Here is a 57671-nt window from a genome sequence, read left to right as displayed (position 1 = left end):
TACATCATGGGATGAACTCGCCCGAGTCCTTGGCGTTGCGCAAACAATCGTGCCCGATATGACTGCCCACGAGCTATATGCGTCGCGTCGTCATATCTTTGACGAATTGTATACACGCAACCGTGATCTCATGCACGAATTGGTGTAATGCCGCCGAACTGTACCGCCTTCCAATAGGGACTGCGTTGTGCGATTCGCATGTCCCTTGGCATTTTTGCCCACAGGGGTTAGCGAAGGTCAAAAACAGAGCGCGCATTTGCTAAAACTGCCGATTCGATGTGCTTTATGTCACATTTTTTGAGCGAGGCGATGCGTTCTGAGGTCCTTGTGAGCGATCTGATGAGCGATTGCGCGCTTGTTTCTGTGTTTGGCTCGGCCGGCGCATCGGTCTCGAGCAGTAGACGGTCGAGTGGAATCTGTCGTGTGTATTCGCGTCCTCGTTTAGATGCGAGCATGCGTTCGTTGACGGAAAAATAGCAGCCCGCATTACGCGCGCGGACGAGTTCGTCCGAAGTGCCGCTAAACCAGTGGAAGATGATAACGGGGGAGTCGGAGTTTGGGATGAGTAGTCCATGCGATTCGAGGACGTCCAGTACGGTTCCCGCCGAACGAACGGCGTGAATTGATATTACGCGCCCGGTAAGAGGATGCTGCACGAGCGCATCGCAGAGCCGGTCAAATGTCTGTATTTGTAGCGGTTCGCTTCCGGCAAAGCGCGCGGAAAAGTCGAGTCCTACCTCGCCGATATAGCGCTCTTGGTCAGCGACTTCGCAAAGCAGATTGACTTCGGCAGGACCGCAGCGGCCGTCGGCGAGCCACCAGGGATGGAGGCCGATGCCGGCAAAGATATTTGACCGGCCGCAGGCGCGCTTCTTGGCGCGTGCAAAGTCGTGCGGATCGACGCCGCAGTCAAATAGGACCAGGCCCAGCGCCGTTGCCTCATCGGCAACGGCGTCCGGGCGAGCCATTAAATCAAGATGGCAATGCGCATCAAATAATTGCGGTGTCATCGCGGTGCGTCTCGTTAATTTAGGCGCTGGCCATCGGCGCGCACGCGTTCGCACCCGCGCCCGCTGATCTGGCGGATAACCTCGCCAGCGATCATCTGGCCCATGATGGGCGGCATAAAGCTCGCAGTTCCCAGCTCGGTGCGCTCGTGGATGTTGGAAGGGTCGCGGGGCTGCGTCTTAACCGATTCCTCGCAGCTAAACAGTACATGTAGGCTCTTGATTCCGCGCTTCTTACATTCTTTGCGCATAATGCGGCTCATGGGGTCACGTACCGTATCGAAGATGTCGGCAAAGCGGAGGCACTCGGGATGGAGCTTGTTGGCCCCGCCCATGGAACTAACCAAACGAATGCCGTGGTCCTGAGCATATTTGGCAATGGTGAGCTTGGCCGAGATGGTGTCGATGGCGTCGACGACGTAGTCGAGCTTGCCGCCCGTCTGCTCCAAAACGCTCGCGAAGAAATCATCGATGTTGTCGCTCAGCAGGTATTCGGTACGTTTGATAACGGTGGCGGCAGGATTGATATCGTGGATCATGGCTTCCATCACGTCAACCTTGCGCTTGCCGACGGTGCTATGAAAGGCGATGGCCTGGCGATTGATATTGCTGGGCGCGATGATGTCCTTGTCCAGAATGACGAAATGACCGATGCCGCCGCGGGCGAGTGCCTCGCAGCAGTTGGAGCCCACGCCTCCGCAGCCGAGCACCAACACCGTAGCATCGGCGAGCTTATCGAGTGCCTCGCGGCCCATGATGATCTCGAGCTTGGTGTCGCGTGTCTCGATGGCGGCTGCGGCAGTGGTTTCGGTCATAAATATCCTCCGATGGGGAAGCAGGTCGTGTTTTAGCTATCGCCATTATAGGTAATCGCCCATAGGTTGCGATGGCGCTTACTCTGATGTGGTTTGAAGCATTTCGATTAGATAGTTAGACAAACATCTAAATACCGAGTATAGTGTGCGCGTCATGAGGGGTGCTGAGAGGAGGTCTTATGCCGGGAGAGGGTTTTAAGGCGCTGGCGGATCCAACGCGGCGGCGCATTTTAGAACTGCTGCGCGAGGGCAATTGCACGGCGGGGGAGCTCGCCGAGCATTTCGACATAAGCAAACCGTCGCTCAGCCATCATCTGGCAACGCTTAAAAACGCCGGGCTGGTGACCGACGAGCGCCATGGCCAAAACATCGTATACAGCTTAAACACCACCGTCATGCAGGATTTAATTGGCTGGTTTATGGGTTTTACAAACAATGAAGGTGATAAGGATGAATAACGAAAACAAGGGCATTCACCCCACAGGGGTATCGTCGCGCGTGTGGATTGCGCTGGTCGCTCTGTGCGTCGCCAATGTCGTAGCGCACCTCATGGTGATGCCGAGCTTGCCTGCGCAGATTCCCACGCACTGGGGCGCGAACGGCGCCGTCGACGGTTGGGGTCCTAGCTGGATGGCCTCCGCGCTCGGCGCGCTGCCTCTGGCGCTTCTCGCAATGTTCTGCGTGGTGCCGCGCATCGACCCCAAAGGCGAGGCATATCGAACCTCGGGCAAGTTCTATCAGGGCTTCGTAATCGCCTTCACCTTGTTCATGTGCGCCATAAGCTGGCTGGGAGAGCTTACGGTCTGGGGCGTGGTGCCGGCGGTCGGTTCGGTTAACGTGCTGATTTCCGGTGTTGTCGGTTTGCTGTTCATCGGCGTAGGCAACTACTTGCCGCGTGTGAAGCAGAACTATACGCTCGGTATCAAGACACCTTGGGCGCTTGCCGATCCCGAGAACTGGCGTCGCACACAGCGCTTTGGCGGTGCTTGCTTTATGGTGCTGGGCGTTGGCCTGATTGTGATGGGCGTGGCGGGTAGCGTGCTTTCGAGTGAAGTCGTCGCCGCGGTGATTGCGGTTCTGGCGTTTGGTTCAGCTGGAGCTGCCTACGTCTATTCGTATCTGCTGTGGCGCAAATCGCAGCGAGCCGCTCGTTAAGGTTGCGGAAAACTAGCGTACGCAGTTCATAGTATGTTCCGAGGGACTTTTCCCAGGTAGTATTAGGGGGTGTGGGCAACCATGCCCCTTTTTCGTTTAGTTTCAGAGCTGGTTTCCTCATTTCGTTTCCACTAAAGCGAATCAAGAATAGGGAAACAGAAGGTAGAAAGGATAAAACAGGCAAATGGCGGAGTTTATCTACCAGATGTATCAGGCTCGTAAGGCCCATGGCGACAAGGTGATTCTTGACGACGTGACCCTGAGCTTCTATCCCGGTGCCAAGATCGGCGTCGTGGGCCCCAACGGCATGGGCAAGTCGACCCTGCTCAAGATCATGGCCGGCATCGAGGAAGTTTCCAACGGCGATGCCAGGCTCACCCCCGGCTACACCGTGGGTATCCTGCAACAGGAGCCGCCGCTCGACGACGACAAGACCGTCATCGAGAACGTGCGCATGGCGTTTGGCGACATGATTGCCAAGGTCGATCGCTTCAACAAGATCGGCGAGGAGATGTGCGACCCGGACTGCGACATGGACGCCCTCATGGCCGAGATGGGCAAGCTCCAGGACGAGATCGACGCCGCTGATGGCTGGGATATCGATTCCAAGCTCGGCCAGGCCATGGACGCCCTGCAGCTGCCCGATTCCGACATGCCGGTCAACGTGCTTTCCGGCGGCGAGCGCCGTCGCGTGGCCCTGTGCAAGCTGCTGCTCGAGGCTCCCGACCTGCTGCTGCTTGACGAGCCCACAAACCACCTAGACGCTGAGTCGATCCTGTGGCTCGAGCACTTCCTTCACAACTACCAGGGCGCGGTGCTTGCCGTCACGCACGATCGCTACTTCCTGGATAACGTTGCCGAGTGGATCTGCGAGGTCGACCGCGGTCACCTTTATCCCTACAAGGGCAACTACTCCACGTATCTGGAGACCAAGGCCGCCCGTATCGAGGCGCAGGGCAACCGCGACGCCAAGCTCGCCAAGCGCATGGAGGCCGAGCTCGAGTGGGTACGCAGCTCGCCCAAGGCTCGCCAGGCCAAGAACAAGGCTCGTCTGGCTCGCTACGAGGAGATGGAGGCCGAGGCCCGCGCAAGCCAGAAGCTCGACTGGACCGATATCCGCATTCCCGTTGGACCGCGTTTGGGTAACAAGGTGCTCGAGGCCCATCACCTGCACAAGGAATTCGACGGTCGCGTGCTCATCGACGACCTTTCGTTCACCCTGCCGCGCAACGGCATCGTGGGCGTCATCGGCCCCAACGGTGTCGGTAAGACCACGCTGTTCAAGACCATCGTGGGCCTGGAGCCGCTGACTTCGGGCGAGCTCGAGGTGGGCGAGACCGTCAAGATCTCCTATGTCGATCAGAACCGTTCTGGCATCGACCCCGATAAGAACCTGTGGGAGGTCGTCTCGGACGGCCTGGACCACATGATGGTCGGCGAGACCGAGGTTCCGAGCCGTGCTTATGTGGCGAGCTTTGGCTTTAAGGGCCAGGACCAGCAGAAGCGCGCTGGCGTACTCTCCGGTGGCGAGCGCAACCGTCTGAACCTGGCGCTCACGCTCAAGCAGGGCGGCAACCTGCTGCTCCTCGACGAGCCCACGAACGATCTCGACGTCGAGACGCTGTCCTCACTCGAGGCGGCGCTGCTCGAGTTCCCGGGCTGCTCGGTGGTTATTAGCCACGACCGTATGTTCCTGGACCGCGTCGCCACGCACATTCTGGCGTGGGAGGGCACCGACGAGAATCCGGGCAACTGGTATTGGTTCGAGGGCAACTTCGAGGCCTATCAGGCCAACCGCATCGAGCGCCTGGGCGAGGACGCAGCCCAGCCGCATCGTATTCACCGCAAGCTGACGCGTGACTAGGTTTGTTACGCGGTTTTACCAAACCGCGTAACGAGATGATGCTGCGCGAGCCGCAAGCACCCCATCTTGTCGTTCAAACCGTCGCTCGCGTACCAAAGTACGCGTCGCTCCTCTTTCACGGCAACCTGGGGCACTTGCGGCTCGCTCGCTGTTGGTTACGATGCATCGACAAATGAGCAATTTAAACGAATGAGCAAAAACGGCTCAAATCCTGATTTGGATTTGAGCCGTTTGTCGTTACTGCTCGGGTTCTTCGACTTTATCGATGGTCCAGGCGGCTCCGAGACCGCCGGCGGTGTTGCGGCGGATGCGCACGGCAACCTCGCGGCGCTCGCCGGCCTGCGTGTAGTGCAGGGGGAAGCTTGCGCGGTTTCGCGCGGCCTCGATGGTACCGCGCTCGCGGGCGATCCAGTAGTACTCGCCGACGATGCCGAGCGTGTCGGCGCCGTAGGGGAGATAGGTCGACAGCTGGTGCAAAAGCGGGCCGGGGCAGAAGACCTCGGTTGTGAAATCGACGGGGAAGTCCTCGGGGATGGCGGGCGCTGCGGGTGCGGGGGCCGGTGCTGCAGCGGGGACCGGAGCCGGTGCGGGAATCTGGTCATAGACAGGTTCGGATGCGGACTCGATGACGGGTGCAGACTCAGGCACCGGTTCCGGCTTAACTGCGGAATCTGTCGGTTCCACGGAGACGGATGTGTCTTCAGTCTCGGTTTTGGCATCGGCTTGCGGGGCGTCCTCTGCCTCGACAGGCAGCTTTGCTTCGACCGGCGTGGATGCCATGGTGGTGATGCCGGCGTTGGCGTTCTCGGGGTCATAGACAACCGTGAGCGAGATGGCGGGCTGCGGCGTCTCGGGCTCCGGCGCCGACTCGGTAGCGCCTTGATCGGCGGGCTCGTCGGGCTGATCGTCCTCGGCCTCGTCGCCAAAGACATCGCTGTTTTGGAACGCAGACGTCTCGGGTTGGTTAGCGGCTTCTTCGGTTGTCGACTTGGGCGCTTCGTTGAGCTCCACAGTGGCTTCCTGCTCGGATGTGACTTCGGGATCGATCGTGGCGGCGATTTCGGTTTCGGCTTCTGCCGTTACCTCAATAGCGACTTCGATCTCTGTCTCGGGCTCGGGCTCCGGAGCGACTTCGGCCACGGGCTCGGGACGCTTAACGTGCTTGGGGCGTACAGCCTTGAGGTCTTTCTCGCCGCGCTTTTTCTTTTTGTAGGACTGCTTGGCACCCTTGGCAGCCTTGGGCTTGTCCTCGCCTTTGGCAAGGGCGGTATCCCAGGCCTCGTTGGCGATGACGGTAGCATACAGGCGACCGCCCTTAAAGACGGTCAGCTTAATGCAGTCGTCGAGCTCCTCGAGCAGCTCGCGCGTGGACTCAAAGCCTAGGTCATAAGCGGCCATGTCGCCGGCGGCGAGCGCCTCCTCGACCTGCGTCATAAACGTTTGCTTACCGCACCCAATCGCGTCGCGCAGCAGGCGATACAGATAGATGTGGTTGCCCAGCGATAGCGTGGGCTTAACTATTGTCTTGCTCATGGCAAATCTCCTCTTTACACACCAAAGCATCTTACCATCGCACAGGCCTTGCCATCTCGGCGCCCAAAGCAAACGGGCGCGAACCGCTGTCGATTCGCGCCCGTTATACAGGCCGGTTATCTATGAGAGGAAAATGTGCTTAGTTGCCCGATGCCGTGCCTTGGCTCGAGTTGTCGGATGCCGTGCCGGACGCGGTTCCGCTCGAGCTGTTCGAGCTGTTGGTGTTGCTGCCGTCTGCTGTGCCCGTTCCCGAAGTGCTGTCGCTCGTCTGGCCGCCCGTGCTCGGATGCGAACCGTCAGTCGTTTGGCTTGAGTCGGTCGTGCCGGACGGCGTGCCACTGTTGGACGCAGAAGAATCGGTGTCCTGCGATTGGTTTTGGGTGTTCGATGACGAATCGGCAGAGGTAGAACTGTCTTGTGCGTCGTCCGTCTGTGCCTGCTGATCTTGTGACTGGGCGGTGCCATTTGCATCGCTCTCGGTCGTGCGCGACGAAAGGATTGGCTCGGGGCGCTCACCCAGACCCTCTCCGGCGGTGGTGATAAGGATGGCGCCGGCGCAGGCGATGACCGCGACGATGGCGATGGCGATCGAGAAGACGATGACCTTCTTTTGCGTCTGGCTGCGCTCTGCCGCTGCCTTGGCGCGCAGGCTGTTGGGGGCGACGCGCGCCGTGGTCGCGCGACCTGCAACCTGACGCATCTCCTGCGTGGTCGCGGCGCCACCTAGGTGCTCCTCGACATCGGGTTCAACGGGCTCGTAGGCGCCGGCAGGGTAGTCGACAGCGGCATGCGTGCCCTTGATTGCTTCGGCGCTGGCAGAGATAAAGTGGCGGTAGACCTGCGAGGACACAACGGTGATGACCGAGCTCACGGCGGCGCCAATTACTGAACCAGCGATACCAATCTTGGAGGCAAGCGCGACGCTCGTGGCGGCAGCTGCGGCGCCGGCGATGATCTGGGGAATGGAAATGTCGTCAAACAGGCCCTTTTTGGGTGCGATGGCCATGGTCTGTCCGATGGAATGGTTCTCGTGCACGCCGTTGTTGAGCGATGCCGGCGTCATGACGCGCGTGCGCGGCGCGTCGGTATATTCAGTCGTCATACGGGGTCCTCCCGGTTCGTTTAGTGCTGCGACAGGTTGTTCAGCCCTCAGGGTACCCAGTCAGTGTGAACCGGAGATGGATTCGCCCGCAACACCATCAACTCACCAAAGCGCGAAACTTCTTCTCAGGCTGATCGAATGAAGACGGGGCGAATCGTTCGGATGTCGAAAGGAAGGTTGACCGGATTTGAAATCCCGTGGAATAATCGGGCTCGCGGCGCTGTTGCTTGCGCCGGGTAGGGAGCGTCATGAAAATCCTTAAGCGGATCAACAACAATACGGTTATCTGCGTAAACGCCAAGGGCCGTGAACTCGTGGCAATTGGCCGCGGTATCGGGTTTCCCAATGGCCCCGATGAGGTCACACTCGATAAGATCGAGCGAACCTTCTACGGTGTCGACTCGCGCTACCTAGCGCTGCTCGACGAGATCGATCCTCAGGTGATGGAGTTCTCCGCCCAGATTGCCGATATCGCTCGCTCCAACATCTCGCGCGAGCTCTCGGCAAACCTTCCCTTTACCATGGCTGACCATATCGCCTTTGCCATCAAACGCTGCCGCGAGCATATGTTTGTGCAGATGCCGCTCTCCTATGATGTGCAGCAGATGTACCCCATTGAGTACAAGATCGCCAAGTTCGCGATCGAGGGCATCAATCGCGGCTTCAACGTCAAGATGCCGCGGGGGGAGGCGAGCGGTATCGCGCTCTGTATCGTCAACAGCGTGGTCGCCTCGTCTTCAAAGGCCAAATCCAATACGGTGCGTAAGGACGAGGTGATGCTCGAGAGCTTCACCAAGATTATCGAATCCGAGCTGGGGGTTTGCGTGGACCGCGACGGCTTTGACTTTTGCCGTTATGCCACGCACGTGCGCTACCTGTTAGAACGCGTGCAGACAGGAGAGCCCCTCAACACGGAGAACGGCGCGCTTTACGGACCGCTCTGCGAGCAGCATCCCGACGTGGCCGTGTGCGTCGACCGCATGGCCGCGCTTATCGAAGAGCGCTTTGACGCCGGGCTCGCCGATGAAGAGAAGGTCTACCTGATGCTCCACGTCAATCGCGTCTGCGCGGGATCTAGGTCCTAATCGACCGCTCGCCGCTGAAGTTTGACCGTTGGCCGGTTTCGACTTTCGTAAAAGCAACTGTTGGATGTAGTTTCATAGTCACATAAGGTGTTATTCGAGAAGAGCCTCGAAGCATGACGTAGACAGTTCCCTGTCCGCTTTGTGCTTTGGGGCTCTTCTGTTTTTGTCTTCTTCTTGCTTTTCTCGATTTGCCTCGTGTCAGGCCTGCCGTAATCGGTTCTTCGCGTGTGCGCAAACGGGAAGACAGAAAAGCAAGGGAGTTCAGCTATGACTGACAATAAGAAAATCGCCGCGGACGTGCTCGAGGCCGTCGGTGGCAAGGAGAACGTGACGTTTGTTGCGCACTGTATGACGCGCCTGCGTTTTAACCTCAAAGATATCGATGCCCCCGATATCAAAGAAGTGAAGAAGATTGGCGGTGTGTTGGGTGCTCAAATCTCCGGAGGGCAGTTCCAGGTAATCGTGGGCCAAAACGTGCCCAAGGTTTATGACGAGCTCTGCAAGATCGGCGGCTTTGCCAAGCAGGACGCCATCGACGAGAACCTTGATGCTCCTAAGCAGAAGCTCACACCTAAGGTTATTGGCAATAACATCCTCAACTACCTGTCAAGCTCCATGGTGCCTATGATCCCCGTCCTAATGTGTGCTGGCCTGTTCAAGACCGTAGCGGTGGTGCTGGGACCTACGATGGCGGGCGTGCTGTCCGACACAAGCGACCTTTATGTTCTGATGAACATGGTTTATGACGCAGCGTTCTATTTTATCCCCATCTACCTTGGCTATAATGCGGCTAAGAACATTGGCGTAACGCCTGTCCTCGGTGCCTTTATGGGCGGCATTCTTATCGACCCGACCATGATTCAGCTTGCGACCGATGGAGCTCAGTTCTCCGTTTATGGCATTCCCTGCGTCGCCGCAAACTACACAAAGACGGTCCTTCCCATTCTTCTGTCCGTGTGGGCGATGAGTTATATCGAGCGCTTCTTCCGCAAATATGTGCCAGATACCCTTTCAACGGTTTTCGCGCCTTTCCTTACCATGGTCGTCGCTGCTCCTGTGTCTCTCTGCGCTCTCGCCCCTGTTGGTTCATGGGCCGGTAATGCCCTCGCCGCCGGTTTTGAGTTCCTTGGTACTTCCGGTGGTATCGCCGCCATCCTCGGAGGAGGTATTCTGGCGGGTCTTTGGTGCCCAATGATTATTACCGGCATGCATGTGGCGGTTGCGATGATTGCCATCGCTAACTATATGACTGTGGGAACCGACAGCTTTGTTTTGGTTGCGACGGGCGTTAGCCTTTGGGCGACCTTCGGCTGCGAGGTGGCGACCTGGCTCAAGCTGTGCGATAAAGACGAGAAGAGCATGGCATTCGGCTATTTGGTCGCAAACATTGTCGGAGGCGTCGGCGAGCCTTTCATCTACGGCATGATGCTGCGCTATCGCCGCGTGTTTGTCTGGAAGATTATCGGATCCTTTGTTGCCGGTGCGCTTGCAATCGCTCTCGGAGCCACGGTTTATACTGCCGGCGCGGCATCTAACTTCTTGGAGTTCCTCGCGTTTGCGGGCGGCGGGACCCAGAATCTCATCAACTTTGGAATCGCTGCTGGTGCAGGCTTCCTTGTGAGCGCCTTGGGCACGTATTTCCTGGGCTTTACGGCGGATGAGCTCGAGAATGGTCCCGTTTCCGAGCGTTAAGTTTTCTACGGCCTGCGTGTGGCAGGACGCATTGGAAGGGCGTCCATGACGCCCTTCTCTTTTTGTATTTCTATTTCCGATGTTTGGGCGGCGTGTGCCGCGAAGAGTTGGAGTTGGAATGAACATAGAGTTTGGAATCTCGAAGATTGACGTAACACCCCAGTCTCCTTGCCGCATGGGCGGCTACAACAGAAAAGGTGCCTGGACGGATGTTCTTGATCCTATTGAGGTCAACGCTAGCGCTGTCTGTGTTGATCTTGTCCCGTTTATTCTTATCGAGCTCGATTCAATAATGGTGTCGAAAGATTTTTCCCTTTCGGTCAAGAACGCCGTATCGTCAAAAACGGGCATCGATTCGAGCAATATCGTCGTCGCATGCATTCATACCCATTCTGCACCATGCTATTTTAAGCTTGCCTACGAGGACACGTTACCTGAAACCGAATTGACGAGTGATTTGATTGGCTTGGCTACCGAGGCGGCGGTATCTGCATGGGCGTCCAGGTCGAAGGCGACCGTATCGATGGAGATGTTAGGCATCGAGGGACTGTACGGGAATCGAAATGTTCAGGGCGGTCCGGCCGATAAACAGGTAAGTATTTTCTCGTTTGAGGACGCTCAAGGTGGTCGCCCAATTGGAAAAATGCTGTTCATGTCCGCTCATCCTACCATCCTTAATGGGAAAAGCGCCGTCCTCTCTGCTGATTTGATTGGGCATGTCAGGCAGCGTTTGGAGAGGAAATATGGCTGTCCTGTACTTTGCGTCAACGGAACGTGCGGGGATGTGTCGACGCGTTTCTATCGGCAAGGGGAGGGAGTTGCCGAACTCGAGCGTACGGCTAACGAACTTTGCGCTCAAATTGAATCCAAGCGTGAGCGCGCGGCACTCAGAGTTGATACTCCGCGTTGGGGCTCTATCAGCATGAAGAGTGTCTACGATGCAAAAACAGATCCGGATTGGATCGAGATGACCAATCGGATAGAGGCTATGGATGCGAGCCCGATGCGAGACTTTCTCCTTAAGCGGCAACAGCTTAAGCTCTCGATGGGGAAAATCGAGCTTGAGCTTCCGAGCCAGTTTGCGGTAATTGGTAACTGCATTTTTATCACGATGCCATGCGATACGTGTAGCACATTAGGCTTGGATTTTAAGAGGGCGTTTAGCCAATACAACGTCTTTGTTATCGGCTATGCGAACACGTACTGCAACTACCTTGTGCCTCAGGAAGACTACGGCAAGTATTTTGAAACCTACAACTCGCGAACGCCGCGCGGGGTTGCCGATGCGTTCGTTGCGCGAATCATTCAGGCGGTCGGTGCCGCGCTATAGCAGGCGCTATAGACCATCGTGGTAGATGAACCGGTCAGGATTATACGGAGCATGTATTGTGTCAATCATTGAACCTCTCATCCAACAAGTCCTTATCATGTTTTTGCTCATGGGAATGGGCTACGCTCTAAACCGCTTGGGCATATTGAGCGAGCAGGCTGCAATAGAATTCGGAAAGTTGCTCATCAACCTTGTGATTCCCGCAATCATTCTCAAATCATTTTGGATCGAGTATTCGTTTCAGAGGATGTATGAGTTGGGAATGACCTTAATGCTGTCGGCGGCGATGTTGTTGCTCGCTTGCGTTGTTGCCCGCCTGTTGTTCAGGGGCCGTCCCATCGACATTTTTGCTGCGGCATTCTCGAATGCTGGATTTGTGGGAATACCCCTTGTTGAAGCGGCGCTTGGAAAAGATGCCGTGTTTTTCATCACGTGCATGATCGCTCTTCTCAATGCCATGCAATGGACATACGGGCAGTATCTGCTGTCGGGGTCTAAAAAATGTATGAGTCCTAAAGCGATCCTGACAAGTCCAATGGTCATGGCTTTATTGGGCGGTTTCTTGATTTTTATCCTTCGTGTCCCAACGGTCCCTCTGGCACAGTCAGTGCTTTCGTATATCTCGGGGCTCAACACTCCGCTAGCAATGATGACTCTCGGTATCTATCTTGCTCAGTCTGATTTGATGGCGCTCCTGAGGGCGAAAAGCTTGTTTGCCGTCTCATCGGTCAGGCTGCTTGTCATTCCGATTCTTTCGCTCCTGTTCCTATGTCTCTTTCCATGTGATAGGTCAATTAAGATGGCGCTGCTGATTGCGGCTGCGACCCCCACCGGCGCGAATGTAGCTATCTTTGCCCAGCAGCATAATAAGGACTATCGATATGCATGTGGAACAGTCTGTGTTACCACCCTTCTGTCTATGTTCACTATGCCAGCGATAGTGTCCTTGTCTCAGCTAGTGTTCTAGGCGCTATGCCACGCACCTGCGGATGAACGCTTCGTGGCGGTCGATTATGGCCGGGGCCCAACAATCCGGACCGCCGTCGATCGTGCTGGCAACAGATGCCATCAACTCATCAAGGGGGCTTGCTATCATTGGTGCACTAGCTTGATGCTAAACTGAATTAATGATTGCGAGGTGGTTTACGTGATGTACCCGTATATGACATTCGAAGATGGTACCGAGGTCATTCATTCTGACCTGATCACAGATGGCGATATCGAAAAGGTCATCGTGCATTTTGAACGACCGACGGCAGAGGGTTTCGACTCCGCTCGTTGCGAGCTGCCTTCTTACAATTGGACCATGTGGGAGGGGCGTTTTACCGACGAGGAGAAGCGAGGTTTTGAGACTTTTCTGAGCAATAACGCCCATCTGCTGTATCGCTACGCCGCAAACGGAGGAGCTAAAGTTGCCTAGCCTTTTTCTTATTGGCGGCTATCGGGTCTTCTTTTGGTCCAATGAAGCGGGCGAGCCAATCCATGTCCATGTTTGCAAGGGGGCGCCTTCAGATAACTCGGCCAAAATCTGGCTGACTCGAAGAGGTGGCTGCATTGTCGCTAATAACAAAGCGAAGATCCCCCGGAGCACGCTTGATGACCTCTGTGAAATCATCGCCGCTCAGCATGAATTGATTTGCTCTAAATGGAAGGCATTTTTCCTTGTGGACGAGATCTCGTTCTACTGCTAAACGTCATCCCGGCTTCTCTTTTCCAATTTTAATCATGAGCTTGTCCCATCTGTGCTGATTGAACTTGACAGTACAATGGAGGCGGACTATATCGCCGCCGCTCGTTGCGGCTAACGGATGTGCTGGAGCTCGCATGAACGATTTTCTAAACGGTCAAGTTGAGAACGACGGTTTTTTGCGCGTGGCAGCGGCCTCGCCCAAGATTCGCGTGGCCGATGTCGAGGGCAATGCCGAGGTTGCGCTGGCGGCTGTTCGCGAGGCTGCCGAGCGCGGCGTTCGTGCGCTCGTGCTGCCCGAGCTTAACCTGACTGGTTATACCGCGGCTGATCTGTTCCATAACCGCACGCTGCTGCACGCCTGCGAGGCGGCGCTGGTGCGCATCCTCGATGAAACGCGTGAGTTGCCGATCGTCTTTACTGTTGGCTTGCCCGTTGCGGTGACCGAAAACATCTACAATTGCGCGGCCGTGTGCTGCGCGGGCGAGCTTTTGGGCCTTACGGCCAAAAAGTATCTGCCCAACTACGGTGAGTTCTACGAGCGCCGCTGGTTTGCTCCTGCGCCCGCCGATCCCGTGTGGGTTGAATTTGCCGGTCAGGGTCCGGTGCCGCTTGGCTCGGGGCTTGTCTACCGCTGCTGTGATGAGGGTGCCGAGGACTTGGTGCTGGGCGTCGAGGTTTGTGAGGATCTGTGGGTGCCGGCACCCCCTTCGACCGAGATGGCGCTTGCGGGCGCCACGGTGATCCTCAACCCGTCGGCCTCGGACGAGATTATCGGCAAGGCCGATTACCGCCGTAGCCTCATCTCCAACCAGAGCGCGCGCCTGTACTGCGCCTATGCCTATGCGGATGCGAGCGAGGGCGAGTCCACGACCGACATGGTCTTTGCGGGGGAGAACCTTATCTACGAAAACGGCTCGAAGCTCGCCGCGACCAAACTGCTTACCTGCGATATGGCCATCGTCGACGTTGACCTTGACCGTCTGGTTGCCGAGCGCCGTCGCTCGACGACGTGGACGCGCGCCGACGATGCGTCGGAGGCCACGACCGTTGAGTTTTCGTTTGAGGGCGTGTTGGCCGAAGAGCCCGTCCTGCGCGATGCCTGCGATATCGACCGTGTTTTCCCGCGTGCGCCCTTTGTGCCGGCCGCCCACGGCGATCTGGCCGAGCGCTGCGAGACCATCCTCGACCTGCAGACTGCTGGTCTCAAGACCCGTCTTGCCCATACGGGCACCAAGGCGGCGGTCATCGGCCTTTCGGGCGGCCTCGACTCCACGCTGGCACTGCTTGTGACCGTGCGTGCTTTCGATGCGCTGGGCCTGCCGCGTACGGGTATCACGGCGGTTTCCATGCCCGGCTTTGGCACGACGCATCGCACTAAGTCGAATGCCGAGTCGCTCGCTCGCGACCTAGGCGTGAGCTTCCGCGAAGTCTCGATCCATGCAGCCGTGGAGCAGCATTTTAAGGACATCGAGCACGATCCGGCCGTGCAGGATGTGACCTACGAGAACAGCCAAGCGCGCGAGCGTACGCAGATTCTGATGGATTTGGCCAACCAGGCCGGCGGTTTTGTCATCGGCACGGGCGACCTGTCGGAGCTGGCGCTCGGCTGGGCTACCTATAACGGCGACCACATGAGCATGTACGCCGTCAACGCGAGCGTGCCCAAGACGCTTGTGCGCCATCTGGTGCGCTATGCGGCTGATGTCTTTGGCGGGCGTATTGCCGAGACGCTGCTCGACATCCTCGATACGCCGGTGTCCCCCGAGCTTCTGCCGCCCACGGGCGACGGCGAGATTGCGCAGAAGACCGAGGATTTGGTGGGCCCGTACGAGCTGCACGACTACTTCCTCTACTACTTGCTGCGTTTTGGCTTTGAGCCGGGCAAGATCTACCGCATGGCGCTCAAGAGCTTCGAGGGCGTCTACGACGTCAAGACCATTCACACGTGGCTACGCACGTTCTACCGTCGCTTCTTTGCCCAGCAGTTTAAGCGCAGCTGCCTGCCCGATGGCCCCAAGGTGGGCTCGGTCACGCTCAGCCCGCGCGGCGATTGGCGCATGCCGAGTGACGCCAGCTCGCGCCTGTGGCTCGCCCAGATTGACGCGCTCAATCCGATGGACTAAGGTTGCCAAATTGAACCAAAACAGCGGGTACAAGCGTTACACTTTTGCAATCTGATGGCCCGTATCGCGCGGCGCTCTTGTCGGAGCGCCGCGTTTTTCATATCGAAAGGTGGCACCATGCAGGCATCGCAGCGTCTCGACCGCTTTGGCGCGGAGGTCTTCGCCTCGCTCAACAACAAACTGCTTGCGCTGAAGGCTCAGGGCAAGACCATTTACAACATGAGCGTGGGCACGCCCGACTTTAAGCCGTACGACCACGTGGTCGAGGCGCTCACGCATGCAGCCCAAGATCCCGAGATGTGGAAGTATGCCCTGCGCGACCTGCCCGAACTCAAGCAAGCCGTGTGCGATTACTATGAGCGCCGCTTTGGTGTCTCCGGCATTACGCCGTCTATGGTGCAGTCGTGCAACGGCACGCAGGAGGGCGTGGGCCATTTGGGCCTGGCCCTGCTCGATCCGGGTGACGCCATTTTGGTTCCCGATCCGTGCTACCCGGTCTTTGAGGCGGGCGCCAAGATTGCCGATGCCAAGCTCGAGTACTATCCGTTGGTCGCCGAGCATAATTACCTGCCCTATGTGGCGGGCATCGATCCCGAGGTGGCCGATCGTGCCAAGTATATGATCGTGTCGTTGCCCGCAAACCCGGTCGGCTCGGTGGGCACGCCCGAGGTCTACGAGGAGATCATCGCTTTCGCCCGCGAGCACGACCTGCTCATCGTCCATGACAACGCGTACTCCGACATCGTGTTCGACGGCGAGCCGGGCGGCAGCTTCTTGCAGTATCCCGGTGCGCTTGAGGTGGGCGTGGAGTTCTTCTCGCTTTCCAAGTCGTTTAACGTCACCGGTGCTCGTATCGGCTTTTTGGTCGGCCGCGAGGACGTGGTCTCTGCCTTTGCCAAGCTGCGCGGCCAGATCGACTTTGGCATGTTCTTCCCGATCCAGAAGGCTGCCATCGCCTGCCTGAACGGTCCGCGCGATGAGGTCGAGGCGCAGCGTCTGAAGTACCAGGAGCGCCGCGATGCCCTGTGCGACGGTCTTGAGGGCCTGGGCTGGGAGCGTCCCAACGCGCATGGCTCTATGTTTGTGTGGGCCAAGCTTCCCGGTGGTCGCACCGATTCCATGGCGTTTTGCGAGGAGCTCATGGAGAAGGCCGGCGTTGTGGTGACGCCGGGCGCGAGCTTTGGTCCTTCGGGCGAGGGGCACGTGCGCATGGCGCTGGTCCTGCCGCCCGATCAGATTGCTTTGGCTGTCGAGGCCATTCGCGAGGCGGGCCTGTATTAGAAAGGTATTTCGGCTCGTCAATAGCTCGAAACCGATTTCGTGCAGTTATTTTACGAATCCTGCAAACAATTTCGGTAAACGGTCGATTTTTGGCTGCGAATAGGAGCATAATCAAAGTCCCGATTGGATGTATTGGGATTACGGCAAGCCGCTCGGGTCGTTCCCGGGCGGCTTGTTTGTGGAGAGAGATGGGAGTTTCTAATGGTTAACGAGAAGAAGGTCGCTATTGTCGGCTGCGGTTTCGTTGGTTCGTCTTCGGCGTTCGCGCTCATGCAGAGTGGTCTGTTCTCCGAGATGGTCCTCATCGACGTGGACAAGAACCGCGCCGAGGGTGAGGCTCTGGATATCGCGCACGGCATGACGTTTGCCGAGCCGATGAAGATCTACGCCGGCGATTATTCCGATGTCGCCGACGCCGCCATGATCGTTGTCACCGCTGGCGCTGCCCAGAAGCCCGGTGAGACTCGCCTGGACCTGGTCAACAAGAACGTCAACATTTTCAAGTCCATTATTCCCGAGATTAAGAAGTCTGGCTTCGACGGCATTCTGCTCATCGTCTCCAACCCGGTCGATGTTCTGACCTACGCCGCCATCAAAATGTCCGGCCTGCCCGAAGGCCACGTCATCGGCTCCGGTACCGTGCTCGACACCGGCCGTCTGCAGCAGATGCTTGGTGCCCACGTCGAGGTCGACCCGCGCGATGTCCAGGCCTATGTCATGGGTGAGCACGGCGACTCTGAGTTTGTCGCTTGGTCCAGCGCCCAGGTTGCCGGCGTGCCGCTGAACACTTTCTGCGAGCTTCACGGTCATCTGGAGCATGAGGCTGCCGAGAAGCGCATCGCCGAGGACGTCAAGAACTCCGCCTACACCATCATCGAGAAGAAGCACGCCACCTACTATGGCGTCGCCATGGCCGTCAAGCGCATCTGCACCGCCGTCATGCGCGATGAGCAGACCGTTCTGCCCGTCTCCTCGCTCATGGTGGGCGAGTATGGCCTGTCCGATCTTGCCATCTCCATGCCGACGGTCGTTGGCCGCGACGGCGTCGTCTGTCGCGTCCCCGTGCCGCTGAACGATGACGAGCAGCATGAGCTCACCGCCTCCGCCAAGGCCCTCAAGGACATCATCGACAGCGTCGACTTCTCCTGCTAAATCAAGCTCGCTAGAGCGAAAAGCTACAATGAAGGCGTCCGGGTCCACACGGCCCGGGCGCCTTTTTGGTGCAAAGTAACCTGACCCCAATGCACCATAGTTGATGGGAGGGCCATGTCGGATTCGCCTAATTTTTTGACATATGCCCAGACGGTGTTTGATCCGTTTGAGGAGCGGTCGTTCTGCGCGGTGGATAGCCTGGTCTTTGCGTGGTTGTCCTATTTACGTTTGCCGGGTGATATGGCGGAGCTGACGAACTGGCAGGGCCTAGACGTACGCGAACTGCTGCGTGCCGAGTGCTACCGGGACATGATTGACGACTTGTGGGATCCAGAGGGGAGCAGGGCCTTGTTGGAGGCCGTGGCAGCAAGCCCTCGCTACCGTGGCGTGCACGTTTGCGGCTATCGTGCCGTGAGCGATGTGGTGGCGACAGAGCAGTTTGCAGCCATGGCGTTCCGGTTTCCGGCGGGGTTTAGCTATCTTTCCTTCCGGGGGACCGACAGTACGATTGTGGGCTGGAAAGAGGACTTTAACATGGCGTTCCGGTGTCCTGTGCCGGCCCAGGAATCCGCGGCGCGCTATGTGGACGAGGCGGCGGATGCGATTGACGGGCCGCTTTTGTGCGGAGGTCATTCCAAGGGTGGAAACCTTGCGGTGTACGGTGCGGCGATGTGCTCCGATGTCGCCCGTGAGCGAATCGAACGGGTGTATTCCCATGATGGTCCTGGCTTCGTCGAGGAGTTTCTGAACGGCAACGCCTTTGCCGATCTTTCCGGCCGCATCGATAAGACGCTACCTCGGTCGTCGATCTTTGGCATGATGTTCGAGACACAGGAGGACTATGCCATCGTTGAGAGCACCGAGTTCAGCCTGCTGCAGCACAATCCCTTTAGCTGGGTGGTTGATGGTCGCGACTTCGTGTACTGTGAGCGCCTGTCCGCCGGTGCTCGATACGTTGATGGCTCCATTCGCGAGATGCTGCTTGCAGTGTCGCCTAGCGAGCGCGAGCGTTTTGTAGATGCGTTGTTCTCCGTGTTTGAGGCTACGGGTGCTGAGCGGTTTGCGGATATCGCCGGGAATCTGCGCGAGAGCCTGCCCGTGATGCTCCAGGCTGCGCAAGGCTTTGACGAGGATACGCGACGCTTTGTCTCGCAGACCATCGTGGCAATCCTTAAATGCGCACTGCTGCCCAAACGACCCCAGATCGACATGCCCGCTGCCGGCAAGAGTTTGGCAGAACAGCTCGAGGCTTGGCAGTCCGAGCTCCTGCGCTAACCATTGGTGCAAAGCAACCTGTCCCCGATGCACCAAGCTTCGATGCGCCTGGGGCGGGCTCGACCGCTATACTGGTTCGTGCCGAAATCGATCTAGAACGGAATGCCGTATATGAAAATCAATCACGCGATTCTGCATATCCTGGACTTTGACTCTGCCGTCAACGTTATGAGCCAGCGCGAGCTCGATATCGAGAGCCGTACCGTGCGCAACTTCGTGACCACGCATCTGCGCCGCGCACGTACCTCGGCCGACAATAAACGCGCCACGTTTGCCGAGAACTCTGCGTTTGGCGGCGAGCTCAAGGGCTATTTCTTTGGCGAGCGCGAGTTCGTGGACCTGTCGCAGCAGATTGCGGAGTTTATCTCCTCCGAGCTCACCAAAGCCGAGAAAGCCGAGTCAACCGACGTGCTCGTGGCCGATTTTGACGACGATGAGGATGCCCGCTGGTTTGCCGTGATGCTGCTGGGCTCCAAGCAGGCTTTTATGCACGAAGTGGGCCGCGAGGAGGGGGAGGTGCGCAACGACATCGCGCGCCACTACGCCATTCTGCCGAACCCCTCGCAAAAGGTGCCGAGCTATGCCATCGTGCGTGCGAGCACCATGGAGATCGGTTACGTGGACAAGAAGCGCAAGATTGCCGGTGAGGACCGTATGCTTATCCCCGATGGCCTGCTGCAGTGCGACACGGGCGTATCAGGCAAGGAGGTCATCGACACCGTGACGCGTGTGGTCGAGGAAGTCGCCGAGGAGCACGGTGCCAATACGGCCGTGGCGCTCGCCAAGGTTAAGGCTGCCGTCGCCGAGAAAGTCGAGGATGACGAGGAGCTGCCGCCCTGGGATATCGTCGATGAGGTCTTTGAGGACGAACCGGTTATCAAGGAGAGCGTGCGCGCGGCACTGACTGAGGAGAAGGTGCCTGAGCGTGTGCCCGTGGAGCGCAAGCAGGTCGAACGCGCGGCGGTTCGCAATCATAAGATTCGTACCGATACGGGCATCGAGATCAGCTTTCCGGCCGAGATGGGCTCGAACTCCGAGTACATCGAGTTCGTCAACGAGCCCAACGGCCTCATTTCCATCGAACTCAAAAACATCGGCAGCATCGAGAATCGATAAGTTGCGTTACGCCTGCAGCGAGAAAGCGAAGGCCGAAGCCTCGGATGAGGGCTTCGGCCTTTTTACTTGGGGCTTAATTTCGCTACTGGTTGAGCATAAGTCAGCGAAAACGCCCCAGAGCGAGCAAGGTGACGTGAAAGAGGAGGGCATTGACCTTTTGGTCATGCCCGACGACTGAACGTCAGATTGCCGCTCTGGGGCGTTTGCAGCGTCGGCTAGTTACGCGGTTTGGTAAAACCGCGTAACCCTACAGTTGACGTAAGCCCTCTTCCAGGCCGGTCTTGCTGTCGGTCTGGGCGTCGCGCATCTTGATGACGCGGGCGGGGACACCGGCCACGACGGCGCCGGCGGGGACGTCCTCGACGCACACGGCGCCGGCGGCAACGACGGCGCCCTTGCCTACGTGCACGCCCTCCAGGACCACGGCGTTGGCGCCGATCATGACATCGTCCTCGATGATGACGGGCGTGGCGCTTGCGGGTTCAACGACGCCTGCCAACACGGTTCCAGCGCCGATGTGGCAGTTCTTGCCCACGGTGGCGCGGCCGCCCAGCACGGCGCCCATGTCGATCATGGAGCCCTCACCGATGACGGAGCCGATATTGATGATGGCACCCATCATGATGACGGCGCGGTCGCCGATCTCGACGCGGTCACGGATGATCGCGCCCGGCTCGATGCGGGCGTTGATGCCCTTAAGGTCGAGCATGGGCACGGCGGAGTTGCGGCAATCGTTCTCCACATCGTAGTAATCGATGGAATCGGCATTGGCATCAAGGATGGCTTTGAGCTCATCCCAGTCACCAAAGACGGTCTTGCCACGACGACCGCCGTAGACGTGCGCATTGCCCCACTGGACCTTCATGCCGGGCTTCTCGCGCACGTACAGTTTGACGGGCGTCTTTTTGGGCGCTGTGGCGATGTAGTTGATAATCTCCTGGGCATCCATCTCGGCTGCATTGCTCATTTGCTGTCTCTCCTTTGGGTGGATCCGGTTGATACCTGGTTAGGCAAACATGACCTGGTCGAACGTATAGAAGCCGTGCTCGCGGGTGACGAGCTTCTGCGCGGCTGCCAGGGCGCCGTTGACGAAGATCTGACGGCTTGCGGCGCGATGCGTGAGCGTGACTTCTTCGTCCTGGCCAAAGAAACTCACTTCGTGCACGCCGGCGACAGTGCCACCGCGCAGCGAGTGCATGCCGATCTCCTTGGGGTCGCGCGCTCCGCACATGCCCTCGCGGCCATAGACGGGGTGGTAGCCTGCCTCGGGCTCGGTTTCGACTACGGCATCGAGCAGCAATTTGGCAGTGCCGCTGGGGGCATCGACCTTTTGGTTATGGTGCGTCTCGACGATTTCGCAGTCAAAGCCGGGCAGCTCGCGTGTGGCCTGTGCTACCAGATGACGCAGGGCTGCGATACCGATGGAGTAATTGCCGGAGTGCATGACGCGGGCGTTCTGACCCAGCTCGCGCAGGCGATCCATCTGCTCGGGTGTGTAGCCTGTAGTGCCCGAGACCAACGCCGCGCCCGTGCACTCGACATAGGCGACGACGGCATCGAAGGTCACGACGTTCGAGAAGTCGATGATGACGTCGGCTGCCGGGGCGCTCTCGAGCTCGGACAAGTCGAAGCCGATGTGGGCCACGATATCAAAAACGGGCTGCCCGGCGGCGTCGACAATGCCTTCGGCGGTAGTGCGGATGAGCGAGCCCATGCGGCCCGTTCCCATAATGACGGTCTTAATCAAGCAGACCAGCTCCCTTCAGAGCATCGGTAAGTGCGGCTCGCGTGTCGTTGGCCATGGGGCACAGCGGCATGCGGTAGTTTGCCTCGATCATACCCATCTGGGCGAGCGCTTCCTTAACTGGGATGGGGTTGACCTCGCTAAAGAGGGCATTGATGAGCGGCTGGCCGGCAATCTGGATATCGCGGGCGCGCGCTACGTCGCCGTCCAGATAGGCGCGGCACATGTCATGCACGAGCTGCGGCTGAACATCTGCCCACACGCTGATGGTGCCTGAGGCGCCTAGGCTCATGAGCGGAACGGTGAGTGCGTCCTCGCCCGAGTACATGCGGAAGTCATCGGACAGCAGGTGGGCGATCTTGGCTGCGTAGGCGACGTTGCCCGAGGCCTCCTTGATGCCCATGATGTTGGGGTGCGCGGCCAAGCGCTCCACGTTGTGCACGCTGATGCCGCAGCCGCAGCGGCCGGGGATGTTGTACAGGATGCAGGGGATGTCCACGGCGTCGGCCACGGTCTTAAAGTGCTGGTAGATGCCCTCTTCGTTGGACTTGTTGTAGTAGGGGGTAATGAGCAGCAGGCCGTCGGCGCCCAGTCCCTGATAGGTGAGCGACTTGGTGAGCATGGTCTGCGTGGAGTTGGAGCCCGAGCCGGCAATGACGGGGACGCGTCCTGCAACCTGCTTGACCACTGCGGCGACAACGGAGTTGTCCTCGTCGTCGGTCATCGTGGCGCTCTCGCCGGTGGTGCCCAGGGTGAGGATGGCATCGGTGCCATTTTGCAGGTGGAAATCGATAAGGCGCTCGAGCGCGTCAAAGTCGACACTGCCGTCCTTTTTAAACGGCGTGACAAGGGCGACGATTGAACCCTCGAGATTGCGGATGTCCATGTTCTTCTCCTTCGCTTCCGCGATCTGGATGCGTTTGTTCCACTGAGCGGCGACGGCCAGGCGCTCGTCCTGAGCGCGGCGGCGGGCACTTTCGGCGTGCGACTTGGCCAGCAACTCTCGGCCGCACGGCAGCACGTCGAGCGTGGCAAAGTAATCGACCGGGCGCTCGGCGCGGCGGATGAGGTCGGCCGAGCCATCGGGGCGCAGCAGCACCTCGGCGGAGCGCAGACGGCCGTTGTAGTTGTAGCCCATGGAGTAGCCATGCGCGCCGGTATCGTGGATCACGAGCAGGTCGCCCATGTCGATATACGGCAGCGAGCGGTCGATGGCGAACTTATCGTTGTTCTCGCACAAGTTGCCCGTGATGTCATACGTGTTCGTGACCGGTGCTGCGGTCTTGTCGGCGCCGCCCGGCTGTCCCATCACCGTAATGTGGTGGTAGGCACCATACATAGCGGGACGAATGAGGTCGACGGCGCTTGCGTCCACGCCGATATAGTCCTTGTAGATCTGCTTTTCGTGGATGGCCTTGGTCACCAGGCAGCCGTAGGGGCCCATCATAAAGCGACCCATCTCGGTGCAAATCGCCACATCGCCCATGCCGGCGGGAACCAGGATCTCGTCGTAGGCCGCGTGTACGCCCTCGCCGATGGCACGGATGTCGTTAGCCTGCTGCTCGGGCAGGTAGGGGATACCCACACCGCCGGACAGATTGATAAAGGCGACATGTGCGCCCGTTTCACGCTCCAGGCGCACGGCAAGTTCAAAGAGGATGCGTGCGAGCTTGGGATAGTAGTCGTTAGTGACGGTATTACTGGCAAGGAAGGCATGGATGCCAAAATTCTCGGCGCCCTTGGCCTTGAGCATGCGGAAAGCCTCGAAGAGCTGCTCGGTGGTCATGCCGTACTTGGAGTCGCCCGGGTTGTCCATGATGCCGTTGGAGAGCTGGAACAGGCCGCCCGGGTTAAAACGGCAGCTTACCGTCTTGGGGATGGGGCCCGCGACGCGCTCAAAGAACTCGATGTGGCTTATGTCGTCAAAGTTGACGATGGCGCCCAGTTTATCTGCAAGGGCAAAGTCCGCCGCCGGCGTGTCGTTGGACGAGAACATGATGTCGTGGCCGGTGATACCCAGCGAGCGGGCGATCATGAGCTCGGTATAGCTCGAACAATCGCAGCCGCAGCCGTATTCGTTGAGGATGGAGATGAGCGCCGGGTTGGGGTTGGCCTTGACGGCAAAGTATTCCTTAAAGCCCGGGTTCCATGCGAAGGCGTCGCGCACCTCTTGCATGTTGCGGCGGATGCCCGCCTCGTCATATAGATGAAACGGCGTGGGGAACTGCTCGATGATATGCTCGAGCGTCTCCTTGTCCACAAACGGCTGCTTGGCCGCATATGCCTCGTTGGGGGTCAATGCCATGTCCCGTAAACCTCGCTATCCAGACGGCGCCATCTGCGCATCGAATCCGCATAGCGTGGACCCAATGTCCGGATAGCGCTCCCGCATTGCTGCAGACAGTCCTGCGGGTGTTTCCCGCAGGCCCACCAGGCTGTTCGTGCCCGAAAAGCCCAGTTCGGCGGGTTTCGCCTCCCCGCGGGGTCAAAGTCTGCCGACTCGCCCGCGGCTCATCGTGCCCGCGCCTCTATCAAGTGGTAAAGACCCTACCACGTTGCACTTTACCAAACAAGAGTATTCGTATATAACGTTTAAAAAATGCAGGGATATGCTGGAAATAAGTGTGCGGTAATCTTGCGGCACAATAAGATGGCAACTGGCGCGCACCTATGAAAGGATCCTTTATGACCGAGCTCCAAGAACTTCGTCGCTATCGTCGCGACTTGCACCGCATTCCGGAGCTCGACTTCGATCTTCCGCAAACCATCGCCTATATCGAGGGCGTGCTCGCTCCGCTCGCCTGCGAGGTGACCCATCCGTGCCCCAGCTGCGTCTGCGCTTTCTTCGATGCCGGCACGGGCGCAGCGCATGCCACGGCGATTCGAGCCGATATGGACGCCCTGCCCATCGCGGAGGCAACGGGCGCGGCCTTTGCCTCGACGCATCCCGGTAAGATGCATGCGTGCGGTCACGACGGTCACATGGCCATGGCGCTCGCGGCGGCAACCTTTGTCGACCGTACGATCCGTGAGCAGCCGGGCGCCATTAAGCGCAATGTGCTCTTTGTGTTTCAGCCGGCCGAGGAGACGACTGGTGGTGCCAAGACGGTGTGCGAGAGCGGCGTGTTCGAGCGCTACGGGGCGGATCGCATCTTCGGCTTCCACGTATGGCCCGATTTGCCCGCCGGCACGTTGGCGAGCTGTTCCGGTCCGCTGCTGGCGCGTTCGAGTGAGATGCACATTCATATTCACGGGACGAGCATCCATATCGCTAAGACCTATGGCGTTCCGGTCGAGGAGTCGCACGATGCGGCGCTGGCGGCTGCCAAGTTCTTGGTTTCCGAGCGCGAACTCATGGACGAGTTGGGTGCCGACGAGCCCTGCATTGGTAAGTTCGGCCTGTTGCAGGCCGGCACCGTCTGCAATGCGGTAGCGGGGGAGGCCCATGTCGCCGGTAGCTTGCGTGTGTTTACGGACGCCATGTTCGACCGTGCGCGCGAGGGTGTGCGCCGTGCGCTCGACGAGGCGTGCACCGCAACGGGCTGCACGTACGATCTCAATTTTGCCGAGGGCTATCCGCCAGTCGATAACGACCCCGAGCTGTTCGCCCACATTGCGCCCGCCTTGTCCGAGCTGCAACTTGTGGACGAGCCGCTGCTGATCGCCGAGGATTTCTCGTTCTATCAGCGCCATCTGCCGGGCGTGTTTTTCTTGCTGGGCACGGGCGTGCCAGAGGGACAAGAAAACCCGATCGACGCTGATGGCTGCCCAGCCTATGCCACAAGCGCTCTGCATACCGATAGCATGCTCTTCGACGAGGAAATCCTACTCAAGGGCCTCGATGTCTACAAACGATTGCTTGGCTTGGAGTGACGATGGAACGACGCCGACAGTCTGCCGTATATAGCCCGGGTGGATGCGGGTGTGGCTTGCTACTGCTTCCGGTTATTGCTGTGAGCATTGGCGTGATGTTTGCGCTTGCCGGGGTGGCAGCAGCGGCACTCGTGTTGCTGATTGTGGCCATTGGCGTGACGGTCTGGCTGTGCCGTTCTCGCGAGCAACGTCGTGCTGATGGTAAGACCAATGTCGGATGGGCCGTCTTCTTGATCATTGCGTACCCGCTGAGTGTCAGCTACCTGGTGTTCTTTGCCCTGTTGATGATCAGTGCCTTTACCGGGGAATCCGTCACGGTGGGTTGATGCGCTGCTAGCAGACGGTCACGCAAAGTGCGTTTGCTCGGCGTCTGGATAGCTGCATTGGCCGTTTACCGCAACCTTAGCTCTCAGCTAATGAATTCAAGTTCAATCCTTTCTACGATGTGCTGTGTGCCGGCGCGGTAGCCGGATCGTAGGAAGGATGAATAATGGCAAAAGAGGGAAAGAAGCCGATCGGCAAGATTGTCCTGGGCGTCATCGTGGTGCTGGTTATCGTCGGTGCCGTGGGCTCTATGGGTGGCAATTCAACCGATTCCCCTGCGAGCGATTCGGCAAAACCTGCCGAGGCGACACAGCAGGCTGAGGAGCAAAAAGAACCGCAAGAACCGTATACCATTGCTGACGAGGCTGAAGACACCTCCAGTCAGTTTGCCTATAAGATCACGGGCACGCTGACCAATAACACGGACAAGGAAAAGAGCTACATTCAGATTGAGTATGTTCTGTATGATGCCGATGGCAACCAGGTTGGAACGGCTCTTGCAAACACCAATCATCTGAAGGCGGGCGGCTCCTGGAAGTTCGAGGCGCTGGGTACGGTGTCTCCCGACCAGGTTGCTAGCTGGGAGCGTTCGGACGTAAGCGGTTTCTAGCATGTTGCATGCACTGGGGGAGGTGAAGTCGTATGCCCGATAAAAAGCTGACTGAGGAGTTGCTCAATGAGCTTCTCGATGCACCGAACATCGATGGCTATATCAGGGAGCACGACTTTGCCGCCCCGTCGCTTTCGGACTACCTGAAGCAGCTAATGCAGGAAAAGGGCTTGGAGCGCTCTCGCGTGGTTCGTATGGCCGATCTCAATGAGACCTTTGGCTATCAGATCTTTACTGGTGCGCGTCACCCGAGTCGCAATAAGGTGCTGCAGATTGCCTTTGCGATGGCGCTGACGCTCAAAGAGACCAACCGTGCGCTGACGGCTGCCGGGGTGAGCGTCCTCAACTGCAAGGATCGCCGTGACGCGATTATCATCTTTTGCATCGATCGCGGGTGCAGCCTCCAAAAGGTCAACGAGGAGCTGTATCGCTTTGGCGAGGAGACGGTGAGTTAGCGGCTGATATCTGAGCCGGCGGAGCTGCCGAACAACGATGCAAACGAACGGGGCGCGGATGCCATGGGGTGTCTGCGCCCTGCGCTATGATGGAGGCTATGGATACTCAGACCCCAACATATCCCGATGACGAGCTGACCGCAGCGCTTGCCGAGCACCTGGCGTCGCTCGATCGCGACGACAGCTATCGCGTGGAGCGTGTACTTAAGCGCTCGTCCGTTGAAACAACTGAGCTCGTGTACTTTGAAGGAACCGGCGGTGGTTCGCTCGGCCCCTTTGTCCGTAAACGCATCGATGCTTCGGCTCAAATCGGCGGGGTATACGAGCGTCTGTTTGCCGCCCAGCGGGCGGGCGGGCGTTTTGAGCACCTGCCCAGAATCGTCGATTGCCGTCGTGTGGGCGACGAGCTTAACGTGGTTATGGAATATATCGAAGGAGAGACGCTCGGGGTGCTGGTGGACCGTCTGGGAGCCACCCCCGATTATGCGCGTGAATTGTATCCTGCCCTTTGCGACGCCGTGGGCGAGCTCCACGCCGGTTTTGCAATGGCGGGGGAGACGTCGGCGCCGGTGATCCATCGCGACCTCAAGCCATCGAATATCATCGTGACAGGTGCGAGCCGTACGCTCGATGAGGGCCTGACGTTTTCATCGCTGGTGATTATCGACTTGGGGATCGCGCGCGTATGGCGCGATGGCGCCGATGCCGACACCGTCAAGTTTGGCACGCGACCCTATGCGCCGCCCGAGCAGTATGGGTTTGGGCAGACGAGTGTGCGCAGCGACGTCTACGCACTTGGCGCCCTGTTGTTCTTCTGCTTGACGGGAATCGACCCTAAACCAGGGCTCGACATGCGCGAGCAATGCGAGGCGCGTGGCATTCCCACTCCACTTGCCGATGTCATCTGCATGTCGATGGCGCTCGACCCGGCTAAGCGTTTTGCGAGTGCGGAAGCGTTGGGACGGGCTACGCGCGCGGCATACGATCTGAGTCGCCCCGTGCGGCCTCCTGCGCCTGCGCCTGTCCGTACTCCAGACTCGGAGACGGTGTTGACGCCCCAAGGGCTCCAGAACCCCGCAGGGCTTCCTAGGCCTGCCGCCTCTGTTGCATGCGGTCTGCTCTCTCGCGTTCCGGAGTCTCTGGGGCGCATTTGGAATACGCTTGTCTGCTTCTCGCTACTTGTGTTCTTTGCCGGAAGTCACTTTGCCGTCTTTCACCCCACGGGAGCAAACCAAAGCTACCCGACGTGGCTTCTCATAATCGAGTATTTTTTCTTTGTCGATGGCCTTATGGTGCTTATGCATTTTGCGCTGCTCGATAAGCGCCGTCTTCGTCGGCGATTCGTACTGCTCGACAGCTATCGCGGCAAGAAACTCGCGAAACTCTGGCTCAAGGCATTGGGTGTGCTGCTCCTATGCATGATCGTCATAGTCGCGGTTGCCAATGCGACCGGCGTCGTCGATACCTCCGCTACCTAAAAGAAAAGGGCCCCATTGGGGCCCTTTGCAGTTGCGCTTAGATGCGGTTCATCTGAGCGGCGACTTTGTTATACCAGTCCTGCCACGTGGGCGGGCAGTACTTTTTGGCCGCTGCCGGAGTAAGGGTGGAGCCGTAGTTGGCACCCAGATAGGCAACGTGAGCGGAGATGCCCTCGCTCCAGCTGCCAAAGCTGCGCCAACCGCCGCCACGGGCGCTCCAGCCCCAGGCGTTGTAAGAATTGGCGCAATAAGCACCCTTGGTGCTCTCGATACAGGCGATGGCGGGGGACCAACGGGGGTCGACACCGGTATTCCAGGCGGCGACGGCAAAGTTATAGCCCTGGCCTGCCATGGGGGAGCCGGCAAGATAATTGTCGATGCGGCTCGTCCACTCATTAATGAACGAATCGTAATCGGAACTACCGGTATTGGAGTTGTTCACCGTGGTGTCTATGGTGGTGTTGGTGTTGGTGGCCTGGCTGCTGGAATTGCCGCCGCTTACGCCCTCGCCCGAGAGCTTCTCGGCGGCAGCGGCCTTATCGGCCTCAAGCTTGGCAAGCTCGGCGGCATTTTCCTGCTCGGCTTTTGCCTGTGCCTCGCTGCGGAGCTGCTGGGCCTGCGCCAGCGCATCCTCGGCGTTTTTCTGCTCTGCCTCAAGCTGTGACTTGGCCTGCTGGAGCTCGGCCTTGTTCTGCTCGAGTTCGGTTTGCATATTATTGAGCTCTTCGATCTCGTTGACGCTCGAGCTCGTGATCTGGTTGGTGTATTTGCAGGTCGTGATGAACTCACCCAGGCTCTGCGCATTGACCAGGAAGCTCACGATGGGATTGGTGCCCTTCTGATACTTGTACAGATCGCGCATGGCGGAGCTTGCCTTGGCCTGCTGCTCGGGAAGCTTAGCCTCGATTTCCTCGATGCTTGCCTCGTTGGAGTCAATCTGCTTTTGCAGGTCATCGAGTTTGGTGCGGGCGTCGTTGTAGGCGCTCGTGGCGGCTTCGATCTTCTGCTGGGCTGCGGAAAGCTGGTCCTGCGTTGCCTGCGAGGCGGCATACGCCGCAACGGGGGAGAGCATCGGCGTGGCCGTCAGCGCAACGGCGAGCGCGGCGCTCGTGATGATACGAGCCGGCTTCGACGCAATGAGCGCTGCGGTGCGATGATTCGAATGCTGCATCCAGTCCCTCTGCAATCAATCGTAGGTTATGGTTCGAACGGTATTCTACTACTGCTTTCGACCTCAACTTGAACCTTAAAGGTTCCAAAGGGTCAAGTTGAACTTGAGGCTTTGGCTTTGACCTGCAGTTATGATGAATTGTTGAGAAACCATAGAGTTCAACTTTAACGTTACGGGGGCCTGTTTGCGGACGGGCTTTCGGTCGTGAAAGCTATCTCAACAGGGGGTTTGCGGCTACAAGGCCCCATCGCGGTGAGTGCGGCTTTATGCTGGACGATTACGTCGATTGCCATAGATGCGGTGGAGCTTTGGGCGCCGGCGGCTTGGCACGCTAGAATAAATCAGTTGCGCAAAGACCGCCCCGTTGTGTGGGCAGTTCATGATAGGAAGTTTCCATGGCATTGCAGTTTACAGAGCGCGAGTTCATTCCCGTGCTGCTCGGTGGCGACATCAACGCCTATTCGGTGGCGCGCGCCTTCTATGAGGAGTACCAGGTCAAGAGCCTGGTCTTTGGCAAGTATCAGACGGGTCCCGCGTACCGCAGCCAGATTATCGACTACACGCCCAACGTGGATATCGATACCATGCCCGTGATGCTCAGGACCGTCAACGGCATTGCCCAAGCGCATGCCGATAAGACGATTGTCCTTGTGGGCTGTGGCGATAACTATGTTGCCCTCGTGGCTCAGGCCAAGGATGCCCATGAGTTGGCGGATAACATCGTCGCGCCTTACGCTCCCTATAGCATGCTTGAGCAGTGTCAGAAGAAGGAGATCTTCTACGAGCTGTGCGAGAAGCATGGCGTGCCCTATCCGCATACCTTTACCTTCACCATGGCGATGCTGAACGCCCAAGGCGAGGCGCCTGCCGAAGTGCTCGACCAGATCGATTTTCCCTACCCGATGATTCTGAAGCCTTCTGACGGCATCATGTGGTGGCAGCACGAGTTCGAGGGCCAGAAAAAGGCCTATGAGATTGCCGACCGTGCCGAGCTGGAACAGGTCATTCGTGACTCGTATGCCAGCGGCTACACCGACGACCTGATCTTGCAGGATCGCGTGCCCGGCAATGACGAGTACATGCGCGTGCTCACCAGTTATTCCGACCGCAACGGCAAGGTGCGCATGATGTGCCTGGGTCACGTGCTGCTCGAGGAGCATCAGCCTCACGGTGTCGGCAACCACGCCTGTATCATCACCGAGCCCAATGACGAGCTCATGGGCGGCGTGCGCAAGTTGCTCGAGGACCTTCACTTTGTGGGCTATTCCAACTTTGACGTTAAGTATGACGAGCGCGACGGCTCGTTTAAGTTCTTCGATTTCAACACGCGCCAAGGTCGCAGCAACTACTACGTCACTAACAGCGGCTTTAACGTTGCCAAGTATGTGGTGGACGAGTATGTGTTCAACCGCCCGTTTGAGCCGGAGTTTGTGACGGCGCAGGACGAGGCGCTGTGGATGGTCGTTCCCATGGGCGTCGTCGACAAGTACGTCAAGGATCCCGAGCTGCGCGCTAAGGTGCATCGCCTGGACAAGGAAGGCAAGGGCGCCGACCCTTCGTTTATGAAGGGCGACTTTGTCTTTAACCGCTGGCTGCGCATGTGGCACACCAAGCTGCGCCACTTTAAGCTGTTCAAGACGTATTACAAGTAGATGAGTGCGGCGCCCGTCCGGTTTACATCGGGCGGGCGCGGGTATGATACGCGCAATTGCGCAAGCGTCACCAAGGAGGCGGCGATGGAAAAGCTGGGAGTTATCGGCGGCATGGGCGCCGAGGCCACGTCGTATTACTACGACCAGGTGGTGCGTCATACGGCTGCTGCCTGTGATCAGGAACATATCGACATGGTGGTGCTCTCCAAGTCGACCATGCCCGACCGCACGCTTGCCATTAAGACCGGCGAGCATGCCAAGCTGCTGGCGACCATGAAAGAGTGTGCTCAGGCACTCGAGTCGCTGGGCTGCGCGCACATTGCCATTCCCTGCAACACGTCACACTACTTCTACGACCAGATCCAGTCGTTTACGAAGGTGCCGATTATCCACATGCCGCGCGAGTCGGTTCGCTATGCCCTTGCGGGTGCGGTGATGGGGGAGTGCGAGTTCGACCCCAACCTGAGTATGCCGGCCGAGCCGGTGCACAAGATTGGCATTATGGGAACCGACGGAACCGTGGGCGCGGGCGTCTACGGCCGCGAATGCGAGGCTGCGGGTGTTGAGGTTGTCTATCCCAGCGAGAAACGTCAGAACGATGTGATGTCGCTTATCTACGGTGATGTGAAGGCCGGACGTGAGCCCGATATGGATAAGTTCGACCGCGTGATGTGGGAGTTCGCCCGTAGCGGCTGCGACCGTGTCATTCTGGCCTGCACCGAGCTATCGGTGCTGCAGAAGTATCGAGAGATGCCCGAGATCACCCTCGATGCCATGGATGTCCTGGTGCGCGAATCCATCATCCGCAGCGGCGCCCCCTACCGCCTCTAGCTTCCGACCTGTCAAAAAGGGACAGGTTAATTTTGGTAGGTTTTATCTGGTGAAACAGTAAAGGCCTCGGCTCGTTTGGTGCGAGCCGAGGCCTTTTGCGTTGGGCGGTTGCTGTCGGTGGCGAACTAGAACAGGAAGCCGATGGCGATGAGAGCGATGCTGACGATGAGCACGGCGATGTCCAGGCCCTTGATGGGGTAGCGCTTGTACGAGCTGGCGCGTGTACGCAGATAGAAGCCGCGCTGTTCTGCCGCCAAGGCTGTGGCATCGGTCTTGCCCACGCTCGAGATGAGCAGTGGCACGCACAGTGGCAGCATGAGCTTAAGCTTCTTGATGGGGTTCTTGGTGTCGTACTCGACGCCGCGTGCGGTCTGCGCTTCCATGATGGCGTTCATCTCCTGACCAAACACCGGCACAAAGCGTAGCGCCGTGGTAAAGGTGAAGGCATAGCGATACGGCACGTGCAGCACCTCGACGCAGGCGTTGGCAAGGTCGTTGAGCTTGGTCACCATGAGCATGAGGATGAGTGGTAACGCCACGCCCAGCAGGCGCAGGCAGGCCTTCGATCCCGTGATGAGGCCCGTGTCGGTGATAAAGCCCCACACCACGTTGCCATCGCGCATAAAGGCTAGCTGGAGCACCAGCATGATAAGCGCGAGCGGAATCAGCAGCTTGAGTAGCGAGAGCAGACGGTCGACGACGCCGGCATAGGCACCCAGCGCAAGGGTGAGTGCCAAAAAGCCCAGCAGCGCCACGTAGGTGTCGGACAAGAAGATGCCGACGATGATGGCGGCGGCGAGGCCCAGTTTGACGACGGGGTTCAAACGATGCAGTAGCGTATCGCCCGGCATGTAATCGATGACGTTAACCACGGTGGACCATCTCCTTGGTAATTCGAACGACATCGGTGACCTCGCTCACCTGCGCAAAAGCGGGCGAGACGGAAGGTGCCAGACGGCGCGAGAGTTCAATAACCTGGGGAGGCTCCACGTAGGCACGCCGCATGAGATCGATGTTCGAGAATAGCTCGTGCGTGCGGCCGCGGTCGAGGATACGACCGTCGGCCATTACTACGATACGCTCGGCAAAGTCGGAAACGACTTCCATGTCGTGACAGACCATAATCACGGCGCAGCCGCGCTCGGCCATGGTGCGCACCGTTTCCATGACGGTCATGCACTCGCGGTAATCAAGGCCGCTCGTGGGCTCGTCGAGCACGACGATCTTGGGCTCAACAACTACGACGGAGGCAAGCGCCACCATTTGTCGCTGGCCGCGCGAAAGCGAGAAAGGTGCCTCATCGGCAGGCAGGCCAAAGCGGTCGATAACGAGTCGAGCGCGACGCAGAGCCTCGGCACGGTCGATGCCGGCAAGCTCCAGGCCAAAAGCGACCTCGTCGAGTACGGTATCCTTGCAGATCTGGCGGTCGGGGTTTTGGAAGAGGGTTGCGACTTCGCGGGCGATGCGGCTCGTGGGAACGGCTGCGGTGTCCAGCCCCGTAACGCGCACGCTGCCCGAGGCGGGCTTAAGCAGGCCTGTGAGCAGCTTGGTGAGCGTGGTCTTGCCGGCACCGTTCTGGCCGACGATGCCCACGAGCTCGCCGGGATAGAGGGTCAGGTTGAGGTCGTGTACGGCGGCGCCGCCATTGGGATAGGCAAACTCAACATGGTCGAAGGTGAGTACGGGTTCGGCGTCCTTGGCATGAGGGCGCAACGACGGTGCATGCGGGGAGCCGGCGGGCGCCTGGGCTTCGCTGGCCGCGCGTGCGGGGTCGACGATGCCCGAAATCAGGCGCTCGGCCTCATCGACATTCAAGCAAGGGGTACCGCTTACCAGGCCATCGGCCTCGAGGCTATTGAAGATACGCGTGACGCGAGGGCAGTCGACGCCGATGGCACGGAGCTCGTCGGTATGCGCGAAGACCTCGTGTGGCTCGCCCTGCAGCGCGATTTCGCCATGGTTGAGCACGAGCACGCGGTTGCAGTACTCCGAGAGCAGGGCGACCTTTTGCTCAACGACGACGATGGTAATTCCAAGTGCGCGGTTTGCCTCACGCAGCGTTTCGAAGACCAACGTGGAGCTGGCGGGGTCGAGTGCCGCGGTGGGCTCGTCGAGAACCAAGACGCGCGGACGCATGGCGAGGATGGCGGCGATGGCTACCTTTTGCTTCTGTCCGCCCGAAAGGGTGGCGATCTCGCGGTCGCGCAGGTCGCTGATGCCGACGGTCTCGAGTGTTTCGCTCACGCGCTGCTCGATCTGGTCGTGGGGAACGCCAAAGTTCTCGAGGCCAAAGAGCATCTCGTCCTCGACGACCGAGGCGACCATCTGCGTGTCGATATCCTGCAGCACGCTGCCGACGATTTGCGACACGTCGGTGAGCGAGGCTTCGCAGGTGTCGTGGCCGCCAACCATGACGGACCCAAAGAACGTGCCGGTGTAGTGGTGGGGCACGGCACCCGACAGGCAGGCGGCAAGCGTGGACTTGCCGGCGCCCGAGGGCCCGATGATGCCGATGAAATCTCCCTTGTTCACGCTGAGCGAGATGTGGCTGAGCGCCTGCTCGGTCTGCGTGCCATAGGAGAACGAGACATCGTCGACGTTGATGATCGTTTCCATGGATGCCTTTCATAGTCATTGGGGACGTTTTTACATGACCAGTCGTTTAAGAACGTCCCCAAAAGCTAGTTATTTGGGACAGTCTTGTGTTGGTGGAGCGCGGAGACGGCTTTACGAGGTGCCCCGGGTTGGCGCGAAAGAGGAGCGAAGCGTACTTGGGTACGCGAGCGACGAATGAACGCCAAGATGGGGTGGCTCGTAAAGCCGAGTGGGTTAGTTGAGCCTAAGGGCCTTCTGAATGGGCAGGTAGAGGGCACCGACCAGAATGGCGTTAAAGACGGCGGTCATGGCGACGACGGGCAACATGGCGGCGGCGAGCTCGCCGACCACGCCAAGCATGGCCATCTTGATAACCATGAAGATGACGCCGGAGACAAAGGTGGTCACGAAGGTAGCGACGATGGCGACGGCAGGCTTGACCTGACCGTTCTTGCCGGCGGCGTTGACGATGCCGGCCATGAGCATGGCGGCGATGCCCTCGGCGGCAAAATCGACGAACGGCGAAGTGGTGGTGATCTGGATCACGGCAGCCGAGATGAGGCCAATGACGAGCGCCTGGCCGATGTTGGGGCGAACGACCAGGATGGTGAGGCAGAAGGCCGAGATGATGAACTCGGGGCTGATCATGCCGCCCGAGATGCCCGAGATTGCCTTGCCGACGGTAAAGTTGAGGATGAAGCCGGCGGCGAGCAGGATGGCGAGCAGGACGAGGGCGCGGACATCGAGTTTGCCGCGATCGGCGGTCTGGACGATGCGGGGCTGGGCGGCGGTGGTGTTCTGAGACATGGTGAAAATCCTTTCGGAATGGGGGTGCAAGAGAAAAGCGGAGGCGCGTGATGCGAATGCGATCGGGCTCGAGATAGAAAAAGGCCCCCGGTCGAAACCGGAGGCCTTCCAATCACCTAGAGCGCAAAAACAGGCGTGAGGGACTCACTGTCGACCGATCGTATTCGCATCACGCCACCACCAGTTGTTGAGAGACTTCATCGTGTTCTTCATGTCGGTGGCTCCTTTCGTGATGCCGTGGCGCGGTCGCACCTAGTTGCTGTTGCGCTGCACTATAGCACAGCGAAGTGTGTGCGGGGAAATCTTTTTAAAAAGATTTCAGGCGGGTTTCCCGCCGGTCAAAAGAGCGGGCTGAGCGGGCGAGGCTGCCATTGCTGCCTTGCCCGCTCAGCTAGGACGTTACTCCTTATTGCGACGGTAGAGGAAGTAACCGCCCGCGGAGATGACGGCAACGCCAGCGATGGCGAATGCAGCCACCACGCGGCCATCAAAACGATCACCGGTGGTGGGCAGGCCGCCCTTGGTGTTCGCCTTGTTGGTGGTTACCGTGGTCGTGGTGTCCGACTTGCCAGGCTTCTCGGGCTTGGTGGTGGGCTGCTCGGGCTTAGCGGGCTGCTCGGGGGTACCGGGCTGCTCAGGAGTACCAGGCTGCTCGGGAGTGCCAGGCTGATCCGGGGTTACCGGGTCGGTGGCAAGAGCGTCCTTGGCGTAGGTGATGGACACCTTGAGGCCGTTGGTCTCGGTGTTCAGGTCGCTCGGGGTGAAGGGCTGGTCGAAGTTCTCAGCCTTCAGATAGGCGCGCATCTCCTGGAGCAAGGCCTTGCACTTGACGTAGGTGTTCTCGGTGGCAGCATTGCCGGCCTTGTTTGCCAGGGCGGTACGGGCCTCGGTGCCCTCGGTGGCCTGCATGACCTCGTCGACTTCCAAGTTCTGCTCGACGAGCTCGTTCTGGAGGGCGTCGAGGTAGGTGCGAACGCCGGTGCCGAGCTGCTCACGGTGCTCGAAGCACAGGGAGCTGATGTCCATGAGGACATAGTTGATGGAGTTCTCGGGCTCCTCGTTGTTCACGATGTCCTCCTCTTCGCAGTGATCGAAGGAGACGGTCTGGTCGCTGTAGTACGGGCTAACCTCGGTGAGCAGTGCGGAGTAGTAGGGGATGGCGACGGAGTAGGCGGCGCGGGAGAGCATCTCCCACTGGATGGTCGCGATCTCGGGGTCCATGCCCTGACGGATCTGGAAGAGATTGACCTCGGTGTTGGTCTCGGTACCAATGGCGTAGGCGCCGTCGGTGTTGGCGTTGAGGCCCGGGACCTTCTCGCCGCGGTTGCCAAACGCGCGGATCATCTCAAAGGTGTTCCAGTCGGACTTGCCGGGCTGGAAGAACAGCGGCTGCGCCTTGCTAACCAGGGCGCCGGTCGTGGCACGAGCATCTTCGCGCTCGTCCTTGACGATCTCGTAGTCGGTGCCCTCGGTGAGCGGCACACCGAAGTAGGCGCGACCCTGGACATAACGGGCCCAAGAATGCATGGCCTTTTCGCTAATTGCCTCGCCGTAGGTCTGGGCAACGTCAAATTGACCGTCATCGAAGTACTTGGCGAAGCCATTCTCCTTAGGCATGGACTCGATGGTCGCAGAGTGGAGACAGTTCGCGGTGTCGGTGAGGTCAACCTTGTAGTTGAGGTTGCCGATGTTGGGGTTGAGCGAGGCGATATCGTCAGTGAGCCTCATGGCGATCCACTGGTGGCCGGAAAGTGCGGCAAACAGCCAAGTCTCGTTGCTGTCGGCGATGATAATCTGATCGTTGCCGCAGGCGCCCTGCTCGTCGATGATCTTGCCGAGGAGCTCGACGCCCTCACGTGCATTGGCGCTTTCACCTAAGATAACGCTGCCGTAGCTGTACTCGCCAATACCGGTTTTGGTCAGGGGGTCTGCTGCCTCAGCATCAGCATTCATGCCGGTGGTCAGCGTTGCGGAGCAGGACACGCCCTTCTCATTGATGCCTGCCTCAGAGTAGGCATCATAGCGCCCGTGCCACTGGGAGGGATGGTCGCGTACATAGGTGTAGCGATACGTGGTCTTGGTCGAGGTATACATGAATGCGGACTCGTCCGAGCCGTACGTATGCCCCGGGCCGTGAGAAGGCTCAATGCCAAAGTGCTTGAGGTAGCGCTTATCGAAGTCCTCGGCGCGGCCATAGTACGTGTCACCGTCGGCCGTCAGCTTGTTGCCCATGTACATCTGCGTGCAGGCGAGCGCAGATGTCGGCATGGACATGATGGTTGCAGCTCCAAATGCAAGGCCTATGCCAAGCTTCTTGAGCGCGTTGACGGGATGAGTTTTACTCATATTCCCTCCCAGCGTGCGAAAGCCCTCTGTCTCCAGAGGGCTTCACCCAATAATTACACCCCCTTAGCGTAACGAATTCGAAACAATATACATTCATGAAAGTTATTTACTCGATAAGCGTAGCGAAATATGCGATTAACGGTAAATTGAACTCATTTAGTGGGAAATCAATTTGTATAACGCCAGCGAAAAATGTAGCTAAATAAAGCGTCAAGAAAAAAAGCGGACCCCTCGCCGGCATGTGGTTTCATGCCGGCGAGGGGTCCGGGCTGCACGGGCCGTCTAAGAGTAATGGCTACTTCTTTCGACGGTGAATCACGTTAATGGCATAGCCGACGAGCATGGCCAAAACGATGACGATAAAGCCAAGGATGGGGTTGTCGTTCACGGGGGTCCTCCTATTTTCCGAGCGGCGAGAATTCGTCGACGATGATATCAAGGCATTGCGGTAGCGCGCGGGCGCCAAAGACGCCGGAGTTGCTGGAGATGATCTCGCCATCAAACTGCATGCCGAGCGATGGCGTGCAGGTAATCTTGGCTTCTTTGGTCTGGATGATCTTAAACTGCGGGCGGCCGAGTACCTTGCCGGCGGGGTCGAGCGCGGCGGTGATTACCGTGGGGAGCAACTGCACCGTGCGCACGGGCTCAATAACGACGATGTCGACCATGCCGTCGTTCATACGGCAGTTGGGGAACAGGTTGATGTCGTTTTGGATGACAGACGTGTTGCCCGCCATGCAGCAGATGCCGTCGAGCTCCTCAACAATGCCATCATGCTCAATGGTAAAGTGCGCCACCGTGGGGTTGGGCGTGGCGAGAGCGGAGAGGAAGTAGGCGATCTCGCCGATGTCGTTTTTGGTGGGGGCGGCCTTCATCATGATCTCGGCGTCAAAGCCCGAACCGGCGATGATGATAAAGCCATGGCGCTTTTCGTTGCCGTTCTCGTCGAGCCAAAAGAGCTCGCCCATGTCTACTTTGACCGTGCGGCCGGCGCGACATGCCTTGGCAAGCGCCGCTGCCTCGGGGGCATTGCCGATGTTGTTAAAGAACAGGCAGGCCGTGCCGGAGGGGAAAACGAGCGTGGGGACGCCGCAGCCGCGCATCTGGTCGAGCACGTTGGAGACGGTGCCGTCGCCGCCCGAGACGACCACGCGGTCGAACTCGCGAACGTCTGCCACGGCGTCCTCGGGCTCCATGCCATCGCCGATAAAGCGCATCACGACTTCGTCGCCGCCCTGTGCAAGGGCGTGCGTGAATGCGTAGATTTCATCTGAGCTGGGGCCCGATGCCGGGTTGTGGATGATAAGGCAGCGCATACTTACGTTCCCGTTCTGTGACTAACCGAGTATAGTTGTAAGGCAATGCCGATATCCTACCCGTGTTTTTCGGGCCTAACCTTATTCGATGGGTTGATATGTACATTTCCACACATCAGGCTCTACTCGACTTTTGCCAGCGCGCCCGTGAGTTCGACGCGATTGCCGTCGATACCGAGTTTTTGCGCGAGCGCACGTTCCATCCGCGTCTGTGTTTGGTTCAGATTGCCACCCCTGCCGAGAGTGTAGCGGTCGATCCCCTGGTAATCGACGACCTATCGCCGCTGGCCGAGCTTATGGCCGACGAGAGCGTGACCAAGGTCTTCCACGCCTGCTCGCAGGATATGGAGGTCATGCTCCATACCGTAGGCGTGCTGCCGCGTCCGATTTTTGACACGCAGGTGGCCGCCGCCTTTTTGGGCGAGCGTCAGCAGATTTCCTACGGCGCGCTCGTGCAGACGTTTTGCGGCGTCTCATTGCCCAAGACCGAGTCACTGACCGACTGGTCGCGTCGCCCGCTGACCGATAAGCAGATTGAGTACGCGATCGATGACGTCAAGTATCTGATCGTCGCCTATACCGAGATGATGAGCCGCCTGCGCGAGCTGGGCCGCGTGGACTGGGTGCTCGACGAGCTGCGCCCGCTGGCTGACGAGTCGCACTATCGCGCCGATCGCCACGAGGCGTTCCGCAAGGTCAAACGCATCAACTCGTGCAGTCGTCACCAGCTGGGTATCGCGCGCGAGCTCGCCGCCTGGCGTGAGGACCGCGCCGAGCGCCGCAACATCCCGCGCAAATGGGTCATGTCCGACGACACGCTGCTTGCGCTCGTTAAACGCAATCCCGTGCGCGTTGAGGAGTTCCGCAGCATTCGCGGTACCGATCAGTTGGGGGAGCGCGACGTGGACGGTGCGCTCATGGCCATCAAGCGCGGCGCAAGCTGCCCGCACGATCGCCTGCCGCTCATGGTGCGCGGGCATCGCCAGATCTCTCCGGAGTTGGAGAGCGTGACGGATCTCATGTATGCGCTCATCCGCCTGGTTGCCGAACGCTCGGGAGTGGCGACCTCGGTCATTGCCTCGCGCGATGACCTGGCCGACTACATTGAGCATCCCGAGCAGAGCCCCTTGCGCGAAGGCTGGCGCTTTGAGCTTGTGGGCTCGCGCCTGGACGATCTGCTCTCGGGCAACATGGGGTTGACGGTCAAAGATGGCAAAATTGAATTGCTGTAAGGAAGCCTAGCCGCTTGAGTGGGTAGAATGCCTCCAACGTGTAACTCGATTCGGAGGAATTCGCATGCCTTATTACTATGGATACGGCTTTGGCATCGACCCGCTGTACCTGCTGGTTGTTCTTGTCTGCACGGTGATTGGCCTTGCCGCACAGAACTATATCAACTCGACGTACAAAACCTGGTCCAAGGTTCGCTCGGACGGCGACACGGGCGCCACGGTCGCTCGCCGCATGCTCGACGCCAACGGCTGCAACGCCGTGGGTATCAAGGGTGTCGCCGGCGAGCTCACCGACCATTACAACCCACAGGACAATAACCTGTATCTCTCGGATGCCAACCGTTCGGGCGGGTCGGTCGCAAGCGTTGCCGTCGCCTGCCACGAGGCGGGCCATGCCGCCCAGCGTCAAAGCGGTTACGCCATGATGAAGGTTCGCACCGCCCTCGTGCCGGTCGTCAACTTTACCCAGAACACCTGGACCATCGTGTTGCTCTTGGGCCTGTTTATGAACATCGCGGGACTCACGACCCTCGCACTGATCTTCTTCTCGTTTAGCGTGCTGTTCCAACTGGTTACGCTGCCGGTCGAGATTGATGCCAGCCGCCGCGCCGTGGCGTACATCGAGCAGTCGGGCATGAGCTCCAAGCAGGTCAATGGTGCCAAGAAGGTCCTGACGGCAGCCGCGCTTACCTATGTTGCTGCAGCGCTCACTTCGATCATTCAGCTGCTCTACCTGATGGCTCGCTACAACAGAAACTCCAACCGATAACAAATTGGCTTGACAGGCGCCGCGGAGATTTGTGTCCCCGCGGCGCTGTACTATGTGTTGGACTTGAATTTGCGCAGGGCCGGAGCCCTTGTGCACGATAACGAAAGGAGGCTGCGTGGCAGGCTGGAATCTGACCGGCAATGCCGTTTCCGCCGAGTTCGACGGTTCGGACGAGCAGGAGCGTAAGGAACTCAGCGTGAGCCAGGCGGTGGAGATCGCCGCCGGCGCGCTCGATGCCATTCCGCAGCTGAGCGTTTTGGGCGAGGTCACGGGCTTCCGTGGCCCCAATGCCCGAAGCGGCCACTGCTACTTTCAGATCAAGGACGACTCGGCGGCCGTCGACTGCATCATCTGGAAGGGTGCCTATCTCAAGCGCACGTTCGATCTGCGCGACGGCATGCAGGTGAGCTTTAAGGGCAGCTTCAATCTTTATAAGGCCACGGGCCGCATGAGCTTTGTCGCTCGCTCATTCTCGCTGGCGGGGGAGGGTCTGCTGCGCCAACAAGTGGCGCAACTGGCCGAAAAGCTGCGTCGCGAGGGCCTGATGGACGAAGCGCGCAAGCGCCGTATTCCGGTGTTCTGCTCCCGCGTGGCGGTCGTCACCTCGCTTTCGGGTGCCGTAATCGACGACGTCAAGCGCACATTGCGTCGTCGCAACCCGCTCGTCGAGCTCGTCTGCGTGGGCGCCAAGGTTCAAGGTGAGGGTGCGCCGGCTGAGCTCATTGAGGGCTTGCGCCGCGCCGCCGCCATCACGCCGGCGCCCGACTGTATTTTGCTGGTGCGCGGCGGCGGCTCCTTTGAGGACCTCATGACCTTTAACGACGAGGAGCTTGCTCGCGCGGTGGCGGCTTGTCCTGTGCCCGTGGTGACCGGCATTGGCCATGAGCCTGATACCTCGATTTGCGACATGGTGAGCGACCGCCGCGCCTCCACGCCCACGGCGGCGGCAGAATCGGTGGCGCCGGCTATGACGGAGTTGGCCGATGTGCTCGAGGCGCGCCATCAGCGTCTGGGTGCCGCGATGGCATCGATGATTGGGTCGAATCAGGTTGATCTGGAGATGCTCGACCAGCGCGGTCGCCGCGCCTGGGATACCTATACGGCCCGCTTGGGCGATGCGCTCGATGCGGCTGCGTGCCGCCCGTGCCTCAACGACCCAACGTTTATGGTCGAGCGTCGCGAGTCTGAGCTTGCCCTGACGGCCGATCGCCTGTCGGGCGCCATAGTACGCTCGGTCGGGACATTCCGCTCCAACTTTGAGCGCCTGCCCGAGCGTCTGGTTGCAAGCACCTCGGGGCTCGATGGCAAGCGCCATGCGCTCGCGCTTGCGAGTTCCCGTCTGGAGCATCAGGGGCGCACGATGCTCAACAAGCCCGCGTCCGACCTGGGCCGTGCGGCAGCCTCGCTAGATGCCCTGTCGCCGCTCAAGGTGCTTGCCCGTGGTTATTCCATCGCGTACAGCGATGATGGGGTGGCCACGAGCGCCAAGACCTTTAAGGCCGGTGACGCCATCCGCGTGCGCATGGCAGACGGCAACGTGACGGCAACGGTCGATACGGTCGAGTAGGCCGCGTTTCATAGCGATAAACCTTTAGGAAAGGAAACAGATATGGCAGAGAAAACCCCGGTCGAGCAGCTTACGTACAAGCAGGCTTCGCAGGAGTTGGAGCTCATCATCCGCAGCTTGGAGTCGGGCGATATGGAGCTCGAGGAGTCGCTCGAGAGCTATACCCGCGGCGTCGAGCTCCTCAAGAGCCTGCGCACCCGCCTGTCCGATGCCGAGCAGAAGGTCTCGGTGCTTCTTAAGGACGTCGACGGCAACGACGTGCTCGCCGACGGCGAAGCCGCCAACACCGACGACAACCTCTCGTTCTAACCATCCCGACCAAATATAATTACCTTGGTCTGTGAGAAAGGAACCAACCATGTGCGATTGCATCTTCTGCAAAATTGCCAACCACGAGATCCCCTCGACCGTTGTCTATGAGGACGACCAGGTCATCGCCTTCGACGACCTCAATCCCCAGGCGCCGGTCCATACGCTCGTGATCCCCAAAAAGCACTACAGCGATATCGCCGATAACGTGCCGGCCGAGACCATGGGTGCAATGGCTCACGCCATCCAGGAGGTCGCTAAGGCCAAGGGCTTGGCGGACGGTTTCCGCGTCATCTCCAACAAGGGCGTCAACGCCGGCCAGACCGTCATGCACTTCCATATGCACGTCCTCGGCGGCAAAAACCTGGGCGAGAACCTCATCTGAGGGCGCTTCTTCCTTGCAATGAAACGGAAGCTCAAGCACCGATAACTTATATATCAACGCAATAAACCCGAGCGCGAGGGCGTTTGGGTTTATTATTGAAGCGTATGTAACCTGGCGGCGCCACACCGCCTGTTAGTAGGGAGACACATGAACGTTCTGGTCGTCAACGCAGGATCTTCGACCCTTAAGTATCAGGTCATCGATACCAAGTCCCACAAGGTGTCCGCAAAGGGCTCCTGCGAGCGCGTCTGCTTTACCGGCGGTACCTTCACCCACGCTGCCAACGGTTCCAAGAAGGTGACCGAGAACATCGAGTTCCCCGACCACAAGGTCGCCATCGAGGTCGTTCTGAAGGACCTCGAGGCCAACGGCGTCAAGATCGAGGGCATTGGTCACCGTATCGTTCAGGGTGGCTGGTACTTTGGTGATTCCTCCCTCGTCGACGAGGACGTCCTCGCCAAGATCCGCGAGGTCGCCCCGCTGGCGCCGCTGCACAACAACCCCGAGGCCAACGTTATCGAGTACTGCCTGGAGCAGTATCCCGATCTGCCCAACGTTACGGTCTACGACACCGCTTTCCACTTCAACATGCCCGAGGTCGCCAAGACCTACGCCCTTCCCAAGGATGTTTGCGACAAGCTGCACATCCGTAAGTACGGCGCCCACGGCACCAGCTACCGCTACATCTCCAAGAAGGTCGCCGAGATGACCAACGGCGAGGCCCGCAAGGTCGTCGTGTGCCATATCGGCTCCGGCGCTTCCCTGTGCGCCATCGAGGATGGCAAGTGCATGGACACCACCATGGGTCTCACCCCGCTCGACGGCGTCATGATGGGCACCCGCTGTGGCTCCATCGACCCGGCTACCGTGTGCTACCTGCAGCGCGAGGGCGGCTACACCTTCGACGAGGTCGACGAGATGATGAACAAGAAGTCCGGCCTTTTGGCTGTGACCGGCGGCAAGACCAACGACTGCCGCAATGTCGAGGAGCTCGCCGCTGCTGGTGACCCTGAGGCTCAGCTCGCCTTCGATATGTTCGTCTACAAGATTGCCGCCAAGGCTGCCGAGATGGCCACTTCCATGTGCGGCATGGACACGCTGGTCTTCACCGCCGGCATCGGTGAGCACGCTCCGGCCGTTCGCGCCGGCGTTGCCGACCGTCTGGCCTTTATGGGCGTCAAGATGGACCATGCCCGTAACGCCCTGCGTGGCGACGGCGCTTGGTGCCTGTCTGCCAAGGATTCCAAGGTCAAGATCTTCGTCATTCCCACGGACGAGGAGTTCATGATCGCTTCTGACGTCGAGCGCATCGTCAACGGCAAGTAATTGCAAGAGGGGAGGGGCTGGACGACCAAGTGCCGTTCAGCCCCTCTTTTGCGCTCGTTGGGCGATATGCCTGATAGCTATTTATTAAGATGTGATAACTTCTTATTAAAATGCGGTCGCCTTAAGAGGTCTGCGTCGACCGTATTGCACTGCAAAGGAGTCTCATGAACGTACTTGTTGTCAACGCCGGCAGCTCAAGCCTTAAATATCAGCTTCTGGATACCGATACCCGCGAGGTTTTCGCCAAGGGCAACTGCGAGCGTATCGGCTCGGACATGGGTATCTTTGGTCATTCCGAGAACGGTGGCGCCAAGCAGACCGAGGAGGTTCCCTTCCCCGATCATCGCTCTGCTATCGCTTGCGTGCTCGAGGAGCTCGAGAAGACCGACTTTACGATCGATGGCATTGGGCATCGTATCGTTCAGGGCGGCTGGCACTTCGATGATTCCGCAGTTGTCGACGACGAGGTTATGGCCAAGATTCTTGAGGTGGCACCGCTTGCTCCGCTGCACAACTACGGCGAGGCCGCAGCGATTGAGTATTGCCGTGAGAAGTATCCGGAGCTGCCCAACGTGGCGGTCTTCGACACCTCGTTCCACATGACCATGCCCGAGGTTGCCTACACTTACGCCCTGCCCAAGGACGTGTGCGACAAGTATCATGTGCGCAAATATGGCGCCCACGGAACGAGTCATCGTTACGAGTGGATGATGGCCAAGGAGATCCTGGGCTCGCGCTGCCACCGTCTGCTTTCGTGCCATTTGGGTAACGGTGCTTCGCTCGCTGCTATCGAGGACGGCGTGTGCCGCGACACCACGATGGGCCTCACGCCGCTCGACGGCCTGATGATGGGCACTCGCTGTGGTTCCATTGACCCGGCCACCGTGTGCTACCTCCAGCGCGAGGGAGGCTACAGCTATCAGGAAGTTGATGACATGATGAACAAGCAGTCTGGTCTGCTTGCCATCTCGGGCATCTCCAACGACGCCCGCGACATCCGTACACGCGCCTCCGAGGGCGACGAGCGCTGCCTGCTCGCCTTCGATATGTTCGCCTACAAGGCCATGCAGCAGGCCGGCTCCATGATCGCTTCCATGGCGGGCGTGGACACCATCACCTTTACCGCCGGCATCGGCGAGAACGACTGGTCGATCCGCAAGGCCTTCTGCGACTGCTTTGAGTGGCTGGGCGTACGCATCGACAACAACAAGAACCGCGAAGCCGTGGGCAACGGCCCGCAGGTCATCAGCGCCGCCGGCTCTTCCGTCATGGTCATGGTCATCCCCACCGACGAGGAATACATGATCGCCCACGACGTCGAGCGCCTGACCAAGAACAACTAACGCATTCGTCTGAAATTGACAAAAAGGCCTCCAGAGCAACAGCTCCGGAGGCCTTTCTACTAGCAGGCGGAAATTCCAGTCCCAAAGTGATCGCCACCAGCAACGCCTGCGCTCCCAGCAACGGCACCCATCCATTCAGATTTTCAGCCCCAGCTCGTAGCCAAGCCGCCGTCCACCCCGGATTCCCTGATTGCTACGTGGTGGCAGGGACCCTACAGGGTAAAGCTCTGAAAATATTCCGCAGGACGCATGAAACCCCCGCCGCACGAAGTGCGCAGCGGGGGTTTCATGCATGTCCGAGGACGTTTTCAGAGCTTTACCCTGTAGGGTCCCGAGGGGATATGTCCGCTACTCAGCCATCTGAGCCTGGACGGCGGTGATGGCTACGACACCCACGATGTCGTCGGCAGAGCAGCCGCGCGAAAGGTCGTTGACCGGCTTGGCGATGCCCTGCAGGATGGGGCCGTAAGCGTCGGCGCCGGCGAAGCGCTGGACCAGCTTGTAGCCGATGTTGCCGGCCTCGAGATCGGGGAACACAAGCACGTTGGCCTTGCCGGCAACGGAGGAGCCGGGGGCCTTGAGCTGGGCGACGGTGGGAACGATGGCGGCGTCGAGCTGCAGGTCGCCATCGATGGCGAGCTCGGGAGACTTCTCCTTGCAGAACTTAACGGCCTCCTGGACCTTCTTGGCGACCTCGCCGCCGGCGGAGCCCATGGTGGAGTAGGAGAGCATGGCCACGTGCGGCTCGACGCTGCCCATAAAGGTGGACCAGGAGTGAGCGGAGGCGATGGCGATCTCGGAGAGCTCGTCGGAGGACGGGTTGATGTTGAGGCCGCAGTCGGCGAAGATCAGCGTACCGTCGGTGCCGAACTGCGGGGTGTCGGTGCACATCACGAAGAAGGCCGAGACCAGCTTGGTACCCGGGGCGGTCTTAAGGATCTGCAGCGCGGGGCGCAGGGTGTCGGCGGTGGAGTGGCAGGCGCCGGAGACCAGGCCGTCGGCGTCACCCATCTTGACCATCATGGTGCCAAAGTAGGTGGCGTCCATCACCTGGGCGCGAGCCTGCTCGATGGTGACGCCCTTCTTGGCGCGGAGCTCGGCAAACTTCTGCGCGTACTCCTCGTGCTTCTCGGCATTGCGCGGATCGATGACGGTGGCGCCGGGAACGTTGATCTCGTCGGGGTTGCCCAGGATGACGATCTTTGCCAGGCCCTCCTCGATGATCTTGGTGGCCGCGACGATGGTGCGCGGATCCTCGCCCTCGGGCAGGACGATCGTCTTAAGGTCGGCCTTGGCGGCAGACTTCATACGGTTAAGGAAATCGCTCATGTTACTCCTTACAAGCGTTTCACTAAGCTCCAGGCGCCCGGCTGTTCACGAATAAACCCGCTGCTAGCGGGTTTACCTTTCAAATTTGTACGCCGCGGTGCTTGAGCTTTCCTTGTGTGGCAAGCTCATTATAGGACGCATTAGCGCTATAATCGCTCTGATAAATATGTCTCGAAGAATGTTCGAGAAAAGCCCAGCTAACGAGCCCGTGGCTTTTGACAAGGAGTATCGATGCAGATTACCTCAGGCCTGCCTGAAGGCTTTAACGCCGGCGCGTACGACATGATTGTCGTCGGTGCTGGATATGCCGGTGCCGTTTGCGCCCGCCGTCTTGCCGAGACCATCGGCTATCGTGTTGCCGTTTTGGAGCGCCGTAGCCACATTGCGGGCAATGCCTATGACTGCACTGACGAGGCCGGAATCCTGATCCACGAGTACGGTCCGCATATCTATCACACCTTTAACGAGCGCGTGCACAATTTCCTGTCGCGCTTTACCAAGTGGACGGATTATCAGCACAAGGTGCTCGCCAACATCAACGGCACCCTTATGCCCGTGCCCTTCAACCACGCGAGTCTCAAGCTCGCCTTTGGTGACGAGCGCGGCGAGGAGCTGTATCAGAAGCTCGTGGAGACCTTTGGCAAGGATGTCAAGGTGCCCATTATGGAGCTGCGTAAGAAGAACGACCCCGACTTGGCCGAGGTCGCTGATTACGTCTACGAGAACGTCTTTTTGCATTACACCATGAAGCAGTGGGGCCAGACGCCCGACCAGATTGATCCCTCGATCACCGGCCGTGTTCCCGTCTTTGTGGGCGATGATGACCGCTACTTCCCGCAGGCTCCCTTCCAGGGCATGCCGCAGGACGGCTATACCGCGCTGTTTGAGCATATGCTCGACCACGACCTGATCGACGTGTTCTGCGACGTGGACGCCCGCGATCTCTTTGAGATCGACGAGACCACCGTCAAGGTCGACGGCAAGGTCTACGGCGGCGAGATCGTCTACACCGGCCCGCTCGATGAACTGTTCAACCTCGACTTGGGTGCGTTGCCGTACCGTACACTCGATATGAAGTTCGAGACGCTCGATATGGATCAGTTCCAGCCCGTGGGTACCGTCAACTACACCACGAGCGAGGACTACACGCGCATTACCGAGTTCAAGAACATGACTGGTCAGGTCCTGCCCGGCAAGACCACCATCATGAAGGAGTACTCCAAGGCCTATACGCCCGGCTCGGGCGAGACGCCGTATTACGCCATTCTTGAGCCCGAGAACCGTGAGCTCTATGAGCGCTATCTTGAGCGCGTCCAGAACCTGACAAACTTCCACCCGGTGGGTCGTCTGGCCGAGTATCGTTACTACGATATGGATGCCGTGACCAATTCCGCCCTCGATCTTTCGGATGAGATTATCGCCTGCCATGCATAAAGTCATAACATTCGGTATTCCCTCGTATAACGCCGCTAAGGACATGGACCATTGCATCACCTCCATCTTGGAGGGGAGCAATTATGCCACCGATATCGAGATTATCGTGGTGGACGACGGCTCTAAGGATGAGACGGCCGCCAAGGCCGACGAGTGGGAGGCCCGTTATCCTGGAATCATCCGCGCGGTGCACCAGGAGAATGGCGGCCACGGTATTGCCGTCCTTTCGGGTCTGCGCGAGGCGCAGGGCACCTACTACAAGGTTGTCGACTCGGACGACTGGCTTGACGGCGCTGCCCTTTCGACCATGCTGTCGATTCTGCGCGGCTTTGAAGAGCGCGACCAGCGCGTTGACCTGTTTATCTCGAACTACGTGTACGAGAAGGTTTACGAGGGTACGCATACGGCCATTGGTTACAAGTTTGCCCTGCCTCGAAAAAAGATCTTTACCTGGGACCAGATCGGCCATTTCCGCCTGGACCAGAATCTGCTCATGCACAGCCTGTGCTATCGCACGGATGTGCTGCGCGAGTCCAACCTGCCCATGCCGCCGCACACGTTCTATGTGGACAACATCTACGCCTACGTGCCGCTGCCGCGTTGCAAGACCATGTACTACGCCGACATCGACCTCTATCGCTACTTTATCGGTCGCGAGGGCCAGAGTGTCAACGAGGCCACGATGGTCAAGCGTCTGGACCAGCAGTTCCGTGTTACGCGTATCATGATGGAGTCGTACCATCTGTACAGCGATGTCGAGTCGTCGCGTCTGCGTTCGTACATGATGGGCTACTTCACCATGATGATGGCGATCTGCTCGGTGCTCACCAAGCTTTCCGACGAGGATTGCGCCGATGAGCGTCTGAAGACGCTGTGGACGGACCTGAAGGCCTACGATGAGCGCATGTATCGTCGTGCTCGCTACGGTGTGGTCGGCTTCTTTACTAACCTCCGCGGTCGTGCCGGAGACAAAACCACACTCGGCCTATACCGTCTTGCCTCAAAGATCTTCAAATTCAACTAGTACAGAAACGCTCGGGTAACGGGGACCCCTGGTCCTTAACTTGCTACTTCGGACAGTCCTGCGCAAGACGGAGGCGCCACTGGCGCCTCCTTTGCGTGCGGAACTCGTATCAAGTTAAGGACCAGGGGTCCTCTGCTATGTCTCGCTTTATGTCAGACAGCTGAATTTGAAAATCTTAGACGCGCGGTACACAGGGGCCTGGGCTGAAAAGATTTTGGTTGGTAGTCGGCCGGAGGCAGGCGGGCGTTACGTTTGTCGCGAGTTCCGCATGCAAAGAAGGCCACTTAATGTGGCCTTCGTCTTGCATAGGACTGTAGAGCAGCAAACGTAACGCCCGCCCGTCTCCGGCCGACGGTCGAGTGGACTACTTTGCGGCGCCGGGGATGCCGTGGGAGGTTTTGGCGGTTTTGGCTCCGTTTACGATGGCGGTTTGCAAAGCCCTTACGGCGAGCATGCCCAGCAGGTCTAGGGGAACGGCGGCGCTTGCCTGGGCGCCCAGTTTGCCGCTGGCGAGGGTGTAGATGGTGTCGCCGTCGTTGGTGGTGTGCGTGGGACGGATGGCGTGTGCGTAGGCGTCTGCGGCCATTTGGGAGACCTTGGTGGCTTGGGCCTTAGTGAGCTCCATGTTGGTGACGATGCAGCTGATGGTGGTGTTGGTGCGGTCGAGCGGCATCTGCATGGATCCGGCGGCGGCAAAGGCTGCGAGTTCCATATCGACGATTTGGTCGCTATCGGCTGAGGTGCGCATGCCGGCGACCCACTCGCCGGTGAGGGGGTCGACAACGTTGCCGCAGGCGTTGACCGAAACCACGGCGCCTACCTTAACGGGACCGAGCGCCACGGCGGCAGTGCCAAGGCCGGCCTTCATGCAGGTGGCAGGGCCCATGAGCTTACCTACGGTGGCACCGGTGCCGGCGCCCACATTGCCTTGCTCGAGCGTGGTGGGGGTGTTGTCGAGTGCCTCGCGCACGGCGGCGATGCCGGCCTCTATGTCGGGGCGTACGGTGGGGTCGCCAAAGGCAAGGTCGAAGATACAGCTGGAGCACACGATGGGCACCTGCGTGGGGCCGACGGACAGACCAATGCCGCGGCTCTCGAGTTCGCGAGCGACGCCGCTTGCAGCCTCGAGGCCAAAGGCCGATCCACCCGACAGGCAGACGGCGTGGACCTTGTCGACGGTGTTCTCGGGACGCAGCAGGTCGGTTTCGCGCGATGCTGGAGCACCGCCGCGAACGTCAACGCCGCCGGTGGCGCCCTCGGGTGCCACGATTACGGTGCAACCGGTGCCGGCCTCCTCGTCCGTATAGTTGCCAAAGCAAAAGCCATCGACATTGCAAACATCGATGGCTTCGAGCAGTGTGTCCATGTTTTCTCCTATCGGTTTTCCGCCGGGCCTTATGCCCGGTCGGGATCCGTACGGTACGGCAAAATTGTAGGCGCTGGGGGATACCCAGCGCCAGATGCAATTACGATAGTTTTTGAATCGCGCGTGCGACGCGAGCGATGGGCAAGCCCACCACGTTGTAGAAGTCACCCGAAATATCGTGCACAAGCATGCGGCCGCCTGTGCCCTGGATGCCGTAGGCTCCGGCCTTGTCCATGGGTTCGCCGGAGGCAACATAGCGCTCGATCTGCTCTTCGGTAAGCTCATAGAACGTCACGTCGGTCACATCGACAAACGACAGGCTCTCGGCGGCATGCGGAGCTGAAGCGTCGCCGGCTTTAACGATGCAGGCGCCGGTCGCCACCTGGTGCGTGCGGCCCGAAAGCTCGCGGAGCATGGTGCGCGCCTCGTCCTCGTTTGCCGGCTTACCCAAAATCTTGCCATCGAAGGTGACGATGGTATCGGCCGCGACGGTCAGCTCATTGGGCTTGGCATACTCGGCGGCGACGGCAGCTGCTTTGGCACGCGCCAAGCGCTCGACGAGCGTAAGCGGAGCTTCGCCATCAAAAGGCGTTTCATCGATGTCTGCAGGAATTACGCGAATGTTATAGCCTGCCTCGCGCATCAGCTCTATGCGGCGCGGCGATTGCGAAGCCAAAATCATAGTTGGATGCCCTCGGCGACCTTCTCGACGGCCTTGTCGCCGGCGAGCGTGCGCAGCAGCTCCAAGGCAAAGGGGAGTGACTGTGCCATGCCGCTGGCAGTAATGATGTTGCCGTCTTGCGTGACCTTCTCGCCGGTATAAGCTCCCTCGGGGAAGCTCTTCTCAAAGCCGGGGAAGCACGTGGCGCGGCGTCCCTCGAGTAGACCAAGCTCGCCCAGGATAAATGGGGCGGCGCAGATGGCGGCAACGTGCTTGGTCGCGGCGAACTCGCAGACTACGTCGCAGACGCGCTGGTCGGCGCGCAGGTTGGTGGCACCGGGCAGGCCGCCGGGCAGCACGACGCAGTCGTACTCGTCAAAGTTGATCTCGTCAAAGAGAGCATCGCAGGTCACGGGAATCTGCAGCGAGCTCACGACTTCGCGCGTGGGCATGATCGAGACAAGCGTGGCGCGCACGCCGCCGCGACGCATGACGTCGACCATGGTCAGGCATTCAATCGTTTCAAAGCCATCGGCGGCGAGAACGGCAACGCTGGGCATGAGAGTTCCTTTCGTAAGGCGGCATACAATTAGCCGTCTTATACCCCGAAGACATACGCTTGCCACGCTCGATTTTCCAATGTTTAAAAAGGGACGGGGATTAAATAATCATTCGGTGCAAATTGATTATTTAATCCCCGTCCCAGAAAAATCATCGGGCGTGGTCTTGGGCAAACAGTCTAGTTGCGCTTGAGGTGGACGACGGTTTCGCAGTGGAAGGTTTGCGGGAACAGGTCGACCGGTGTGATCTTGACGGGGGAGAAGGTGCCTTCCTCGACAAAGCGCTTAAGGTCGCGCGCCAGGGTGGCAGGGTCGCAGCTCACATAGGCGACATCGCGCGCACTCGTGCTAGCGATGAGGTCGATGGCCTCGGGTGCCAGACCTGCGCGCGGCGGATCGACCACCAGGACATCGGCATCCTGGTCGGGGAACTCGCGCACGGCATCGCCGCCGATGACGTCGACGTTGTCGAGCTTGTTGATCTCGAGGTTACGGCGCAGGTCGCGCACGGCCGGACCGTAGGCCTCGACGGCGGCGACAAAGTCGCAGCGGCGGGCGAGCGGCAGGGTAAAGGTGCCGGCGCCGCAGTACAGGTCCACGGCAAGCTCGTCTTCCTGCGGGTCGAGGGCGTCCATAACGAGCTCAATCAAAAACTCGGCGCCCTTGGTATTGACCTGGAAAAAGGATGGGGCGGACAGGCGCATCTGACCATCAGCGATGTTCTCGGTCCACGAGCCCTCACCGGCGAGCATCTCCACCTTGGAAACGCGGCGGGCCTTCTTCTCGCCCTTGCTCATGACGCGCACGACGCTCGTGGGGTGTGCGGCGTCTGCCAGTACGCGTGAGACCTGTGAGCGCGGGAAGGAGCCTGTGGGTGTCCAAAGTGCGACCTCGAGTGCTTTGGTGCGACGTGAAGCGCGAATGCCCACGCGCTCCAGACCCAGGTCGTGGCTGCCGCTCAGATAGTTGAGCGCGCCGACGACCGATTTGAGCGCCTTGGGAAAACGCTTATCGAACAGCGGGCACGAATCGACGGTCACGATCTTGCTGGGGTCGACGCCGTGCATGCCAAGGCGAACACGGCCGTTAACGAGAGTGGGCTCCAGCTCAATCTTATTGCGGTAGCCCCAGTCGTCCTTGGTATGGCGGATAGGCTGGACAAGATCGTTGACCTGCTCGGGGGTGAACTTGCCAATGCGCTCGAGCGTGGAGCGCAGGTTTTGCTCTTTGGCGGCAAGCTGAGCGGAGCGCGATAGATTGCCCCACGAACAACCGCCGCAGATGCCCACGAAGGGGCAGGGGGGCTGAATGCGATCGGGACTCGGCTCCAGAATCTCGGTCGTGCGGGCGCGCATAAACGACTTGCCGTCCTGCACGATCTCGGCTTCGACGGTGTCGCCTGCCACAGCGCCCTGCACAAAGACGGCCTTGCCGTTGTCGGCATGTGCCAGACCGTCGGTGCCGTACGTCATCGATTCTATGGTGAGCTTCATATTCCTGCCTGTCATTCGCGTTGCTGTTCGCACCATGGTAGCAGGGAAAAGCGCCCCGCATCCGAGGCTTTCCTCAAATGCGGGGCGCTTCTACAAACTGCTTCTACAAACGTCTATTTCGTCTTGCCGGTAATGAGCGTCTTAAGGCCTAGGCCGATCAGGCCCAAGCCCATGCGCACGCGGCCAGGGCGATGGCGCTCGATGGCCTTGGCTTTGCCAGCGGGCTTCTTGTGACACGCGTTGCTCTCGGGGGTTGTTGTGGGTGCCTGAGGTTGGGCTGCGGGAGCAGGTTCGGGCTCGATAACGATCGCTCGGACCTTCTGGACCTCGGGAGCGGCCGGCTGCGGCTCGGGCTCAGACTGGGATGCGAGCGCGGGCTCTGCCTCGGTGGCGGACTCGGCGTTGCGATAAGCGCGCTCCAACAGGAACTCCTGCGAGTTAAAGGGCTTCTCACCCTCTTTTCGCTCTACGGGAACCCAGGTGCCGTCGCTCGTCAGGCTACGTGCCTTCACGTTGTCGCGCAGCTGCACGCCCATGTACTCGTGCACCAGCGCGCGGCAGGTGGGGTCGAGCACGGGGAAGGCGATCTCTACGCGATGCTCGGTGTTGCGCGTCATCATGTCGGCAGAACTCAGGTAGATCATGTCCGAGTCCACGCCGAAGGCATAGACACGCGCGTGCTCCAAGAAACGTCCGACGATAGAACGTACGTGCACGTTTTCGGTCTTGCCCGCAATGTTGGGCTTCAGGCACGAGATGCCGCGGATGATCATGTCCACGCGCACGCCGGCACACGATGCCTCGGCGATCTTGTCGATGACCTCGCGGTCGGTCAGCGAGTTGAGCTTAAAGAACACGCGGGCGGGCTCGCCGGCGAGCGCACGTTGGATCTCGCGGTCCAGACCGCGCATGATGAGCGGCTTGAGACCGACGGGCGCCACGCCCAAAAAGCGGTAGTCGCCGCGCAGGTTGCCCAGCGACAGGTTGCGGAAGAACAGGTTGGCGTCTTCGCCGATGCCGGGATGGGCGGTCATGAGCATAAAGTCGCTGTAGAGCTTGGCCGTCTTCTCGTTAAAGTTACCGGTGCCCAAAAGCGTGAGTCGAGTGAGCGCCATGCCCTCGCGATAGGTGAGCTGGCAGATCTTTGAGTGGCATTTAAAGCCCTCGGAGCCATAGATGACGGTGCAGCCCGCTTCTTCCAGACGCTCTGCCCACTCGATGTTATTTTGCTCGTCAAAGCGCGCGCGGAGCTCCATGAGCACCGTGACCTCTTTGCCGTTCTCGGCGGCGTCAATCAACGACTCGCACAGACGACTCTGCTTGGCCACGCGGTAGAGCGTGATACGCAGCGAGATGCACTCGGGGTCGTATGCGGCCTCGTGTACCAGGTCCAGGAACGGATTCATGGCCTCGTAGGGGTAAAAGAGCAACTTGTCGCCCTGCAGCACCTGCTCGCGAATGGAGCGGGACATGTCGATGGTGGGGTTGGGCTGAGGCTTAAACGGCGTAAAGAGGAGCTCGTTGCGTAGATGCTCGGGAATCTTGCCCTCAATGCCGAAGACGTAGCCCAGGTCGAGCGGGATATCGCAGGTAAAGACCGAGCGGCGAGAAAGCTCGAGCGCCTTGCGGATGGTCTTGAGCGTCGCCTTCTCGAGCGACCCCGAGACCGCGAGCACTACCGGCTGCAGACGCAGGCGCTTCTTGAGGATGCGCTTCATGTGCTGGCGGTAGTCCTCTTCCTCCTCGACGCCCTCGCCGTCCGGATCGATGTCGGCGTTGCGGGTGACGCGGATGAGCGCGCGGTCGAGCGGCTTATAGGAGCCAAAGCAGCTGTCCAGGCAGGCGAGGATGACGTCCTCGAGCAGAATGTAGGAGTAGGTGCCGGCGGGCGAGGGGATCTCGACCACGCGGTTCATCGAGGCGGGAATCTCGATTAGGCCCAGCAGACTTTCCTCGTCGGTGACGCCGTCCAGGCCGCAGGCCAGGTAGAGTGCGCCGTTGCGCAGGTTGGGGAAGGGGTGGCGCGGGTCAATCACCAGCGGTGAGATGACCGGCGACACGTAGGCCTGGAAGTAGCGGGTTACAAAGGTGCGCTCCTCGGGCGTAAGCGAATCGGCACGCGCGCGGTGAACGCCCAGGGCGTCGAGCTTGCCCTCGATGCTCTTAAAGATGGACTCCCATCGGGTAAGGAGCCCGGGCATTTCGGCCATGACGGCATCGACCTGTTCGGAGGCGGTCATATTGCTCTTGTTGTCGACAGGCTGTTTTTTGAGCTCTGCCAGATCGGACAGGCCGCCCACGCGCACCATGAGAAACTCGTCGAGGTTGGACTCGAAAATCGACACGAACTTTAGACGCTCGAACAGCGGAACGGTCTCGTCGAAGGCTTCGTCAAGCACACGGTTGTCAAAGCGCAGCCAGCTGAGCTCTCGGTTCTGCGTGTACGAGAAGTCGCGCGGCGGTTTGCGCAGCTTTGCGGCGGCTTGCTTTTTTTCGATTTTGCTCGGCATATGCATCTGTCCGTTCAGTCCCCGCAGGGGACGGTTGCCTAACACTATTCACTATTGTCTCAATTTAGTCGACCTATGGCACGGACGTATCGCGTGAACGGTATCTTTACCTACTTCTTACGCTGACAAGCCATAGAACTGACGCCCGTCACGTTGTGAAAAAACGGTCTATATCCTCACTCAACTGGTGAGTATATGTGAATAAGAATGATAGGTAGCTGAATATCATCGAATACAGACAGAAACACGAACAAGCGTCATTTATATACATAAAACCGTTTTAGATATGCAATTCCTAATCGAAAGATTGGAGTTGTAATTGCGAATGATTTTTGAGAAAAAAGAGCGTTTACCTTAGAAAAGTTACTTTAGAACGCCGAAGTACATCATGGGGGAATCACATGCGATATACCGTTCATCGCACTTTGTTGACCGTTCGGGGGCGAGGTGGAATTGCGGCTGATTTTTGGATATAACTAGAGCTGTCAGCAAGCAGCGTCTCATATGGAGGGGCGCTAACGAATCGGCCCTGACAGGGGCCCGAAAGAAAGGTAGGAGGCCATGACGAAAGGTCTGCACGTGCCTTCCGAGATCGGCAAGCTCAGGAAGGTCTGCCTGCACCGTCCCGGCGACGAGCTCCTCAACCTGCCGCCCGACGAGCTCGAGCGACTCCTGTTCGACGACGTCCCGTTCCTGGAGGTCGCACAGCAGGAGCACGACACCTTCGCCCAGATCCTGAGGGACCAGGGCGTGGAGGTCCTCTACCTCGAGAACCTCGTCGCGGAGGTGTTCGACCAGGTCCCCGGCGCCCGCGCCGAGTTCACCGACCAGTACATCGCCGAGGCAGGCATCCGCGGCCAGCAGATGCCGCAGATCGTCCGCGAGAAGCTGGACTCCATCGAGGACAACCTCGAGTTCGTCAAGAAGACCATGGCCGGCAT

At 59.3% G+C, this 57671-nt stretch carries 51 protein-coding genes and 1 riboswitch (1 of these 52 running past the window's edge); of the genes, 32 read left to right on the top strand and 19 right to left on the bottom strand.

Features of this window, described 5'->3' with window-relative positions:
• On the top strand, window positions 1-148 hold the final stretch of the coding sequence (locus ACESSC_RS06265) for an FGGY-family carbohydrate kinase (protein WP_373161960.1). The gene continues 1370 nt to the left of window position 1, outside the view; only the last 148 of its 1518 coding nucleotides appear in the window; its start codon lies off the left edge, out of view; the stop codon is at window positions 146-148.
• 79 nt (window positions 149-227) lie between these two features.
• Here ACESSC_RS06265 and ACESSC_RS06260 read toward each other — a convergent pair whose 3' ends face one another.
• Both ACESSC_RS06260 and ACESSC_RS06255 read right to left on the bottom strand, forming a co-directional pair.
• Window positions 228-1064, bottom strand: coding sequence for a TatD family hydrolase (locus tag ACESSC_RS06260; RefSeq protein ID WP_373161958.1), 837 nt, complete (start codon window positions 1062-1064; stop codon window positions 228-230).
• Complete coding sequence (locus tag ACESSC_RS06255) at window positions 1025-1822, bottom strand: tRNA threonylcarbamoyladenosine dehydratase (RefSeq protein WP_373161955.1); 798 nt, start codon at window positions 1820-1822, stop codon at window positions 1025-1027. The genes ACESSC_RS06260 and ACESSC_RS06255 overlap by 40 nt, the downstream gene beginning before the upstream one ends.
• A gap of 179 nt (window positions 1823-2001) precedes the next feature.
• Here ACESSC_RS06255 and ACESSC_RS06250 point away from each other — a divergent pair, with 179 nt between their 5' ends.
• The 3 genes from ACESSC_RS06250 to ettA all read left to right on the top strand — a co-directional run bounded on the left by ACESSC_RS06250 (window position 2002) and on the right by ettA (window position 4841).
• On the top strand, window positions 2002-2280 hold the full coding sequence (locus ACESSC_RS06250; RefSeq protein ID WP_227790090.1) for an autorepressor SdpR family transcription factor: 279 nt from the start codon (window positions 2002-2004) through the stop codon (window positions 2278-2280).
• Window positions 2273-2977, top strand: a complete 705-nt coding sequence (locus ACESSC_RS06245; RefSeq protein WP_373161952.1) for an SdpI family protein — start codon at window positions 2273-2275, stop codon at window positions 2975-2977. Before ACESSC_RS06250 ends, ACESSC_RS06245 begins: the two co-directional genes overlap by 8 nt.
• Before the next feature lie 184 nt (window positions 2978-3161).
• On the top strand, window positions 3162-4841 hold the full coding sequence (gene ettA, locus ACESSC_RS06240; RefSeq protein WP_055251458.1) for an energy-dependent translational throttle protein EttA: 1680 nt from the start codon (window positions 3162-3164) through the stop codon (window positions 4839-4841).
• 237 nt (window positions 4842-5078) lie between these two features.
• Here ettA and ACESSC_RS06235 read toward each other — a convergent pair whose 3' ends face one another.
• Together ACESSC_RS06235 and ACESSC_RS06230 are read right to left on the bottom strand one after the other, a co-directional pair.
• Window positions 5079-6374, bottom strand: a complete 1296-nt coding sequence (locus tag ACESSC_RS06235; protein WP_373161950.1) for a hypothetical protein — start codon at window positions 6372-6374, stop codon at window positions 5079-5081.
• Between the two features lie 139 nt (window positions 6375-6513).
• Window positions 6514-7476, bottom strand: coding sequence for a hypothetical protein (locus tag ACESSC_RS06230; RefSeq protein WP_373161948.1), 963 nt, complete (start codon window positions 7474-7476; stop codon window positions 6514-6516).
• Window positions 7477-7724: 248 nt separating this feature from the next.
• Between ACESSC_RS06230 and ACESSC_RS06225 the strand changes: the two genes are divergently transcribed.
• From ACESSC_RS06225 to ACESSC_RS06175, 11 genes are all read left to right on the top strand, one after another.
• Entirely contained in the window at window positions 7725-8561 is an 837-nt protein-coding gene (locus ACESSC_RS06225; RefSeq protein ID WP_117655301.1) for a PRD domain-containing protein, read from the top strand.
• A 267-nt stretch (window positions 8562-8828) separates the two neighbouring features.
• Entirely contained in the window at window positions 8829-10253 is a 1425-nt protein-coding gene (locus ACESSC_RS06220; RefSeq protein ID WP_118267260.1) for a PTS transporter subunit EIIC, read from the top strand.
• Window positions 10254-10371: 118 nt separating this feature from the next.
• Window positions 10372-11583 (top strand): hypothetical protein, encoded by a 1212-nt coding sequence (locus ACESSC_RS06215; RefSeq protein ID WP_117773912.1) that lies wholly within the window; start codon window positions 10372-10374, stop codon window positions 11581-11583.
• 58 nt (window positions 11584-11641) lie between these two features.
• The gene (locus ACESSC_RS06210; RefSeq protein WP_158550973.1) at window positions 11642-12550 is read left to right on the top strand and encodes an AEC family transporter; all 909 of its coding nucleotides are present in this window, start codon (window positions 11642-11644) and stop codon (window positions 12548-12550) included.
• A 195-nt stretch (window positions 12551-12745) separates the two neighbouring features.
• A complete protein-coding gene (locus ACESSC_RS06205; RefSeq protein WP_271729353.1) occupies window positions 12746-13003 on the top strand; it encodes a hypothetical protein in 258 nt (85 codons plus the stop codon).
• Entirely contained in the window at window positions 12996-13274 is a 279-nt protein-coding gene (locus tag ACESSC_RS06200; protein ID WP_117635420.1) for a DUF4160 domain-containing protein, read from the top strand. The genes ACESSC_RS06205 and ACESSC_RS06200 overlap by 8 nt, the downstream gene beginning before the upstream one ends.
• A gap of 133 nt (window positions 13275-13407) precedes the next feature.
• Entirely contained in the window at window positions 13408-15396 is a 1989-nt protein-coding gene (locus ACESSC_RS06195) for an NAD(+) synthase (protein WP_373161943.1), read from the top strand.
• Between the two features lie 117 nt (window positions 15397-15513).
• Window positions 15514-16677, top strand: coding sequence for a pyridoxal phosphate-dependent aminotransferase (locus tag ACESSC_RS06190; RefSeq protein WP_373161942.1), 1164 nt, complete (start codon window positions 15514-15516; stop codon window positions 16675-16677).
• A 201-nt stretch (window positions 16678-16878) separates the two neighbouring features.
• A complete protein-coding gene (locus ACESSC_RS06185; RefSeq protein ID WP_006234343.1) occupies window positions 16879-17829 on the top strand; it encodes an L-lactate dehydrogenase in 951 nt (316 codons plus the stop codon).
• Window positions 17830-17943: 114 nt separating this feature from the next.
• Window positions 17944-19104, top strand: a complete 1161-nt coding sequence (locus tag ACESSC_RS06180; RefSeq protein WP_373161939.1) for a DUF2974 domain-containing protein — start codon at window positions 17944-17946, stop codon at window positions 19102-19104.
• A gap of 111 nt (window positions 19105-19215) precedes the next feature.
• Window positions 19216-20220: a nucleoid-associated protein gene (locus ACESSC_RS06175; RefSeq protein ID WP_022094136.1), complete on the top strand. Its 1005-nt coding sequence runs from the start codon at window positions 19216-19218 to the stop codon at window positions 20218-20220.
• A gap of 247 nt (window positions 20221-20467) precedes the next feature.
• On the opposite strand, the gene dapD is transcribed toward ACESSC_RS06175, so the two are convergent.
• From dapD to dapA, 3 genes are read right to left on the bottom strand one after another with little or no spacing between them, the layout of a single operon-like run.
• Entirely contained in the window at window positions 20468-21187 is a 720-nt protein-coding gene (dapD, locus tag ACESSC_RS06170; RefSeq protein WP_373161938.1) for a 2,3,4,5-tetrahydropyridine-2,6-dicarboxylate N-acetyltransferase, read from the bottom strand.
• 39 nt (window positions 21188-21226) lie between these two features.
• A complete protein-coding gene (dapB, locus tag ACESSC_RS06165; RefSeq protein ID WP_373161936.1) occupies window positions 21227-21967 on the bottom strand; it encodes a 4-hydroxy-tetrahydrodipicolinate reductase in 741 nt (246 codons plus the stop codon).
• Window positions 21960-24269 (bottom strand): 4-hydroxy-tetrahydrodipicolinate synthase, encoded by a 2310-nt coding sequence (dapA, locus tag ACESSC_RS06160; RefSeq protein WP_373161934.1) that lies wholly within the window; start codon window positions 24267-24269, stop codon window positions 21960-21962. Before dapA ends, dapB begins: the two co-directional genes overlap by 8 nt.
• A gap of 65 nt (window positions 24270-24334) precedes the next feature.
• Window positions 24335-24503: riboswitch (Lysine riboswitch) on the bottom strand.
• Between the two features lie 146 nt (window positions 24504-24649).
• On the opposite strand from dapA, the gene ACESSC_RS06155 reads away from it, so the two are divergent.
• From ACESSC_RS06155 to ACESSC_RS06135, 5 genes are all read left to right on the top strand, one after another.
• A complete protein-coding gene (locus tag ACESSC_RS06155) occupies window positions 24650-25837 on the top strand; it encodes an amidohydrolase (RefSeq protein WP_373161932.1) in 1188 nt (395 codons plus the stop codon).
• Window positions 25838-25893: 56 nt separating this feature from the next.
• Window positions 25894-26163, top strand: coding sequence for a hypothetical protein (locus ACESSC_RS06150; protein ID WP_373161929.1), 270 nt, complete (start codon window positions 25894-25896; stop codon window positions 26161-26163).
• 164 nt (window positions 26164-26327) lie between these two features.
• Window positions 26328-26771 carry an FxLYD domain-containing protein gene (locus tag ACESSC_RS06145; RefSeq protein WP_373161927.1) on the top strand — a complete coding sequence of 148 codons (444 nt, stop codon included), beginning with the start codon at window positions 26328-26330 and terminating at the stop codon, window positions 26769-26771.
• A gap of 32 nt (window positions 26772-26803) precedes the next feature.
• Window positions 26804-27226 (top strand): helix-turn-helix domain-containing protein, encoded by a 423-nt coding sequence (locus ACESSC_RS06140; RefSeq protein WP_117773920.1) that lies wholly within the window; start codon window positions 26804-26806, stop codon window positions 27224-27226.
• Window positions 27227-27324: 98 nt separating this feature from the next.
• Window positions 27325-28704 (top strand): serine/threonine protein kinase, encoded by a 1380-nt coding sequence (locus ACESSC_RS06135; RefSeq protein WP_373161924.1) that lies wholly within the window; start codon window positions 27325-27327, stop codon window positions 28702-28704.
• Window positions 28705-28741: 37 nt separating this feature from the next.
• Here the strand turns inward: ACESSC_RS06135 and ACESSC_RS06130 are convergent, their stop codons facing one another.
• On the bottom strand, window positions 28742-29875 hold the full coding sequence (locus ACESSC_RS06130; RefSeq protein WP_117655310.1) for a coiled-coil domain-containing protein: 1134 nt from the start codon (window positions 29873-29875) through the stop codon (window positions 28742-28744).
• A gap of 395 nt (window positions 29876-30270) precedes the next feature.
• Here ACESSC_RS06130 and ACESSC_RS06125 point away from each other — a divergent pair, with 395 nt between their 5' ends.
• Both ACESSC_RS06125 and ACESSC_RS06120 read left to right on the top strand, forming a co-directional pair.
• Window positions 30271-31527: a carboxylate--amine ligase gene (locus ACESSC_RS06125; RefSeq protein ID WP_099431498.1), complete on the top strand. Its 1257-nt coding sequence runs from the start codon at window positions 30271-30273 to the stop codon at window positions 31525-31527.
• Between the two features lie 84 nt (window positions 31528-31611).
• Entirely contained in the window at window positions 31612-32358 is a 747-nt protein-coding gene (locus tag ACESSC_RS06120) for an aspartate/glutamate racemase family protein (RefSeq protein ID WP_373161921.1), read from the top strand.
• A gap of 125 nt (window positions 32359-32483) precedes the next feature.
• Here ACESSC_RS06120 and ACESSC_RS06115 read toward each other — a convergent pair whose 3' ends face one another.
• The 5 genes from ACESSC_RS06115 to ACESSC_RS06095 all read right to left on the bottom strand — a co-directional run bounded on the left by ACESSC_RS06115 (window position 32484) and on the right by ACESSC_RS06095 (window position 39422).
• The gene (locus ACESSC_RS06115) at window positions 32484-33230 is read right to left on the bottom strand and encodes an energy-coupling factor transporter transmembrane component T family protein (RefSeq protein ID WP_117773924.1); all 747 of its coding nucleotides are present in this window, start codon (window positions 33228-33230) and stop codon (window positions 32484-32486) included.
• On the bottom strand, window positions 33223-34974 hold the full coding sequence (locus ACESSC_RS06110; RefSeq protein WP_373161918.1) for an ABC transporter ATP-binding protein: 1752 nt from the start codon (window positions 34972-34974) through the stop codon (window positions 33223-33225). Before ACESSC_RS06110 ends, ACESSC_RS06115 begins: the two co-directional genes overlap by 8 nt.
• A gap of 213 nt (window positions 34975-35187) precedes the next feature.
• Window positions 35188-35760, bottom strand: coding sequence for a hypothetical protein (locus ACESSC_RS06105; protein ID WP_373161916.1), 573 nt, complete (start codon window positions 35758-35760; stop codon window positions 35188-35190).
• A 399-nt stretch (window positions 35761-36159) separates the two neighbouring features.
• On the bottom strand, window positions 36160-38106 hold the full coding sequence (locus tag ACESSC_RS06100) for a C69 family dipeptidase (RefSeq protein WP_161159684.1): 1947 nt from the start codon (window positions 38104-38106) through the stop codon (window positions 36160-36162).
• A 398-nt stretch (window positions 38107-38504) separates the two neighbouring features.
• On the bottom strand, window positions 38505-39422 hold the full coding sequence (locus ACESSC_RS06095; RefSeq protein WP_117800358.1) for a diacylglycerol/lipid kinase family protein: 918 nt from the start codon (window positions 39420-39422) through the stop codon (window positions 38505-38507).
• Window positions 39423-39520: 98 nt separating this feature from the next.
• On the opposite strand from ACESSC_RS06095, the gene rnd reads away from it, so the two are divergent.
• The 7 genes from rnd to ACESSC_RS06060 all read left to right on the top strand — a co-directional run bounded on the left by rnd (window position 39521) and on the right by ACESSC_RS06060 (window position 46353).
• A complete protein-coding gene (gene rnd / locus ACESSC_RS06090) occupies window positions 39521-40654 on the top strand; it encodes a ribonuclease D (RefSeq protein ID WP_006234315.1) in 1134 nt (377 codons plus the stop codon).
• 64 nt (window positions 40655-40718) lie between these two features.
• Complete coding sequence (locus tag ACESSC_RS06085; RefSeq protein WP_161159686.1) at window positions 40719-41423, top strand: zinc metallopeptidase; 705 nt, start codon at window positions 40719-40721, stop codon at window positions 41421-41423.
• Window positions 41424-41538: 115 nt separating this feature from the next.
• Window positions 41539-42990: an exodeoxyribonuclease VII large subunit gene (gene xseA, locus ACESSC_RS06080; protein WP_373161912.1), complete on the top strand. Its 1452-nt coding sequence runs from the start codon at window positions 41539-41541 to the stop codon at window positions 42988-42990.
• Window positions 42991-43032: 42 nt separating this feature from the next.
• On the top strand, window positions 43033-43299 hold the full coding sequence (gene xseB, locus ACESSC_RS06075; protein ID WP_006234311.1) for an exodeoxyribonuclease VII small subunit: 267 nt from the start codon (window positions 43033-43035) through the stop codon (window positions 43297-43299).
• Window positions 43300-43348: 49 nt separating this feature from the next.
• Window positions 43349-43684 carry a histidine triad nucleotide-binding protein gene (locus ACESSC_RS06070; RefSeq protein WP_195363649.1) on the top strand — a complete coding sequence of 112 codons (336 nt, stop codon included), beginning with the start codon at window positions 43349-43351 and terminating at the stop codon, window positions 43682-43684.
• 147 nt (window positions 43685-43831) lie between these two features.
• On the top strand, window positions 43832-45010 hold the full coding sequence (locus ACESSC_RS06065; RefSeq protein ID WP_006234305.1) for an acetate/propionate family kinase: 1179 nt from the start codon (window positions 43832-43834) through the stop codon (window positions 45008-45010).
• Between the two features lie 164 nt (window positions 45011-45174).
• The gene (locus ACESSC_RS06060; protein ID WP_373161910.1) at window positions 45175-46353 is read left to right on the top strand and encodes an acetate/propionate family kinase; all 1179 of its coding nucleotides are present in this window, start codon (window positions 45175-45177) and stop codon (window positions 46351-46353) included.
• A gap of 348 nt (window positions 46354-46701) precedes the next feature.
• Here ACESSC_RS06060 and pta read toward each other — a convergent pair whose 3' ends face one another.
• Window positions 46702-47682, bottom strand: a complete 981-nt coding sequence (gene pta / locus ACESSC_RS06055; RefSeq protein ID WP_373161908.1) for a phosphate acetyltransferase — start codon at window positions 47680-47682, stop codon at window positions 46702-46704.
• 231 nt (window positions 47683-47913) lie between these two features.
• On the opposite strand from pta, the gene glf reads away from it, so the two are divergent.
• A complete protein-coding gene (glf, locus tag ACESSC_RS06050) occupies window positions 47914-49116 on the top strand; it encodes a UDP-galactopyranose mutase (RefSeq protein ID WP_117583930.1) in 1203 nt (400 codons plus the stop codon).
• Window positions 49109-50140, top strand: a complete 1032-nt coding sequence (locus tag ACESSC_RS06045) for a glycosyltransferase family 2 protein (RefSeq protein ID WP_373161905.1) — start codon at window positions 49109-49111, stop codon at window positions 50138-50140. Before glf ends, ACESSC_RS06045 begins: the two co-directional genes overlap by 8 nt.
• Window positions 50141-50504: 364 nt before the next feature.
• Here the strand turns inward: ACESSC_RS06045 and ACESSC_RS06040 are convergent, their stop codons facing one another.
• The 5 genes from ACESSC_RS06040 to ppk1 all read right to left on the bottom strand — a co-directional run bounded on the left by ACESSC_RS06040 (window position 50505) and on the right by ppk1 (window position 56730).
• Window positions 50505-51506, bottom strand: coding sequence for a P1 family peptidase (locus ACESSC_RS06040; protein WP_373161903.1), 1002 nt, complete (start codon window positions 51504-51506; stop codon window positions 50505-50507).
• Window positions 51507-51606: 100 nt separating this feature from the next.
• Window positions 51607-52188 (bottom strand): Maf family protein, encoded by a 582-nt coding sequence (locus ACESSC_RS06035; RefSeq protein ID WP_373161899.1) that lies wholly within the window; start codon window positions 52186-52188, stop codon window positions 51607-51609.
• Window positions 52185-52727 carry a DJ-1 family glyoxalase III gene (locus ACESSC_RS06030; protein ID WP_373161898.1) on the bottom strand — a complete coding sequence of 181 codons (543 nt, stop codon included), beginning with the start codon at window positions 52725-52727 and terminating at the stop codon, window positions 52185-52187. Before ACESSC_RS06030 ends, ACESSC_RS06035 begins: the two co-directional genes overlap by 4 nt.
• Before the next feature lie 179 nt (window positions 52728-52906).
• Entirely contained in the window at window positions 52907-54235 is a 1329-nt protein-coding gene (gene rlmD, locus ACESSC_RS06025) for a 23S rRNA (uracil(1939)-C(5))-methyltransferase RlmD (protein WP_373161895.1), read from the bottom strand.
• A 98-nt stretch (window positions 54236-54333) separates the two neighbouring features.
• Window positions 54334-56730, bottom strand: coding sequence for a polyphosphate kinase 1 (gene ppk1, locus ACESSC_RS06020; RefSeq protein ID WP_373161893.1), 2397 nt, complete (start codon window positions 56728-56730; stop codon window positions 54334-54336).
• A 561-nt stretch (window positions 56731-57291) separates the two neighbouring features.
• Here ppk1 and ACESSC_RS06015 point away from each other — a divergent pair.
• Window positions 57292-57671 (top strand): arginine deiminase family protein (locus ACESSC_RS06015; RefSeq protein WP_373161892.1); only part of this gene is annotated, 380 nt, incomplete at its 3' end.

The organism is Collinsella aerofaciens, assembly GCF_964243765.1.
Classification (GTDB): domain Bacteria; phylum Actinomycetota; class Coriobacteriia; order Coriobacteriales; family Coriobacteriaceae; genus Collinsella; species Collinsella aerofaciens_BU.
This window is presented reverse-complemented; position numbering and strand designations above follow the sequence as displayed.

Bases quoted from the DNA above. Each gene is read 5' to 3' on its own strand.
- ACESSC_RS06225 (WP_117655301.1), top strand. From the start codon at position 7,725: ATGAAAATCCTTAAGCGGATCAACAACAATACGGTTATCTGCGTAAAC.
- rnd (WP_006234315.1), top strand. From the start codon at position 39,521: ATGTACATTTCCACACATCAGGCTCTACTCGACTTTTGCCAGCGCGCC.
- ACESSC_RS06125 (WP_099431498.1), top strand. From the start codon at position 30,271: ATGGCATTGCAGTTTACAGAGCGCGAGTTCATTCCCGTGCTGCTCGGT.
- ACESSC_RS06155 (WP_373161932.1), top strand. From the start codon at position 24,650: ATGACCGAGCTCCAAGAACTTCGTCGCTATCGTCGCGACTTGCACCGC.
- ACESSC_RS06250 (WP_227790090.1), top strand. From the start codon at position 2,002: ATGCCGGGAGAGGGTTTTAAGGCGCTGGCGGATCCAACGCGGCGGCGC.
- ACESSC_RS06085 (WP_161159686.1), top strand. From the start codon at position 40,719: ATGCCTTATTACTATGGATACGGCTTTGGCATCGACCCGCTGTACCTG.
- ACESSC_RS06065 (WP_006234305.1), top strand. From the start codon at position 43,832: ATGAACGTTCTGGTCGTCAACGCAGGATCTTCGACCCTTAAGTATCAG.
- ACESSC_RS06060 (WP_373161910.1), top strand. From the start codon at position 45,175: ATGAACGTACTTGTTGTCAACGCCGGCAGCTCAAGCCTTAAATATCAG.
- ACESSC_RS06245 (WP_373161952.1), top strand. From the start codon at position 2,273: ATGAATAACGAAAACAAGGGCATTCACCCCACAGGGGTATCGTCGCGC.
- ACESSC_RS06130 (WP_117655310.1), bottom strand. From the start codon at position 29,875: ATGCAGCATTCGAATCATCGCACCGCAGCGCTCATTGCGTCGAAGCCG.
- ACESSC_RS06230 (WP_373161948.1), bottom strand. From the start codon at position 7,476: ATGACGACTGAATATACCGACGCGCCGCGCACGCGCGTCATGACGCCG.
- ACESSC_RS06105 (WP_373161916.1), bottom strand. From the start codon at position 35,760: ATGTCTCAGAACACCACCGCCGCCCAGCCCCGCATCGTCCAGACCGCC.
- ppk1 (WP_373161893.1), bottom strand. From the start codon at position 56,730: ATGCCGAGCAAAATCGAAAAAAAGCAAGCCGCCGCAAAGCTGCGCAAA.
- ACESSC_RS06205 (WP_271729353.1), top strand. From the start codon at position 12,746: ATGACATTCGAAGATGGTACCGAGGTCATTCATTCTGACCTGATCACA.
- dapA (WP_373161934.1), bottom strand. From the start codon at position 24,269: ATGGCATTGACCCCCAACGAGGCATATGCGGCCAAGCAGCCGTTTGTG.
- ACESSC_RS06040 (WP_373161903.1), bottom strand. From the start codon at position 51,506: ATGGACACACTGCTCGAAGCCATCGATGTTTGCAATGTCGATGGCTTT.
- ACESSC_RS06100 (WP_161159684.1), bottom strand. From the start codon at position 38,106: ATGAGTAAAACTCATCCCGTCAACGCGCTCAAGAAGCTTGGCATAGGC.
- pta (WP_373161908.1), bottom strand. From the start codon at position 47,682: ATGAGCGATTTCCTTAACCGTATGAAGTCTGCCGCCAAGGCCGACCTT.
- ACESSC_RS06255 (WP_373161955.1), bottom strand. From the start codon at position 1,822: ATGACCGAAACCACTGCCGCAGCCGCCATCGAGACACGCGACACCAAG.
- ACESSC_RS06070 (WP_195363649.1), top strand. From the start codon at position 43,349: ATGTGCGATTGCATCTTCTGCAAAATTGCCAACCACGAGATCCCCTCG.
- ACESSC_RS06175 (WP_022094136.1), top strand. From the start codon at position 19,216: ATGAAAATCAATCACGCGATTCTGCATATCCTGGACTTTGACTCTGCC.
- xseB (WP_006234311.1), top strand. From the start codon at position 43,033: ATGGCAGAGAAAACCCCGGTCGAGCAGCTTACGTACAAGCAGGCTTCG.
- ACESSC_RS06035 (WP_373161899.1), bottom strand. From the start codon at position 52,188: ATGATTTTGGCTTCGCAATCGCCGCGCCGCATAGAGCTGATGCGCGAG.
- ACESSC_RS06215 (WP_117773912.1), top strand. From the start codon at position 10,372: ATGAACATAGAGTTTGGAATCTCGAAGATTGACGTAACACCCCAGTCT.
- ACESSC_RS06145 (WP_373161927.1), top strand. From the start codon at position 26,328: ATGGCAAAAGAGGGAAAGAAGCCGATCGGCAAGATTGTCCTGGGCGTC.
- glf (WP_117583930.1), top strand. From the start codon at position 47,914: ATGCAGATTACCTCAGGCCTGCCTGAAGGCTTTAACGCCGGCGCGTAC.
- ACESSC_RS06235 (WP_373161950.1), bottom strand. From the start codon at position 6,374: ATGAGCAAGACAATAGTTAAGCCCACGCTATCGCTGGGCAACCACATC.
- ACESSC_RS06180 (WP_373161939.1), top strand. From the start codon at position 17,944: ATGTCGGATTCGCCTAATTTTTTGACATATGCCCAGACGGTGTTTGAT.
- ACESSC_RS06190 (WP_373161942.1), top strand. From the start codon at position 15,514: ATGCAGGCATCGCAGCGTCTCGACCGCTTTGGCGCGGAGGTCTTCGCC.
- rlmD (WP_373161895.1), bottom strand. From the start codon at position 54,235: ATGACAGGCAGGAATATGAAGCTCACCATAGAATCGATGACGTACGGC.
- ACESSC_RS06110 (WP_373161918.1), bottom strand. From the start codon at position 34,974: ATGGAAACGATCATCAACGTCGACGATGTCTCGTTCTCCTATGGCACG.
- ACESSC_RS06220 (WP_118267260.1), top strand. From the start codon at position 8,829: ATGACTGACAATAAGAAAATCGCCGCGGACGTGCTCGAGGCCGTCGGT.
- ettA (WP_055251458.1), top strand. From the start codon at position 3,162: ATGGCGGAGTTTATCTACCAGATGTATCAGGCTCGTAAGGCCCATGGC.
- ACESSC_RS06135 (WP_373161924.1), top strand. From the start codon at position 27,325: ATGGATACTCAGACCCCAACATATCCCGATGACGAGCTGACCGCAGCG.
- ACESSC_RS06140 (WP_117773920.1), top strand. From the start codon at position 26,804: ATGCCCGATAAAAAGCTGACTGAGGAGTTGCTCAATGAGCTTCTCGAT.
- ACESSC_RS06185 (WP_006234343.1), top strand. From the start codon at position 16,879: ATGGTTAACGAGAAGAAGGTCGCTATTGTCGGCTGCGGTTTCGTTGGT.
- ACESSC_RS06195 (WP_373161943.1), top strand. From the start codon at position 13,408: ATGAACGATTTTCTAAACGGTCAAGTTGAGAACGACGGTTTTTTGCGC.
- ACESSC_RS06120 (WP_373161921.1), top strand. From the start codon at position 31,612: ATGGAAAAGCTGGGAGTTATCGGCGGCATGGGCGCCGAGGCCACGTCG.
- ACESSC_RS06095 (WP_117800358.1), bottom strand. From the start codon at position 39,422: ATGCGCTGCCTTATCATCCACAACCCGGCATCGGGCCCCAGCTCAGAT.
- dapD (WP_373161938.1), bottom strand. From the start codon at position 21,187: ATGAGCAATGCAGCCGAGATGGATGCCCAGGAGATTATCAACTACATC.
- ACESSC_RS06045 (WP_373161905.1), top strand. From the start codon at position 49,109: ATGCATAAAGTCATAACATTCGGTATTCCCTCGTATAACGCCGCTAAG.
- ACESSC_RS06030 (WP_373161898.1), bottom strand. From the start codon at position 52,727: ATGCCCAGCGTTGCCGTTCTCGCCGCCGATGGCTTTGAAACGATTGAA.